Below are 57,671 nucleotides of genomic sequence, written 5' to 3'. Positions count from 1 at the left end.
GGAGCGCCGTGGCTGGGCGCCCGGCCGCCACTTCACGGACGGCGCCACCGAGGCCGGGCAGGCGGCACTGGAGCAATCCGGGATCCGGCCCGAGCAGATCGGGCTGTTCATCAACGCCTCGGTGACCCGCGACAACTACGAGCCCGCGGTGGCCGTGGGCATCCACGAGCGCCTGGGCCTTCCCAGCTCCGCCCTGAACTTCGACATGACCAACGCGTGCCTGGGCTTCGTCAACGCCCTCACCGTGGCGTCCTCGATGATCGACGCCGGTGCCATCGAGTACGCGCTCGTGGTGGCGGGCGAAGACCCCTCCCCGTGGCACGAGGCCGCGATCGCCCGGCTGCGCGAGGACGACATCACCCGCGAGCAGGTGGTCCAGGAGTTCGCCACCCTGACCCTGGGCTGCGGCGCCGCGGCCGCCGTGGTGGGTCCCGCGGACCGCCACCCGGACGGCCACCGGATCGTGGGTTCCGTGACCCGTGCCGGCACGGAGTTCAGCCGGCTGTGCATCGGCGGCGGGGACGGGATGTTCACGGACGCCACCGGGCTGCTCAACCACGGTGTGGGCCTCGTGGTGGAGGCCTGGCTGGACGCGGAGCGCGACGGCTGGGACTGGCGGGAAATGGACTCCTACGTCACCCACCAGGTGTCCAACTCCCACACCAACAAGCTCATCGAGGACATGGGCATCGACGCCGCCAAGGTGCCCCTCACGTTCCCCTACTGGGGCAACGTGGCCGCCGCGGCGCTGCCCATGACCCTGGCCCTCGAGGCCGAGCGGCTGGAGCCCGGGGCGCGCGTGCTGTGCCTCGGCGTGGGCTCCGGTCTGAACACCACGCTCATGGAGATCGCCTGGTGAGCGCCCCGCACCCCGCAGGAGGATCCGTGTCCCCGCAGCACTCCGGCGCCGAGCGCCTGCCCTTCACCGAGACCCCCCTGCCGGGCATCGACCCCGCGTGGTCCACGGTACTCACGGTGGCCTCCACCGCCCCGGTCGAACCGGTGGCCGGGCGCAGGCGCCGATGGCACGTGCTGGACAACCGCGAGCAGCTCGAACGGGCGGGGCTGCGCCCGCGCGGCGTCATCCTGGCCGTGCACGGCAACCCCACGTGGTCCTACCTGTGGCGGGACGTGCTGCGTACCGCGGCTCACCCGCAGCGCCCCTGGCGCGTGGTGGCCGTGGACCAGCTGAACATGGGCTTCTCCGAGCGCACGGGACTCTTCCGCCGCCTCGAGGACCGCGTGCACGACCTCGGCGACCTCACCGCCGCCCTCGGACTGGACGACGCCGCGCTTCCGGTGGTCACGCTCGCCCACGACTGGGGCGGGCTGATCTCCCAGGGCTGGGCCCAGGAGCACCCCGCCATCCACGCGGCCACCGTGCTGACCAACACCGCGGTGCACCACGACAACGCCGAGCCCATCCCCTCCGCGCTACGCCTGGCGCTGAACAGGGCGGTGCACGAGCCCCTGACCTCCGGGAGCACGGCGTTCCTGGACACCACGCTCGCACTGTGCGACCCGGCGGCCTCCAAGGAGGTCAAGCGCGCCTACAAGGCCCCCTACGGCTCCCGGGAGCGCCGCGAGGGCATCGCCCACTTCGTCGCGGACATCCCCGCCCCCGAGGACCACCCGTCCCACGCCGCCTACGAGCGGATCGCCGGGCGGATGAGCGCGCGCGAGGTCCCCACGCTGCTGCTGTGGGGCACCGGGGACCCGGTCTTCCAGCAGCGCTACCTGGACGACCTCATGCGCCGCGCCCCGCACGCGGACGTGCACCGTTTCGAGGGCGCCAAGCACCTGCTGCCCGAGGCCCGGGACATCGCCACCCCGCTGTTCACGTGGCTCGAGGAGCGCTTCGGGGACGCCGAGCCCGTCGTCGAGACCCACCGCGAGCAGCGGGCCCGCGGCCGCGCCGCGTTCGTGCCGTTCTTCGCGGAGCTGGACGCGCGGCGTCGTGACGACTCCCCCGCCGTGGTGGACATGGGCCCGGTGGCCGCCACCGTGGACGGTTCCGCCCCCGCACTGGACATCGAGCGCAGCGTGAGCTGGGCGCAGCTCTCCGCCTCCGTGGACCAGCTGGCCGTGGCGCTGCTGCGCACCGGGGTGCGTCCCGGGGACCGTGTGAACCTCATGGTGCCGCCCGGGTCCATGCTCACCACCCTGATCTACGCGTGCCTGCGGATCGGCGCGGTGATCGTGGTCGCGGACCAGGGGCTCGGGCGCAAGGGCCTGACCAGGGCGCTGCGCGGCTCCTCCCCGCGCTGGTTCATCGGCATCCGCAAGGCCCTCGTGGGCGCGCGCGCCCTCGGCTGGCCGGGCACGCGGATCGCCGCGGACGCCCTGGACCCGGTGTCCAAGAAGCTGCTGGGCGTGGCCCGCACGGTGCCCGAGCTGATGGACTCCGTGACCACGGTGAACCCGGACGAGATCCCCGCCGTGGACCCGGACGCCGAGGCCGCCGTGCTGTTCACCTCCGGCTCCACCGGCCCCGCCAAGGGCGTGGTGTACACGCACCGGCAGATGGCCGGGATGCGCGACACCATCCGGGACACCTACGGGCTGCGCGCGGGCACGGGCCTCGTAGCGGGCTTCGCGCCGTTCGCCCTGCTGGGCCCCGCCCTCGGCGCGGCCTCGGTGACCCCGGACATGGACGTCACCAGCCCCAAGACGCTCACCGCCCGAGCGCTGGCCGAGGCCACCATGGCCATCCACGCGAGCGCCGTGTTCGCCTCCCCGGCCGCGATCGCCAACGTACTCGCCACCGCGGACGAGCTCTCCCCCGCCGAGCGGGACGCCCTGGCGCGGGTGGAGCTGATGCTCTCCGCGGGCGCCCCGATCCCCGAGGAGCTGCTGACCCGGCTGCAGGAGCTCATGCCCGCCGCCGAGCTGCACACGCCCTACGGGATGACCGAGGCGCTGCCGCTCACGGACGTCAGCCTGGACGTGATCCGCGCCGCCCGCGAGGACGCCCAGGCGGGCGTGGAGGGCGCCGGGGGCGGCGTGTGCGTGGGCACCCCCGTGGAGGGTGCCGAGCTGGGTGTGCTGCCCCTGCGCGCGGACGGTTCCGTCTCCCCGGAGATCGTCACCACCCCGGGCGTCACCGGTGAGATCGTCGCCCGGGCACCCCACGCCAAGGACCACTACGACCGGCTGTGGATCACCGAGCGCGCCTCGGACGAGACCCCAGGCTGGCACCGCACGGGCGACGTCGGGCACTTCGACGCGCGCGAGCGGCTCTGGTACGAGGGCCGGCTGGCCCACGTGATCACCATGTCCGGCGGCCCGGTCTCCTCGGTGGCCGCCGAGCACGCCGCGCAGACGGTGCCCGGCGTGGGCCGCGCCGCCGTGGTGGGTGTGGGCCCCGCGGGCTCCCAGTCCGCCGTGGCGGTCGTCGAGACCGATCCGCCGGCGAGTGCCCCGGCCCTGGCCTCCGCCGAGCTGAGCGAGCGCGTGCGCGCCACCGTGGAGTTCGCCACGGGCCTGCCCGTCAGCGCCGTGCTGGTGATCCCCGAGCACCCCACCGACATCCGTCACAACTCCAAGATCGACCGAGCCGAATTGAGTGACTGGGCCGAGCGCGCCCTGGCCACCGGAAAGCTGAGTGCACTGTGAGCGACGATCCCCGCGACACCTCCGCGCAGCCCGGGCGCACCGGGCGCCACCGCGCTCCGGCCGCCGACGACGCCGCCCGCCCGGCTGCGGCATCCCGGCCCACCTCCTCGGTGTCCTCGCCGTCGTCCGAGCCGTCAGCCCGGCCCAGCTCCCCGGACGCCGGCGACGCCGGCTCCGTGCAGACCGCGGACCCGGACCGCGGCGGTGCCACGGTGACCCACGGCGAGCTCGACGGCACGGGCCGCACCGTCCTGGTGACGGGCGCGTCCGGGATGCTCGGCGGCGACGTCGCCCGCGTGCTGCTCGCGCGCGGCTGGAAGGTGCGCGTGTTCCAGCGCGGCCACGCTCCCGTGGCGGAGCGCGAGGGCGTGGACGAGGTGCTCGGCTCGGTGACCGATCCCGAGGATGTGGCCCTCGCACTGGACGGCGTGGACGACGTCGTGCACCTGGCCGCCAAGGTCTCCTTCACCGGGGACTGGTCCGAGTTCGTGCGCGTCAACGTCACGGGCACGCGGATCCTGCTGTGCCAGGCGCAGAACGCCGGGGTGAAGAACGTGGTGTTCGTGTCCTCCCCCTCCGTGGCCCACACCGGGGTCTCGATCGAGGGCGCGGGTGCGGAGCCCGCGGACCCGCAGAAGGCGCGCGGCAACTACGCCCGGTCCAAGGCCGCGGCCGAGCTGCTGGCCCTGAGCATGGACGGGCAGCGGGACCTCAAGGTGGCCGCCGTGCGTCCGCACATCGTGTGGGGCCCCGGGGACACGCAGCTCGTGGAGCGCGTGGCGGACCGTGCGGCCGCCGGGCGCATGCCCAACCTGGACCACGGTGCCGCGATGATCGACACCACGTACATCGACAACGCCTCCGAGGGCATCGTCCGGGCGCTGCAGCGCATCGACCACGTGCACGGCCGGGCCCTGGTGCTCACCAACGGCGAGCCGCGCCCCGTGGGCGAGCTGATCGCCCGGATGTGCCAGGCCACCGGCTCCCCCGCGCCCACCCGATCGGTCCCGGGCAAGGCGGCACGCCTCGCGGGACGCGTGATCGAGACCGTGTGGCCGCACCTGCCTGCCAAGCTGCGCGCGGGCGACGGCGAGCCGCCCATGACCGAGTTCCTCGCCGAGCAGCTGTCCACCGCGCACTGGTTCGACCAGCGCGAGACCCGTGAGCTGCTGGACTGGACGCCGTCCGTGAGCCTGGACGAGGGCTTCTCGCGCCTGGCCGCGTACTACCAGGACCACCCGCGCCCCAGCAAGGACACCGGCTCCACGTCCCTGGACCGCGTGGAGGAAGTGGCTGACGACCAGCGCGCCCGCGCGGAGGACTCCTCCGTGGCCTCGGACCGCACGACCGGCAATGCCACCACGGACCTGCAGAGCGTGCGCTCGGTGCACTGAGCCCCGCACACGGACGGTGCCCCGGGCCCACCCGGGGCACCCTGGGCGAGGTTCCAGAGTTCCCTGTAGTACCCGATGCGCTGCGGATCAGGCTCGACCCCCTAGGCCCTCCAGAAGACGGAGTCGTCGTAGGCGCGGCAGCTCCAGGCTAGGGACATGGACATGACGGACAGATCGGCCCACCGATCCGCCACTCCAAGGCGTCCAAGGTCGACGTGGGCGAGGAACGACCCGTCCCGCGCGGGCAGCGTGTTCGGGGCACAGGGGTCTCCCTGGCAGAGGACCAGCCGATCAACATCCGGAGCATCACCGAGAACTCGCGCGTCAGCACCCGCCAGGCGGATCCGGGAGTCGACGTTCCACGCGAAGGGGCAGTCGTCAACGGCCACGTCGTGCAGTTCACGCAGTCCGGTGCCGAGGGCCTGCAGCGCTGTGTCCGGGTGCTCCCGCCATCGTCGTGCTGAGACCGCAGACTCGCCGGGCAGAGCTTGAGTGAGAAGCACCTCCTCGCCCCCGTCGGCGACGAGCTCCACCACGGTGGGCGCAGGGTGGCGGCCCTGTATCCACCGCATCCGCTCCGCCTCGTCCGCGAGCGACTCCCCCGACCCGGACGGATTCCACTGGGCGTAGTCGTCGGCCGGGCTCCCGGGACCACCGCTCGCCACGGCGAACGTCAGACCGCCGACCCCGTTCTGCCACACCGCGCTGGCGCCCGTTTCGGAGAGACCGAATGCAGCCAGTGCCCTGCGCAGGAGATCGGGCAGCGCCGGGTTGACCGGAGGTAGCCCGGCAAGATCGGAGGGAACACCCATGGGTCACAGTCTGCCGGACACACCAGGGGTCACGGAGGAGAACCGTTTTGACGGGCCATGGCACCGCGCCCGTGGACAGCGCGGGCAACTGCGGCATGAGCGGCTCGCCGAGGAGTCCCGCTCGATCAGGGGTGAGCGGGTGCTCATGGGTGGGCCTCCTCAGACCCGCGCCCGCCGCGGCTTCCTCTGGCACCGCGAGCACCGGTACGAGGAACGGTTCGCGAACTGCTCGCGCACGATCACACCGTCCAGGCCCGCAGCCTCGCAGCGCGGGCACGGCTGCCCGGCCCGGCCGTAGGCGTTGAGCGAGCGCGAGAAGTACCCGGACTCCCCGTTCACGTTGACGTACAGCGAGTCGAAGCTCGTGCCGCCCGCCTCCAGAGCGCGGCGCATGACCTCCTGGCACGCCGCCACCAGCTCGCGGGTGCGGGGCGCGGTCATCGTCTCGGTGGGTGCGGCCCAGTGCAGCTTGGCGGCCCACAGGGCCTCGTCCGCGTAGATGTTGCCGATCCCCGAGATCAGCCCCTGGTCCAGCAGCGCACGCTTCAGGCCCGTGCGGCGTCGGCGCAGGGCGGTGTGGAAGGCGTCCACGTCGAAGAGCGGGTCCAGGGGGTCGCGCGCGATGTGCGCGGCGTGCTCCGGCACCGTGCCGTGACCGTCCGTGCTGGGCGCGAGCGGGTCGAGCAGCATGCCGCCGAAGATCCGCTGGTCCACGAACCGGGCCTGCTCCGGGAGGGCGGCACCGGCGTCGTCGTGGGCCGGAGAAAGCGCGAGGCGGATGCGCTCGTGGCGCGGCTGCGGCTGGTCCGCGGAGGCCACCAGGAGTTGACCGCTCATGCCCAGGTGCACGAGCAGCGCCTGGGACGGCTTGCTACCGGTGCGCTCGCGCAGCGGGAGCCACAGGAACTTGCCGCGCCGCTGCGCGGACTCCACGGTCAGCCCGGCCAGGCGCTCCTGGAAGTCCAGGACACCGGCCGTGTGACGGCGCAGGGACCGGGCGTCGAAGACCTGCACGGACTCGACGGTGCGGCCCACGACCCAGCGTTCGACGCCGCGGCGGACCACCTCGACCTCGGGGAGCTCGGGCACCGTGCGTTCAGCCCTTCGCGGGGAATCGCGCGGCCAGCGCCTCGCACGCGTTGGCGGCGGCGGCGCGTTCGGCGGCCTTCTTGGAGGTGCCCTCCCCGTGGCCGAGCACGTTCCCGTCCACCACGGCGTCCGCGGTGAAGTGGCGTTCGTGGTCGGGGCCGGTGCCCTCCACCTCGTAGCGCACCGTGCCCAGACCGTGCTGGGCCACGAGCTCCACGATGTGCGTCTTCCAGTCCCGGCCCTCGTGCAGCACGCGGGTGTCCTCGAGCAGCGGGACCATCATCCGCAGCACCAGGTCACGGGCGGGCACGGGCCCCAGGGACTCGTACACGGCGCCGATCACGGCCTCCGTGGTGTCCGCGAGGATCGAGGCCTTGTCGCTGCCGTGGGTGCGGACCTCGCCCTTGCCCAGGCGGATGTGCGGACCCAGGCCCAGGGAACGGGCCACACCGGCCAGCGCGCGGGCGGAGACCACCGAGGCGCGCAGCTTGGCCAGGCGCCCCTCGTCCCACTCCGGGTAGCGGTGGTAGATCTCGTCCGTGACCGCGAGCTGCAGCACGGCGTCCCCCAAGAACTCCAGGCGCTCGTTGTGCACCTCCCCCGGGTGCTCGTACGCGTAGGAGCGGTGCGTCAGCGCAATGCGAAGCGTCTCGGTGTCGAGATCGACACCGAGACGCTCAAGCAGTTCGCCGGGATCCGGCAAAGCGGTCACCTTACGCGTCAGCGACCTTGCGGCCCTTGTACTCGTAGAACAAGGGGGTGCCGGCGGAATCGGAGACCAGCTTGGCCTGGTGCGGCAGGCTGTAGCTGACCTTGCCGTTCTCCACGGTCTTCACCAGTTTGGGGGCCTGAGCCTTCCACTGGGACCGGCGCATCCGGGTATTCGCACGGGACATTTTCCGCTTGGGAACAGCCACGGCTATCTCTCTTCTCTCGTGTCGGTTGTCGGCTCCGACGGTTCAGGGTCCTCCGAGTCGGTCAGCAGCCCTGCGAGGGCGGACCAGCGGGGATCCTTCACGTCGTGGTGGTGGTTCGGGTCGTTCTCGAGCCGTGCGCCGCACTGGGCGCACAGGCCCGGGCAGTCGGCCCGGCACACCGGTTGGAACGGCAGCTGTGTGATCACTGCGTCCCGAAGCATCGGTTCGAGGTCGATCTCCTCGTCCCGCACCTCATACACTTGCTCGTCCTCGACGTTCTCGTCGCCCTGCGGGGACGGTTCGAAGACGAAAAGCTCCTGCACGTCGACCGGTAGTTCGTAGTCGATGGGATCGAGGCATCTGCTGCACTCCCCGTGAACACTGACGATCACGGTTCCGGAGACCAGGATACCGTCGTGGACGGATTCCAGGCGCAGCTGCAGCTCCATGGGCGCGCCCTCGGGCGAACCGATGAGCGCCGTACCGAAGTCCTTCGGTGCGGGTGCCTCGACCTCCAGGGTGTCCATGGTCCCCGGGCGGTGTTGCAGCTCCCTGACGCTGTACGCGAGGGCTGAACTGTTGCGGTGATTCACGGAACTCCTGGCTAACGACACTGGCCGACAGAACATCCTAGCACGCGGCGGCCTCGGGGATCATCCCGGTGCCCTGCCGCGCGCGGGCCGGGCACGGCGTCGTCGTCCGCGCATCCACCCCGGCAACGACGCCGCCGGGGGCCTCTCGCAGGCCCCGCGCACGGTGCGGCGCGTCACTCGTCCTCGAGGGCGCGCAGCACCTCGGGCGGCACGAAGGACGTGACGTCCCCGCCGAGGGCGGCGACCTCCATGACCAGGGACGAGGACACGTGCAGCAGCGAGGGCTCCCCGGGCAGGAACACGGTCTCCACACCGGTCAACGAGCGGTTCATGGTGGCCATGGGCAGCTCGTAGTCGTAGTCCGCGCCGTTGCGCAGGCCCTTGACCAGCGCCACGGCCCCGCGACGCTCGGCGTAGTCGGCGATCAGCCCGGACTCCAGCGGTTCCACGACCACGGCGGGATCGTCCGCGAAGACCTCCCGGACCAGCTCGATCCGCTGCGCCTCGCTGAAGCGGTGGGTCTTGTTCGGGTTGGTGGACACCGCCACCACCACCTCGTCGAACAGCAGCGTGGCACGGCGGATGACCGCGCAGTGACCGAGGTGCAGGGGGTCGAAGGAACCCGGGCAGATGGCGCGTCGCATGGGCCCACCCTAGCGGCCCCTGACCTCCCGTGGGGCCCGCTCCTGAGGCCACGGGAGGGTGCGCTCCGCCCGGACCGGGATGCCGCGGGGCCGGAGTTCCTAGACTGGGTCCATGACATCCGCAGCTGAGAACATCTCCTCCCCCACGTCCACGGCCCGCGCGCCCTGGCAGCGCATGGCCGCCGGCGGAGGGCTGCTGGACGCCGCCGGGGGCCTGCGCTCCACGGTGTTCGAGGAGATGACGGGCCTGGCCCGGCGCACCGGGTCCGTGAACCTGGGCCAGGGTTTCCCGGACTTCGACCCGCCGCAGCCGATGCTCGACGCCGCGGCGGCCGCCCTGCACGCCGGTCACCACCAGTACGCCCCCATCATCGGGGTCCCCGCCCTCCGGGAGGCGATCGCCGCGCACCAGGGCACCCACTACGGTCTGGACCTGGACCCGGACACGGACGTGCTCGTGTGCGCCGGGGCCACCGAGGGCGTCACGGCGGCCCTGCTGTCCCTGCTGCAGCCCGGCGACGAGGTGGTGCTGTTCGAACCGCGCTACGACCTCTACGGTGCTGTCGTGGAGTTCGCGGGCGCCACCGCGGTCCCCGTGCCGCTGCTGCCGCCCACGTTCACACCGGACCCCGATGACGTGCGCGCGGCGTTCTCCCCGCGCACCCGCGCCGTGGTGCTCAACGACCCCCACAACCCCACGGGCACGGTGGCCTCCCGGGAGTTCAAGGAGCTCCTCGTGGAGCTCGCCACCGAGTTCGACGCCGTGGTCATCACCGACGAGGTCTACGAGCACCTGCGCTTCGACGGCCCCCACCGGCCGCTGAGCACCCTCCCCGGCGCGGCGTCCCGCACGCTGAGCGTGTCCTCGGCGGGCAAGACGTTCTCCGCCACGGGGTGGCGCGTGGGCTGGGTGACCGGACCGCGCGAGCGGCTGCGCGGCGTCGTGGCCGTGAAGACCTACCTCTCCCACAGTGCGGCGGCCCCGCTGCAGCACGCGGTTGCCGAGGCCCTCGCGCTGCCTCCGCAGTTCTTCGAGGGCCTGCGGGAGGACTACCGCGAGCGCCGGGACGTGGTGGTGTCCGGGCTGAGCGCCGCGGGCCTCACCCCACCCGAGCCGCGGGGCACGTTCTTCGCCGTGGCGGAGGTGAGCGACCACTACCCCCTGGCCGGTGTCAGTGACGCCGCGGGGCTCGCCCAGCACTGGGCGGAGCACGCCGGCGTGGTGGGCATTCCGGTCTCCGCGTTCGCCGGCCCCGCGAACCAGGCGCTGTACGCGGACTGGCTGCGGCTCGCATTCTGCAAGCGCACGGACGTGCTGCGCGCGGCAATGGCGGGGCTGGTCGCGGCCGTCTGACGCCCGCCGGGCCCTGGGCGGGGGCGTGGGTCTAGGCCCCACAGCAGCCGGGGCAGCACGCGCCAGATCGAGCGTGAGCACCGCGGCGCTCCGCCCGGCGATGCCTGCAGCCTCGGGAGACGGTCCCGCAGTGCGCACCCCAAGGTTGGAGCGGAGCCCCGGTCGTGGGCGGCAGTGCCTGTCCGTCGGCGGCCCGTCAGCCGCGCGCGGCCTCGTCCTCCGCCCCGTCTTCCGTGGTCGTCGTGGCCGACTCCGGGGCCGATTCCTCGTCCGCCTCCAGGTACCAGATGACGGTCTCCCCGTGCGCGCTGCTCTCGAAACGCCGCAGGCCCCGCGGCCACACCGGCTCCTCGGTGCGCGCGGAACGCTCGACCGCGACCACCCCGCCCGGGCCCAGCCGTCCCCTGAGCAGGGACAGCATCCGCACGAGCTCCTCGTTCTCCAGGGGGTACGGCGGATCCGCGAGCACGAGGTCCCAGCGGTGGAACGGGGCCCGGCCCAGGTAGCCCGCGACACCGGCGTGCACGGTGGTGATCTTCGTCCCGGGGCACGACGCCGCCAGCAGCGCCGCGTTCTCCCGGCACACCCTGGCCGCGGCCCCGGCCTTCTCCACGAGCGTGACCGTGGCGGCTCCCCGGCTGGCGGCCTCCAGACCGAGGGCCCCGGAGCCGGCGAAGAGGTCCAGCACGCGGGCGTCCTCGCACATCCCCCACGCGTCGAGCCGCCCGAACAGGGACTCCTTGACGCGGTCCGTGGTGGGCCGGGTGGCCGAGCCCGGCACGGCCTTGAGGTGCTGTCCTCCGGCGCGGCCGGCAATGATGCGTGTCATCCTCGCTCCAGAAATGCTTGTCGGTCCTCGTCCAGCACACGCCCGATGCTCTCCCGCAGCACGGGGTGGTCCGTGAGCTGCGGGTCCTCGCGGACCACGGCCTCCGCGGCGGCCCGGGCGCGGGCCACGAGGGCCTCGTCCCGCAGGGCACCCACCCAGCGCAGCCCGGAGCGGCCACCGGACTGCGAGGCCCCGAGGATGTCCCCCTCCTTGCGCAGCTTCAGGTCCGCCTCCGCGAGCTCGAAGCCGTCCGTGGTGGCGGCCACCGCGTCCAGGCGGGCCCGGGCGGGGTGCTCCGACGCCACGCGGGTGACCAGCAGGCACGTGCTCGCGTGCTCACTACGCCCGATCCGGCCGCGCAGCTGGTGGAGCTGGGAGATCCCGAACCGCTCGGGGTCCACGACCACCATGAGCGTGGCATTGGGCACGTCCACGCCCACCTCCACCACGGTGGTGGACACGAGCACGTCGATCTCCCCGGCGTCGAACGCCGCCATGGTCTCGGCCTTGGTCCCGGCGTCCTGGCGCCCGTGCAGCACCGCGGTCCCCGCGGAGCGCAGCTCGGGCTGGGCCGCCACGAGCTCCGTGAGCCACGTGACGGTGGCGGGTTCCGGCTCCTCCGGCTGGGCCTCCAGGGAGGCGCACAGGGACGTGAAGGGCGGCAGGGCGGCGTCGTCGCCGATCTTGGGGGCCACCACGTAGACCTGCCGCCCGGCGGCGACGTGCTCCGCCGCGAGCGTCCAGACCCGGCGTTCCCACGAGGGCCCGTGCTCCGCGAGGCCCACCACATGCGTGGCGATGGGGCGGCGACCCCCGGGCAGCTCGCGCAGGGTGGACACGTCCAGGTCCCCGAACACGGTCATGGCCACGGTGCGCGGAATGGGGGTGGCGGTCATCACGAGCGTGTGCGGGGCGCTGCCGGCCTTGCCCCGCAGGGCGTCTCGTTGCTCCACGCCGAAGCGGTGCTGCTCGTCCACCACAGCCAGCCCGAGGTCCGCGAACTGCACCGTCTCCTGGATCAGGGCATGGGTGCCCACCACGATCCCGGAGGCCCCGCTCGCGATGTCCAGCAGGGCCTTGCGTCGGGCGGGCACGGACATGCTGCCCGTGAGCAGGGTGACGCCGGTGGCACGAGGGTCCCCGCCGAGCACCCCGGGTTCGGCGAGGGGCCCGAGCGCGGAGGTGATCTTCTCGTAGTGCTGGGTGGCGAGCACCTCGGTGGGAGCGAGCATCGCGGCCTGACCGCCGTTGTCGACCACCTGCAGCATCGCCCGCAGGGCCACCACCGTCTTGCCGGACCCCACGTCACCCTGCAGCAGCCGGTTCATGGGGGCGGTTCCGGCGAGCTCGGAGGAGATCTGCACCCCCACCTCGCGCTGCCCGGGGGTGAGCTCGAACGGCAGGGACGCGTCGAAGCTCGCGAGCACGCCGTCCGCGCACGGAGGGCGCGGATCCGCGGGATGGCTCGCGTGCTCCGCACGGCGGCGCACGAGCTCGGTCTGCAGCACGAAGGCCTCCTGGAAGCGGAACCGCCGCTGCGCCCGCTCGTAGGCCTCGACCGTCTCGGGCAGGTGCAGGTCCCGGTAGGCCCGGCCCAGGGGCGGCAGGTCCTCCGCCTCGCGCAGCTGCGGGGAGAGCGGGTCCTCGAGCCCGTCCAGGTCCACGGTGAGCAGCAGCTGCTGCACGGCCTTGCCGATCCGCGGCGTGGTGAGCTTGCCGGCCTCCGGGTACACCGGGATGGGCAGCAGCTCACCGCTCTCGGACGTGGACCCCGCCACGGCGTCGGGGGTGTCCACGGGGGCGTAGTCCGCGCCCGTCATGGACAGCTCGCCCCGGTAGAACTCGGGCTTGCCCGTGAACAGGGCCAGGGACCCCACCGGGAGGTCCTTCTGCGCCGAGTAGGCGTTGAAGAAGGTGATCTTCAGCTGCGCCCCGGAGTCGTCCGCGACCACCACGTCCGTGAGGCTGCGCCGGGGGTCGCTGCGCATCCGGCGGGTGCTGGAGGACTCCACCCGGGCCACGAACGAGGTCCGCTCCCCCGCCACGAGCTCCGTGAGCGCCTGGATCCGGCCCCGGTGGATGTAGCGCCGCGGCGCGTGGTCCAGCAGCTGGCCCACGGTGGTGATCCCGAGGTCCTTGGCGAGCAGGGCCACGGTGGAGCGCGGGGAGGTGCCCGGGATCCAGCGCGTGAGCGGCTGGTCCAGGAGCCCGGCGAAGGCCGGCAGCCCCGCCTCCCCGGCAGCGCTCGCGCAGCTCACCGGGGCTCCGCCGTGAGGGTGGTGACCGTGACGTTGCGGGCCGACCCGCGGGCGCGCATCAGCTCGAGGGCCGTCTCCGGGTCCGCCACGTGCACGTGCACCCGCCACGTGTAGCCGACCTCGTGCTCGCCCACCGCGCTGACGATCACACTGTGCCCGGCGTCGTCGAGCTCGTGGCGCAGCTCCGCGGCGTCCAGGGCGGAGAGGTCCATGGTGCCCATCACCTCGTAGCCCTCCTGGGGGGCGGAGGCCGTGGCCGAGCGGGGGTGGGTGTGGTCCCGGATGATCTCCGCCACGGGATCTGCGCCCGAGTCCTCCCCGCCCAGTTCGCGCCGCATGGCCGTGAGGATGATGAGCATCCCCAGGGCCCCGGAGTCCACCGTGCCGCGCTCGGTGAGCACGGGCAGCTGGGAGACCGTGTGGACCACGGCGCGGGCGGTGGCGGTGACCATGTCCTCCAGCCACTGCGCCAGCTGCTGGTTGGAGCCGTCCGCGGAGGTCTCGGGCACGGGAACCTCGCCCGCGGCCTCGAGCACCGAGATCATGGTGCCGGGCACGGGCTCGGTCAGCGCGGAGGAGCACCTGACCCGGGCGGCCGTGAAACCGTCCCTGAGCTGCTCCGCGGTGAGCCGGGAGCTGCCCTCCACGGCGCCGCCCAGCGCGGTGAGCGTGAGCGCGGCGAGCATCCCGGAGTTGCCGCGGGCCTCCTCGAGCGCGGCCTGACCCGCGTAGAGCAGCAGCTCCCCGACGTCCCGGCCCTCGATCAGGTGCCCGGCCTGCGCGGCGCAGCCCAGGGTGGTGGTGAGGTTGGCCCCGGTGTCCGCGTCCGCCACGGGGAACACGTTGAGGTTGTCCAGCACGTCCGTGTGGCGGCGCAGGTCCCGGTGCGCGGCGTCGAGCCACGCACGCACCTCGGTGGTTGAGGAGCCGGGCTTATGGCTCAAAGTGATCCCATCCTTCAACGACGTCGCGTCCGAACCACTGCGCGGGGCTCCGCCCGGCAACGGTCACGGCGGGTCCGGAGGCCGCGTCCCGGGGCTGCTCGCCCCGGTGCCCGCCGCTGCCGTGCGGTGCCCCCGGGGGGCCGGCGGGCGCACACGAGCCTATCGCACGGACCCCGGGAGGCAGCCGGGAATCCACAGGCAGCACCGCGAGCAGGCCGTGGTCCTCCCCGCCCGTGAGCACCCACTGCCACGGGTCCGTCCCGGCGGCGTCCGCGGCCCGTGCCAGCCGTGCGACGTCGGGTGCCAGGGCGTCCGGGTCGAGGTCGATGCGCACACCGCTGGCGCGGGCGATCCGGCGGGCGTCCCGCAGCAGGCCGTCCGAGACGTCGAGCATGGCCGTGGCCCCCGCGCGGGCAAGAGCGGGCCCTGCGGGAACGGGGGGTTGCGGACGCAGCTGCGCCTCCACCAGCATGCGTCGTTCGGGGCCGGTGAGGGCGCCCGACGCCTCCGGGACGGCCCCCTCGAGGACGGCGAGACCGGCCGCGGCGAGGCCCAGCACCCCGGCGTGCACGAGCACGCCCCCGGCTCCGGCCCCGCTGCGCAGCACGGGCGCTGTCTCGCAGCGCCCCAGCACGGTGGCCGTGATGGACAGCTCCGCACCCCGGCCGAGGTCCCCGCCCACGAGCGCGCACTCCCAGGCTCCCAGGGACTCGAAGGCCCGCGAGAGACCCCGCGCGAAGTCGGTGACCCAGGCCACCGGGGTGTCTCCGGGCATGGTGAGGGACACGACCACGGCGGTGGGAACGGCCCCCATGGCCGCGACGTCCGCGAGGTTCTGGGCCGCGCACTTGTGACCCAGGTCCGCACCGGTGGTGCGCACACCGTCCGGCCACACCGCCCGGAAGTCCTGGTCCACGGTGAGCGTGTCGGTGGTCACCACCACGCGCCCCCCGGGTGTGTCGACCACCGCGCAGTCGTCCCCCGGCCCGACCGCCACGTGCGGACCCTCGGTGGTCGCCACCGGGAGGAACGCCTCCAGCAATCTGCCCTCACCCACCTGGGACACCGTGGGGCCCGGATCTCCCGCGTGCTCGTGCGTCATGGCTGCACCATAACCACCCGTTCCGACGCGCACACGCACCCCGATCCCACCGTGGCGACAGGCGCGGTCAACTATCCTGGGGCCATGCTCATCCCGCCCCCGCACACCGTCCCGTCCGCCGCGCCCACCGTCTCCGAGGAGGCGCCGCACCCGTCGACGGCTGGGCGACGAGGGGGCGTGTCGCGCATGGCCGGGCGGGCGGCGTCGTCCTCCCGGGCACGACGCCGCCTGGCCGCGGGCGGGGCGGCCCTCACGAGCGCGCTCGTGCTCACGGGGTGCGGGTCCGCCGTGGCCGTGGACGGCGCGCCGGACGGGGCCAACCCGGACTGTGCGCCCGTGATGCTGGCCATGCCCGCGGACGTCAGTGGGATGGCGCAGCGGGAGACCTCGAGCCAGGGCACCACCGCGTACGGGGACCCCTCGGCCATGATCGTGCGCTGCGGCGTGGCCGAACCGGGGCCCACCACGCAGCCGTGCACCGACGTCAACGGGGTGGACTGGCTGATCTCCGAGGTCCCGGACCAGAAGAACCAGTGGCGTGCCGTGACCTACGGCCGCTCCCCCGCCGTGGAGGTGCTCTTCGACGGGGACCGTGTGCCGTCCTCCACCGCGCTGGTGGACACCGGATCGGCCGTGCAGAACATCGCCCAGACCCGCCAGTGCGAGTCCGTCAAGGACACCCTGGACCAGCAGGGCCGCTCCTGAGCCCTAGCCTGGTACGCCGTTGCGCTCGCGGCGCACGGCGCCCGCGCGGACCGACATGCGCCGGCCCAGGTCCCCCGACCGGGGGCGCGGCTCAGCGCAGGCCCACGGGCCGTTCGAGCGCGAGGGTGATGAGCTCGTCGATCAGCGCGCTGTAGTCGATCCCGGACGCCGCCCACATGCGGGGGTACATGGAGATCGGGGTGAACCCGGGCATGGTGTTGATCTCGTTGATGAGCACCCGCTCGTCCGCAGTGACGAAGAAGTCGCAGCGGGAGAGCCCCTCGCCGTCCACGGCGTGGAATGCGCGCACGGCGTCCCGGCGCAGCGTGTCGATCACGTGCTCCGGCAGCCGCGCCGGGCACGAGAGCGTGGCGCCGTCGGACTCCACGTACTTGGCCTCGAAGTCGTACAGGGCGTGGCCGTGCACCTCGATCTCCCCGGGCAGGGACGCCCGTGCCTCGTCCGTGCCGTGCCCGCCCAGCACGGCGCACTCGATCTCCCGCCCGTCGATGCCGGCCTCGACCACGAGCTTGAGGTCGTGCTCGCGCGCGGTGGCGATCGCGGCGTCGAGCTGGGAGGGCTCGTCCACGCGGGTGATGCCGAAGGAGGAGCCCGCACGCGCGGGCTTGACGAACACCGGGAAGCCCAGCTCAGCGACGGCCTCGCGCACACCCAGCGGGTCGGTGCGCCACGTGCGGTCGTGCACCACGGTGTACGGGCCCACCTCCAGCCCAGCGGCCTGGAATGCGAGCTTCATGAAGTGCTTGTCCATCCCGATCGCGGACGCGGCCACACCGCAGCCCACGTAGGGCAGGTCCGCGAGCTCGAGCATGCCCTGCAGGGTGCCGTCCTCGCCGAACGGCCCGTGCAGCAGGGGGAACACGGCGTCGATGTGGCGCCCGCGGGACAGCGGGGCCCCGTGCTCGGAGGTGTCGTGGATCAGCAGCCGGCTGTCCCCGGTCTGCAGCGGCAGACTCACGCGGTGGACGCCCACGGGCAGCTGCGCCATGGGCTGATCGTCCAGCAGCGCCTCGAGCTCCTCCTGGGAGCACAGGAACCACGCACCGTCCGTGGAGATCCCCACGCTCACCACGTCCCAGCGGTCCCGGTCGATCGCGCGCAGCACGGACCGGGCTGTGATGAGCGAGATGGAGTGCTCGGACGAGCGGCCGCCGAAGACCACCGCGATGCAGGGCTTGTCGCCCTCAGCCGTGGCCTCCGGGGTCTCGTGGGTGGTGCTCATGCGTGGTTCCCTTCGGATTTCAGGTCTCGACCCAGCAGTCGGGGGGCGAGTTCGTGCACGGGGGCCTCACCCCGCAGCACCCCCACCACGGCCTCCGTGATGGGCATGTCCACGCCGTGGCGCCGCGCGAGCTCCAGCACGGCCGGGGCGGACTTGATGCCCTCGGCGGTCTGGGTCATGGCGTCCTGCACCTGCGCGAGGGTCAGGCCCGAACCCAGGAGCCTACCGGCCGTGTGGTTGCGCGAGAGGGAGGACGAGCACGTGGCCACGAGGTCCCCCATGCCGGAGAGCCCGGACAGCGTGGCGGTGCTCCCGCCCAGGGCGAGGGCGAGCCGGGTGGTCTCCGCGAGCCCGCGGGTCATCACGGAGGCCTTGGAGTTGTCCCCGTAGCCGCGGCCGTCGCAGATGCCCACGCACAGGGCGATCACGTTCTTCACGAGACCGCCGATCTCCGTGCCCACCACGTCGGTGTTGGTGTACGGCCGGAAGTAGGGTGCGGCGCAGCAGCGGGCCACCCACGCCGCGGTCCCGTGCTCCGGGGCGGCCACCACGGAGGCCGTGGGCTCCTCCCGGGCGATCTCCATGGCCAGGTTGGGCCCGGAGAGCACACCCGTGCGCCGCGCCCACTCCTGCTCGGGGACGCCCGTGACCTCCGCGAGCACCTCGGCAACCACCTGGGTCATCCGCAGCCCGGTGCTGGACTCCAGCCCCTTGGCCAGGGACAGCACCACGGCGTCCGGGGCCACGTGGGGTGCCGCGAGCTCGAGCTGCGCGCGCAGCGACTGCGCGGGTATCGCGGCGACCACGAGCTCGGCGCCGTGCAGGGCGTCCGGCAGCTCGCTCGAGTACGTCAGGGCCGCGGGCAGCTCGATCCCGGGCACGTAGCGCTCGTTGCGCCGCTCGCGCGCCATGCCCGCCATGGCCTCCGGGTTGCGGCCCCACAGGCACACGGTGCGTTCGGCACCGGCGTCCACTGCGGCGTCGGCGAGCACCTTGGCGAACGTGGTGCCCCACGAGCCGGCGCCCAGCACCGTGATCTTCGCCGGGCCCCGTCCGGGGGCGCTCACGGCGCCACGCTTCCGCCGGCGTCCCCGAGATCCTCCGCGGGTGCGTCCTCCCCGGTCGACGACGACGCCGCACGCCGCCCCCGCGGGTCCATCAGCTCCCGGGGTGCGGGCTCGCCGCGCAGCTCACCCAGCAGGCCCGCGACCGCGTCCATGATCGCGGAGGTGGCGAGCGCGAGCTCCTCCGACGAGGGGTGGCCCGGGTGGCGCAGCCCGCCGGGCACGAGGTCCTCGGCGTCCAGCGGCGCCCCGATGATCCCGTGCACCCGCTTGGGCGGGAAGAGGTCCACGGTGCGCTTGCCCTGCGGATCCCGGTAGAGGATCTCCTGGTCGCCCCAGTGGGCCACGGGCACCACGGGCACCCCGGCCTGGAGTGCGAGCCGGGCGGCCCCCGTGCGTCCGCGCATGGGCCACATCCGCGGATCCCGGGTGATGGTGCCCTCGGGGTAGACGATGATCGCCCCGCCGCTGCGCAGCTCCTCGAACGCGGCGGTCAAGGAGTCCTTGGCGCGCGAGGTGCCCCGGTAGACGGGCACCTGGCCGATCCGGCGCAGCAGCGCCCCGAGCACGGGCACGCGGAACAGCGACTCCTTGGCCAGGAAGCGCGGCATGACCCCGGCCTTGTACACCGGGTAGGCCACCGTGATGGGGTCGATCTCCGTGAGGTGGTTGGCCACCACCACGAAGCCCCCCGAGGCCGGGACGTTCTCGGTCCCGCGCCACCGCGGCGTCGCGAGACACCGGTAGACGGGGATCACCATGGCGGCGATCACGCGGAACGTGGATCGCTGGGAGGTCCTGCTCATGCGGACAACCACTCCTCGGGCGACGGTTCGCGGACACGGCGGGACGCCCACGCGCGGGGGACGACCCGTGGGAGGGCCCGCGGTGCGCGGGCCCGGGAACGGGTGGGGGCGGGACTCACCGCTCGGCGACGTCGAAGGTCGCGCCCAGCCCGCTCAGCTTGTCCGTGAAGTGCTCGTAGCCGCGCTTGATGAGCTCCACACCGGTCACGGTGGACACGCCCTCCGCGGAGAGCGCGGCGATCAGGTGGGAGAAGCCGCCGCGCAGGTCCGGGATGTTGATGTCCGCGGCGTGCAGCGGGGTGGGCCCGGAGATCACGGCGGAGTGCAGGAAGTTGCGCTGCCCGAAGCGGCACGGCACGGAGCCCAGGCACTCGCGGTGCACCTGGATCACCGCACCCATCCGATTCAGGGCACGGGTGAAGCCGAAGCGGTTCTCGTACACGGTCTCGTGCACGATCGACACGCCCTTGGCCTGGGTCAGCACCACCACCAGGGGCTGCTGCCAGTCGGTCATGAACCCGGGGTGCACGTCCGTCTCCACGATCAGCGGGTTGAGGTCCCCACCGGGGTGGAAGAAGCGGATGCCGTCCTCCCGGATGTCCAGACCGCCGCCCACCTTGCGGAAGGTGTTGAGGAAGGTCATCATGTCCGCCTGCCTGGCGCCGGCCACGAAGATGTCGCCGCCGGTGGCCAGGGCCGCCGAGCCCCACGAGGCCGCCTCCATGCGGTCCGGCAGGGCGCGGTGCACGTAGCCCTGCAGCTCGGGAACGCCCTCGATGCGGATCACGCGGTCCGTCTGCACCGTGATGAGCGCACCCATCTTCTGCAGGATGGCGATCAGGTCCATGATCTCGGGCTCGGTGGCCGCCCCGCGCAGCTCGGTGTGGCCCTCGGCGCGCGTGGCGGTGAGCAGCACCTGCTCGGTGGCGCCCACGGACGGGTACGGGAGGTCGATCTTGGCGCCCTGCAGCCCGTGCGGGGCGCTCATGCGGATCCCGGACTCGAGCTTCTCCACCTTGGCGCCGAAGTTGCGCAGCACCTCCAGGTGGTAGTTGATGGGGCGGTCGCCGATCCGGCAACCTCCGAGGTCGGGGATGAACGCCTCGCCCAGGGCGTGCAGCAGCGGACCGCACAGCAGGATGGGGATCCTCGAGTCACCGGCGTGGGCGTCGATGTCCGCGTGGCGGGCCCGCGTGACGTTGGTGGGGTCCAACGTGAGCTCGCCCAGGGCGTCGTCCCGGGTGACCTCCACACCGTGCAGCGCCAGGAGGTCCGTGACCACCTTGACGTCTTTGATCTCCGGCACGTTGCCGAGCGTGGACGCGGTGGAGCCGAGCAGCGCGGCGACCATGGCCTTGGGGACGAGGTTCTTGGCGCCGCGTACCGTCACCTGACCCGACAGCGGAACTCCGCCGGTGATGCGCAAAGAAGTCATGACCTACCGATCTGGGGGAAGTGAGCTCCCGCGCGCGGAACACGCACGGGACCTCGACATTCTACCGGCCCCCACGGGTGCACGGTCCAGCCGCCGCTCAGGATCGTGCGGGAAGGGTCGTGGGCTTGAACGACGGGCGAGCCCCCTCGTACGCCTCGATGTCCTCCTCGTGCTGCAGGGTCAGCCCGATGTCGTCCAGGCCCTCCATGAGGCGCCAGCGGGTGTAGTCGTCGATCTGGAACGGGACGCCGACACCCCCGCAGGCCACGGTGCGGGACTCGAGGTCAACCTCCAGTTCCACGCCCGGCTGCTCCTCCATGAGCTTCCACAGCAGCTCCACGTCGGACTGCTCCACCTGGGCGGCCAGCAGCCCCTGCTTGCCCGAGTTGCCGCGGAAGATGTCCGCGAAGCGCGAGGAGATCACCACGCGGAAACCGTAGTCCCGCAGGGCCCACACGGCGTGCTCGCGGGAGGAGCCGGTGCCGAAGTCGGAGCCGGCCACCAGCACCGAGGCGCCCTCGTACTCGGGGCGGTTGAGCACGAACTCCGGGTCCCTGCGCCAGCCCGCGAACAGGGCGTCGTCGAAGCCGGTCTTGGTGATCCTCTTGAGGTAGACGGCCGGGATGATCTGGTCGGTGTCCACGTTGGACTGCTTCAGGGGTGCGCCCACTCCGCAGTGGGTCGAGAACTTCTCCATGCTGGGTCCTTTCGGGTGCGCGCGAGCGTGCGCGCGGGGGTGCTGGCGGGGTGCGCGTCGACCGGGTGCGGTGACACGCTGCGGCGGCCGTGCGGCGGCGTCGGCGGTGCCGTGCGCGCCGGCTCAGGCCACCGGGTCGAGGTCGGAGGGGGCGCTCAGCGTGCCGCGCACCGCCGTGGCGGCGGCGACCACCGGGGACACCAGGTGGGTGCGCCCGCCCTTGCCCTGGCGGCCCTCGAAGTTGCGGTTGGACGTGGAGGCGCAGCGCTCCCCCGGTGCGAGCTGGTCCGGGTTCATCCCCAGGCACATCGAGCAGCCCGCGAAGCGCCAGTCCGCGCCGAACTCGCGGAACACCCGGTCCAGCCCCTCGGCCTCGGCCTGCAGCCGCACCTTGGCGGAGCCCGGGACCACCATCATGCGCACGGTCTCCGCCTTGGAACGGCCCTTGAGGATCTCGGCCGCGGCCCGCAGGTCCTCGATCCGCGAGTTGGTGCACGAGCCCAGGAACACGGTGTCCACGGGGATCTGCTTCATGGGGGTCCCCGCCTGCAGCCCCATGTAGCTCAGGGCCCGCCGGGCGGCGTCCTTGGCGTCGTCGTCCCCGGCGTCCTCGGGGTCGGGGACGGCCCGGGACAGCGGCACGCCCTGACCCGGGTTGGTTCCCCACGTGACGAACGGCTCGAGCTTGTCCGCGTCGATGACCACCTCGCGGTCGAACTGCGCGCCCTCGTCCGTGCGCAGCCCGCGCCAGTACTCCACGGCGACGTCCCACTCCTCGCCCTGCGGCGCGTGGGGGCGGCCCTGCACGTAGTCGAACGTGGTCTGGTCCGGGGCGATCATCCCGGCGCGGGCACCGGCCTCGATGGACATGTTGCACATGGTCATCCGTGCCTCCATCGACAGCGAGCGGATGGCCGAGCCCCGGTACTCCAGCACGTAGCCCTGCCCCCCGCCCGTGCCGATCTTGGCGATCACGGCCAGGATGATGTCCTTGGAGCTCACCCCCGGCTTGAGGGTGCCCTCCACCGTGATGGCCATGGTCTTGAACGGGGCCAGCGGCAGCGTCTGGGTGGCCATCACGTGCTCCACCTCGGAGGTGCCGATGCCGAACGCGAGCGCCCCGAACGCGCCGTGCGTGGAGGTGTGGGAGTCACCGCACACCACGGTCATCCCGGGCTGGGTCAGCCCCAACTGGGGGCCCACCACGTGCACGATGCCCTGCTCGGCGTCACCGAGGGAGTGCAGCCGCACGCCGAACTCCTCGCAGTTGCGGCGCAGCGTCTCGATCTGCTTGCGGGAGGTCTCGTCCGCGATGGTGGAGAAGATGTCCTCCGTGGGGGTGTTGTGGTCCTCCGTGGCGATCGTGAGGTCCGTGCGGCGCAGTCCGCGCCCGGCCAGGCGCAGCCCCTCGAACGCCTGGGGGCTGGTGACCTCGTGGAGCAGGTGGAGGTCGATGTAGAGCAGGTCCGGGTGTACGCCCTCGCCGCGGCGGACCAGGTGGTCGTCCCACACCTTCTGCGCGAGCGTGCGCGGTGCGGCCGTCTGCGTGGTGGTGCTCATCTCATAACTCCTGCTCGTGCATGGCTGCCCTGCCGAGGGCGAGGTGGGTCCGCGGGGTGCGCGGGCTCGTGAGGACCATCGTCACGAGTGCGCAGCGCGTGCGCCACCCCGAGGACTTGCTTCTCGCATTTTGAGACTGCAGTATCAAAGCATGGACACGACGCATGCGATCGACCCGACCGGTGCCCCCCTGGGCTCGCCCCTGGGCGGCCACGGCACCGGCTCACGGCTCAGCGAGAAGTCCTCGCACTCCTCCTCCGGGGTGGGGGTGATCGACAAGGCCTCCCTGATCCTGGACGCCCTCGAGGCCGGTCCGGCCTCCCTCGCGGACCTCGTGGACGCCACGGGCCTGTCCCGGCCCACCGCGCACCGCCTCGCCGTGGCGCTGGCCCACCACCGTTTCGTGGGCCGGGACGTGCAGGGCCGCTTCGTGCTGGGCTCCCGCCTGGTGGAGCTCGCCTCCGCCGCGGGCGAGGACCGCCTGATCTCGGCCGCCGCGCCCGTGCTGCTGCAGCTGCGGGACAGCACGGGCGAGTCCTCCCAGGTGTTCCGGCGGCAGGGCGAGTGGCGCGTGTGCGTGGCCTCGGCCGAGCGCCCCATCGGGCTGCGGGACACCATCCCCGTGGGCACGCAGCTGTCCATGAAGGCAGGCTCGGCGGCGCAGGTGCTCGTGGCGTGGGAGGACCACGCGCGGCTGATCGAGGGACTGCAGCACGCCCGGTTCTCGGCCACCACGCTCGCCGGGGTCCGGCGCCGGGGCTGGGCCCAGTCGATCGGCGAGCGCGAGGCTGGCATCGCCTCGGTCTCCGCCCCGGTGCGGGGCCCGTCGGGGCGGGTGATCGCGGCGGTCTCGATCTCCGGGCCCATCGAGCGGCTGTCCAAGCAGCCCGGCCAGAAGCACGCGGACGTGGTGGTCCAGGCCGCGCGCCAGCTCACGGAGGCGGTGCGGGTCAGCGCCGCGTGAGCCCGCCGCCCGTCCCGCACGCCGCTCTCAGGCCACGGACGACGCCGCCCGCTCGAGCCCCGCGGTGAACTCCCGGTGGGCGGCGAGCTCGTGCTCCACCGGCACCTCGACCTCCGCGTGGGCGGTCTCCCGCACGGAGCGCAGCAGGCGGCGTCGTACCGTGCGCGCTCGCGCCCGGGAGGCCAGCGACGCGAGCACCGCGCCCGTGAGCGCCAGGAACAGGGCGAGCGCCACACCCGCCGCGACCATGAGCGTGGGCACGGGCAGCGGGAAGCCCTCCACCGTGGGGGGCGGCGGGAGCTGGAGCTGGAAGTAGTCGGCGAGGAACAGCCCCAGCAGCCACAGCAGACCCAGCACCGTGACGGCCATGGCCAGCCACTGCAGCACGTCCACGGCGATCCACCACCACGAGGCGCTGCGGGCCGAGAACCTGGTGCGAGCCACCGCCTGGTCCAGCGCATCGGGCAGGCGCTGCTCGTGGCGCCGCGCCGCACCGCGCACGCTGCGCCGCCACGGCTCCCCCGCACCGCGGGAGACCTCGTCCGCGAAACCCCGCACCGCGGAGTCCGCCGCGGCCTTCTGGGACGCGTTCATGGGCGGCAGGGACGTGCGGTGCACGCCCGGGTCCGCGAACTTGTCGTGGCTCTCGATGTGCAGCCGCTTGAGCGGGTCCTTGCGGAACCGGGAGAGCCAGCGGGTGGCGATCCACCCCGTGTGCCTGCCCGCGCGCAGCCGGTAGGAGCGCGCGGCGGCGTCGGCCACCATGTCGATGCCCGCGGCACGGGCGAGGCCCTCGGTGAGGCGCTCGCTCGCCGCCGGGTCGATCCCGTGCGGATCGCCCTCGCCCGCGGCGCGTGCCAGCTCCTCGGCCGCGTGGACCACGTCCGCCTCGAGCCGGGCTCCCGCGGCGGCGCGCCCGGCCGCGACCTCGTGGATCCGTCCCCGCAGCTCGGCCACCCCGTCCCCCGTGCGCGCGGAGACCGCCACCGGAGCGCTGGGGCCGGTCGCGGGCAGCCCGTCCTGGGCCAGCAGCTCGCGCAGCGATCCCAGCACGGAGGGGACGTCGGCCGGGGCGAGGCGGTCCGCCTGGTTGAGCACCACCATGGTCACGGCGCCGTGGCGAGACAGCGGCTGCACGAAGTCCTGGTGCAGCACCGCGTCCGCGTACTTCTGCGGGTCCACGACCCACACGACCACGTCCACGAGCCCCACCATGCGCTGGACGATGTCCCGGTGCTCGCGGGTCACGGAGTCGAAGTCCGGCAGGTCCAGCAGCACCAGACCGCCGGTGGCCGTCCCGGCACGGCGGCCGCGCCCGGTGGCCACGCTCAGCGCCGGGCCCACCACGTGGCGGTCCGCGACGTCCAGCCAGTCGAGCAGCGGGCGGCTGCCCTCGTCCCCCCACACGGCGGCCAGGGGCGAGGAGGTGGTGGGCCGCCGCACCGCGGTGCGGGCGAGATCCTGGCCCACCACGGCGTTGAAGAGGCTGGACTTGCCGGAGCCGGTGGCCCCGAAGAAGCCCACCACCGTGTGGTCCGCGGACAGGGCGCGGCGCTCCCCCGCGCGGTGCAGCACCTGGCGCGCCTGCTGGACCGCCGCGTCGTCCAGCCGGCCCTGCGCGATCTCGGTGGCCTGGGCGAGGCCGGTGATCCGTTCGGAGAGCGAGGCCGCGCCGCGCGCCCGGGGGCTCACAGGGCCTCACTCTCCCGGCGCACGCACTCGGCCGCGGAGCGCAGCTGCTCCGCGGAGGGGTGCTCACCGAGCTCGTCCACGGTGTCCAGGAACATCCGGGCCCGGCGCTCCAGCAGCGCGCGGATGCGGGTCTCGAGGTTGCCGCGCGCCTGCTCGCTCATGCGCCGCACGGCGTCCTCGCCGAACACCGCCTCGAGCAGCTTGGTGCCCAGCACCCCGGAGCCTCCCGCGATGCCCACCTCGAGCCCCGTGAGCCCGCCGGTGGTGGAGAACACGGCGATCATCAGGATCACCGCCAGCGCGTTGACGCCCAGGGACATCGCGCGGGCGCGCGTGCGCTTGCCGGCGCCCTCCTGCTGGATCATGAGCATCACGTCGGACTGCCACGCCCGGATGCTCTCCGCCACGTCCGCCGGGAACTCCGGCGGCAGTGCGGCCACGTCCCGGCCCGCGAGCAGCACCTGTCCCGCGGGCTCGTCCCGCCAGCGCCGCTCGGTGAGCTCCGCGGCCCGCGCCGTGCTCTCCACGATCACGGCCTGCAGGCCCGTCTCGATGGCCTCCTCCACGCGCACCTCGGGTGCGGGCCTGCCCGTGAAGAACGCGGTCATCCGGTCCCGGGCCCGGCCGATCCCGGCCTCGAGACCGCGAAAGAACTCGCCGGTGCCCACGAAGTCCTGCCAGCGGGCGAGGACCTCGCCGCGCAGCAGGGTGCCGTCGCGCGTGGAGTCGACCACCGCGCGCAGGGCCTCGTCGAAGGACGTGGTGACCTCCCGCCGCAGGTGATCCTCCGTGCGCTGCTGGGCGGCGGCCGCCTCGGCGGTGCGCTCGGTGACGTGCGCGAGCTCGCGCACCGCACCGCCCAGGGTGCGGGCGGCGATCTCCGAGCGGGCGTGCGCGTCCGCACCGAGCGTCGCGAGCCAGTCCCGCAGGGGTTCCACCGCGGCCCGCGGCAGCATGCCCAGCTCGTTGAGCGGGGACTCCTGGACCACGAAGACGGGCGCGTCTCCCAGACCCTCCGCGCCCAGCATGCGCCGCAGGTCCTCCTCGATCTCCGCCGCCGACGCCGCCTGGACCCGGTCCAGCACGACCGCCACGGTGATGTCGCGCCCCGCCGCGCTGCGCAGCAGCTGCCACGGCACGGCATCGGCGTAGCGGTTGGCCGTGGTCACGAACAGCCACAGGTCCGCGGCGGAGAGCAGCTGCGCCGCGAGCGCCCGGTTGTCGTCGGAGACGGAGTCGACGTCCGGGGCGTCCAGGATGGCGAGCCCCTCGGGGATGCTCTCGTCCCCCAGCAGCACGAGGGACCCGGTGTCCTCCACGGGACCCCCGCCGGGTGCGGTGCCCGCCGGCGTCTGTGCGGAGTCCGTCAGGGTGCCGCGGACGCGCGCGAGGTGCGGCAGCACGCGCTGCGTGGTGAACGCACCCGCGTCACGGGGGTGGTGGATCAGCAGCGGCCGGCGGGTGGTGGGGCGGATGGCGCCGGAACGGGTCACGGGGTGGCCCACCAGGGCGTTGACCAGCGTGGACTTGCCCGCGCCGGTGGAACCGCCCACCACGGCCAGCAGGGGCGCGTCCAGGGAGCGCACGCGCGGGAGCACGTAGTCCTCCAGCTGGGCCACCGCGCGTGCGGCGTCCTCGCGCTGCTGCGGTGCACTGGCCGTGGCCAGGGGCAGCGTGGTGGCCCGCAGCAGGTCCCGGGTGTCCTCGAGCGCGTCGAGCAGCGGCACGGTGGAAGGGGTCTCGGTGTTCACACGGTCATTGTGCCAGGGCTCACCCTCACTGGGTGTGCCGCGCGGTGTGCGCGCGACATCGGGCGGCCTGGGGGCCACGCGGTGCGGGTTCGAACAGCACGGGCCCGGGCGGTCCGGGCGCGTGCGGTCTGGGCGCGTGCGAAGTGGGCCCGCGCGGCGAGGATCCGGCGCGCTCGGGGCCCGACCATGTGAAAAACCCCGGGCATGCGAAAAGCCCCGGCTTCCGAGGAAACCGGGGCTTTCACTGCGTGACCCCAGCGGGATTCGAACCCGCGTTACCGCCGTGAGAGGGCGGCGTACTAGGCCGCTATACGATGGGGCCGTGTACTTTCTCCGATGGTCTGGACGACGTTCCTCGTCCTGACCCGCGTTGACGCACCAAACAGTAACATCAACGCTGTTGTGGTCCAATTTCACCGTGGTGACCGGAGGACCAACCGTGCTGACACCAGAATCGGCGTGAACGCCGTGTTCCGTGAAGCGCTGGGATACCAGGACTCGAACCTAGAATGACGGTACCAGAAACCGTTGTGTTGCCAATTACACCATATCCCAATGGTTCTGCTGCCCGGCGGGCTCTCGCAGTGCCGCGCAACGAGCAACAACTATACCCACTCGGGGCTCGGGTGCCAAACCCGCCGCCGTGGAGAGGTCCCGGCGCGAACCGGGAGCCCTCCACGACGGCGGGCGGGCGGCGTGGGGTGCCTCAGTTCGCGGCGAGCTCGGCGCGCAGGGCGGCGATGCGGGCGAGCGAGGACTCCCGTCCCAGGATCTCGAGGGACTCGAAGAGCGGCGGGGAGATCCGCTGGCCGGACACCGCGGTGCGCACGGGACCGAAGGCCAGTCGGGGCTTGATGCCCAGGCCGTCCACGATGGCCTCGCGCAGGGCGGTCTCGATGGCCTCCGCCGTGAAGTCGTCGAGGGGCTCCAGCGCGGCCAGGGCGGCGTCGAGCACCTCGGGGGCGCTGTCCTTGAGCTGCTTGGCGGCGTCGGGGGCCACCACGATCTCGTCGTCGCCGCGGAACAGGAAGCCCAGCAGACCCTCCGTCTCCCCCAGCAGGTTCATGCGCTCCTGGACGAGCGGGGCCGCACGGTCCAGGATCTCGTTCTCACGCGGGGTGAGGGTCTCTCCCACGAGGCCGGCGGCGCGCAGGTACGGGACCAGCCGGTCGCGGAAGTCCTGCGGGTCCAGCATGCGCACGTGGGTGCCGTTGATGGCCGTGGCCTTCTTCACGTCGAAGCGGGCGGGGTTGGCCAGCACGTCGTGGATGTCGAAGTTCGCCACGAGCTGCTCGACCGTGAAGATGTCCTCGTCCGCGGACAGGGACCAGCCCAGCAGCGCGAGGTAGTTGAGCAGGCCCTCGGGGATGAAGCCGTTGTCCCGGTGGTGGAACAGGTTGGACTCGGGATCCCGCTTGGACAGCTTCTTGTTGCCCTCCCCCATCACGTACGGCAGGTGTCCGAACTCGGGGATGAACTCGGCCACACCGATGGCCACGAGCGCGCGGTAGAGCGCGATCTGGCGCGGGGTGGAGGAGAGCAGGTCCTCCCCGCGCAGCACCTGGGTGATCCCCATGAGGGCGTCGTCCACCGGGTTCACCAGCGTGTACAGGGGCTTGCCGTTGGCCCGGGCCACCACGAAGTCCGGCACGGAGCCGGCCTTGAACGTGATCTCCCCGCGCACGAGGTCCGTGAAGGAGATGTCCTCGTCCGGCATGCGCAGCCGCAGCACGGGCTGGCGGCCCTCGGCGCGGAACGCGGCCTTCTGCTCGTCCGTGAGGTCGCGGTCGTAGTTGTCGTAGCCGCGCTTGGGGTCCTCACCCTTGGCGCGGTGGCGCTGCTCGACTTCCTCCGGGGTGGAGAAGTCCTCGTAGACGTACCCGCTGTCCACGAGCTTCGCCAGGACGTCCTGGTAGATCTCGCCGCGCTGGGACTGGCGGTACGGCTCGTGAGGTCCACCCACGTTCACGCCCTCGTCCCACGTGATCCCGAGCCAGTCCAGGGCGTCGAGGATCTGCTGGAAGCTCTCCTCGGAGTCGCGGGCGGCGTCGGTGTCCTCGATGCGGAACACCAGGGTGCCGCCCGTGTGGCGGGCCCACGCCCAGTTGAACAGGGCGGTGCGGATCAGACCCACGTGCGGGGTGCCCGTGGGTGACGGGCAGAAGCGCACGCGCACGGGTGCATCGGCGGGGACGGTGGGGTGCAGAGTGGAGGCGTCGTCAGTCATGATGAGCCCATTCTACGGGTAGCGCACCCGTGGCCCCGGGCGGATGCTACCGGCGCAGCACGGTGGTGAGCTCGCCGATCCCCTCGATCTGCACCGAGAGCCGGTCCCCCTCGTCCACGGTGCCCACCCCGGCCGGGGTCCCGGTGAGGATCACGTCCCCGGGCAGCAGCGTGAACGCCTCGGACACGTAGGAGACCAGTGTGGGGACGTCGAAGATCATGTCCTGGGTGCTGCCGTCCTGCTTGAGCTCACCGTTCACGGACGAGCGCACGGACAGCGCGGAGGTGTCCAGCTCGGTCTCCACCCACGGGCCCAGCGGGCACGCGCCGTCGAAGCCCTTGGCCCGGGCCCACTGCCCGTCGCTGCGCTGGGCGTCGCGGGCGGTGAGGTCGTTCGCGGCCGTGTAGCCGAAGACGACCTCGGGCACGCGCTCCACGGGCACGTCCTTGCACATGCGCCCGATCACCACGGCCAGCTCGGCCTCGTAGGAGACCTCCTCGGTCCACGCCGGCAGCGTGACCGGGTCCCCCGGGCCGGAGACGGCGGTGTTGGGCTTGAAGAACAGCAGGGGCCGGGTGGGGACGTCGTTGCCCATCTCGGCCGCGTGCTCGGCGTAGTTGCGGCCCACGCACACGATCTTGGAGCGCGGGATCACCGGGGCCAGCAGCCGGGCCTCGGAGACCGCCACGGTGCGTTCGACCTCCTGGACCCCCACGTAGAGCGGGTCCCCCGAGAGGTAGCGCAGGGTCTCCTGCCCGGGCTCCCCGTGGACGGTGCCGTAGTGGATCTCGTTGTCGTGTGTGAACCGTGCGATGCGCATGCACACAGGCTACACAGCCGCCCCCGGTCCGTTCACGGCGGACCGGGGGCGGCTGCAGGGTCCAGGGCCGGCGCGGGCCCGGAGGCGGGTTCGACTCAGACCAGGCGGGTCAGCCAGCCGTGGGTGTCCTCGGCCCGGCCGGTCTGCACGTCCAGCAGCTGCTGACGGATGGCCATGGACACCTCACCGGGCTTCTCGTCCTCGGAGCCGATCACCTCGTCGTGGCTCAGCAGCCGGCGCACCGGGGCGATCACGGCGGCGGTGCCGCACGCGAAGACCTCGGTGAGGTGCCCGGAGCTCTTGCCCTCGCGCCACTCGTCCAGGGTGAACGCACGCTCCTCGACCTGCAGTCCGCGGTCCCTGGCGATCTGGATGACGGAGTCGCGGGTGATGCCCTCCAGGATGGTGCCGGTGAGCTCGGGCGTGACCAGGCGACCGTCGTCGAAGACGAAGAACACGTTCATGCCGCCGAGCTCCTCGACCGCTCCCCCGCGCTGCTCGTCCAGGAACAGCACCTGGCTGCAGCCGTGGGCGTCGCCCTCCATCTGGGCGATCAGCGACGCCGCGTAGTTGCCTCCGCACTTGGCGGCACCCGTTCCGCCCCTGCCCGCCCGGGCGTACGTCCCGGAGAGCCAGATGTCCACGGGCTCCACCGTGCCGAAGTAGTTGCCCGCCGGGGACGCGATCACGGAGAACAGCGCCTCCTTGGAGGGGCGCACCCCCAGGAACGGCTCGGTGCCGATCATGAACGGGCGCAGGTAGAGGGACTCGCCGTCCCCGGACGGCACCCACTTCCGGTCCTGGGACACGAGCTCGCGGATCGCGTCCACGAAGGTCTCCTCCGGCAGCGCGGGCAGGGCCAGGCGCTGGGCGGAGCGGTTCAGGCGCGCCGCGTTGGCCTCGGGGCGGAAGGTCCACACGGAGCCGTCCTCGTGGCGGTACGCCTTGAGACCCTCGAAGATCTCCTGGCCGTAGTGCAGCACGGAGGTGGAAGGGTCCAGGCTGAGCGGACCGTAGGGCTGCAGCCGGGCGTTGTCCCAGCGGCCCGTGCCCTGCTGCACGTCACCCTGCCAGTCGATGCAGACCATGTGGTCCGTGAAGAACTTGCCGAAGCCCGGGTTCTGCAGGACGGCCTCACGCACCTCGTCAGTCGCGGGGTGCGGGTTGAGCTGCCTGACGAATTCTGTGCTCACGGTGGTTCTCCTTCGAGCGGGTTGCTGTGTCCGCGAGCCGGGGTGACGGCGCGGACGTGACGTGTGTCTCACCAGTATGCAGGGCGGCGGGGTTCGCGCCGGACAGCTACGCGCCCAGGCGCGCCACCACGTCGTCCCCCACCTGGGAGGTGGACCGCGCGGTGGTGCCGTGCTCGCGCAGGTCCTCGCGGACGGCGCGGTCGATGCGCGCGGCGAGCTCCGGGTGGCCCAGGTGCTCGAGCATCATGGCCCCGGCCAGGATGGCCGCGGTGGGCTGGGCGGTGCCGGTCCCGGCGATGTCCGGGGCCGAGCCGTGGACGGGCTCGAACATGGACGGCGCGGTGCGCTCCGCGTTGATGTTGCCGCTGGGCGCGAGACCGATTCCGCCCGTGACCGCGCCGGCCTGGTCCGTGAGGATGTCCCCGAAGAGGTTGTCGGTGACGATCACGTCGAACCGCGCCGGGTCCGTGGTCATGAAGATCGTGGCGGCGTCGATGTGCATGTAGTCCACCGTGACGTCCGGGTACTGCTGCCCGACCTCGTCGACCGTGCGCTGGTAGAGGCGGCCCGCATTGACCAGCACGTTGTGCTTGTGCACGAGCGTGAGCTTCTTCCGCTCCCGGCTTTGCGCCAGCTCGAACGCGTAGCGCACCAGGCGGCGGACGCCGTGGGCCGTGTTCACGGAGACCTCCGTGGCGATCTCGTGCTCGGTGCCGGCGCGCAGGGTTCCACCGTTGCCCGCGTAGAGCCCCTCGGTGCCCTCGCGGACCACCACGAAGTCGATGTCCCCGGGCTCGGCGAGCGGACTCGTGGTCCCCGGGTAGAGGGTGGCCGGGCGCAGGTTGATGAAATGGTCGAAGCCGAAGCGCAGCTTCAGCAGCAGGTCCCGCTCGAGGATCCCGGAGGGCACCCGCTTGTCGTTGGGGGCGGCACCCACGGCTCCGAAGAGGATCGCGTCGTGGGCGCGCAGCCGTTCCATGGTGTCGACGTCGAGCACCTCGCCCGTGGCCAGCCAGTGCTCGGCCCCCAGTGGGTACTCGGTCCTCTCCAGCGTGACACCCGCGGGTGCGGTCACGGCATCGAGCACCTTGACGGCCTCGGCCACCACCTCCGGGCCGATCCCGTCCCCGGGCAGGACGGCGATGGAGTGGCTGCGGGGACTCTCGGCTGCGGTGGTTTCACTCATGCGCCCAGGCTAGGGCCGTGACGCACCGAACATCCACATGATGAACGCTCGTTCCGCATGGTGAGACGGCGGGGCGGTCCCGGGGGGACCCTCGGATGCCCCGCCGGGTTGACGACGACGCCCGCTCGCGCTGCGCGGACGCGGCACCTGCGGATGCGGCGCCGTCCACGGATGCGGTGCCGCGCGGGCACGGCCCCGTCCACGCGCAGAGTTCGGACCGCTCGCCGAGGCCCTCCTCCATGGCGATCGGCTGGATCCCGTCCCCGCGTGGAGTTCGGACCGCCCGCAGGCTGCCCCACCCCACGCAGGGTTCGGAGGTGCGCAGAGCTGGGACCGCGAGCGAGGTTCAGTCCGCGAGCGCCGCCGGCTCCTCGTAGCGCGGGAACACACCGCTGGGCTTGGGCAGCACCGTGCCGGGAGCCAGGCGCGTGCCCAGGGCGGAGAACATCCGTGCCTCGCCCTCGGGCTGGCCCAGCTGCTCCAGCAGGCGGGCCATGGAACCGGGCATCACCGGCTGCACGAGCACGGCCACGATGCGCAGCACCTCCGCGGTCACGTACAGCACCGTGGCCATGCGCTCGGGATCGGTCTTGCGCAGCACCCACGGCTCCTGCGCCGTGAAGTAGCGGTTGGCGGAGGCGATCACACGCCACACGGACTCCAGCCCGCGGTGGAAGGCGAGAGCCTCGAACGCGGACCGGTACTCGGCCACCACGTCCTCGGCCTGGGCGAGCATCGCGAGGTCCTCCGCGGTGAACTCCCCGGGCTCGGGGACCTCGCCGCCCAGGTTCTTGGCGACCATCGACAGGCTGCGCTGGGCCAGGTTGCCGAGGTCGTTGGCGAGGTCCGAGTTGATGCGCCCGGCGATCGCGTCGTGCGAGTAGTTGCCGTCCTGACCGAAGGGCACCTCACGCAGCAGGAAGAACCGGAGCTGGTCCAGCCCGTACTCCTCGACCATGGCGTGGGGGTCGATCACGTTGCCCACGGATTTGGACATCTTCTCGCCCTGGTTGAACAGGAAGCCGTGGGCGAAGACCTTCCGGGGCAGCTCGATCCCCGCGGACATCAGGAACGCCGGCCAGTACACGGCGTGGAAGCGGGCGATGTCCTTGCCGATCAGGTGCACGGACGCGGGCCAGAACTCGCGGAACAGGGGTGCGTCCGTGTCCGGGAAGCCCAGCCCGGTGAGGTAGTTGGTCAGGGCGTCCACCCACACGTACATCACGTGGTCCGGGTTGCCCGGCACGGGCACGCCCCAGTCGAAGGTGGTGCGCGAGATCGAGAGGTCCTGCAGTCCCCCGCCCACGAAGGACGCGATCTCGTGCGAGCGGGTCTCGGGCTGCACGAAGTCCGTGCGGTACAGCTCCAGCAGGCGGTCCTGGTAGCGGGAGAGCCGGAAGAAGTAGCTCTCCTCCTCGGTCCAGGTCAGCTCCGTGCCGGTGCCGATCGAGTAGCGCTGACCGTCGGCGCGCACCTCGGTCTCGTCCTCGGCGTAGTAGGCCTCGTCCCGCACGGAGTACCACCCGGCGTAGGTGTCCAGGTAGATGTCCCCGTTGGCCTCCATCCGCTTCCACAGCTCCTGCGAGGCCGCGGCGTGGTCCTCGTCCGTGGTGCGGATGAAGCGGTCGTAGGAGATCCCCAGCTCGTCGTCCATCTCCCGGAACCGCGCGGAGTTCGCGTCCGCGAGCTCGCGCGGGGTGGTGCCCAGCTTCTCCGCGGTCTGCTGCATCTTCTGCCCGTGCTCGTCCGTGCCGGTCTGGAACCGGGTGGCCACGCCGTCCAGGCGCTGGAAGCGCACCAGGGTGTCCGCCGCGATCGCCTCGTAGGCGTGGCCGATGTGCGGCGCCCCGTTCGGGTAGGAGATGGCCGTGGTCGCGTAGAAGGGAGTCTGCTCAGTCACCCCTCCACTCTATCGACCCGCGCCCGTCCTCCCCGCCCGCTGCTCCGCTGCGCGCCAGCGCCGGACCCGGCGCCACCGCTTTCGACACCCCTGGGTTCGGCGCCACCGCGTTCGACTACGCCGGGTACGACGACGCCGCGGTGCGCGTCCCGTGGGAGGCGCACCGCGGCGTCGTCATGGGGTGTGGCGTGACCCGCCGCCGCGGGCGACGGGTCACGCGGGCGCGGATCAGCGCGCGGCGGTGCCCTCGGTGTAGTCGGCGTCCGTCTGCTCCCACGCGAACAGCGAGCGCAGCTTGCGGCCCGTGGTCTCGATGGGGTGCTTCTCCTCCTTGGCGCGCAGCTCCTTGAACTCCTTGGCGCCGGAGGCCTGGTCCTTCATGAAGCGGTCCGCGAAGACGCCCTCCTGGATGTCCTTCAGGACGTCCTGCATGCGCTCCTTCACGGAGGGGTCGATCACGCGGGGGCCGGAGACGTAGTCGCCGTACTCGGCGGTGTCCGAGATGGACCAGCGCTGCTTGGCGATGCCGCCCTCGACCATCAGGTCGACGATCAGCTTGAGCTCGTGGAGCACCTCGAAGTACGCGATCTCGGGCTGGTAGCCGGCCTCGGTCAGGACCTCGAAGCCGTACTGGACCAGGTGGGACATGCCGCCGCACAGCACGGCCTGCTCACCGAAGAGGTCCGACTCGGTCTCCTCGGTGAAGGTGGTCTCGATCACGCCGGCGCGGGTGCCGCCGATGCCCTTGGCGTAGGACAGGGCGAGCTGCAGAGCGTTGCCGGAGGCGTCGACCTCCACGGCCACCAGGTCCGGCACACCGCGCCCGGCCTCGAATTCGCGGCGCACGGTGTGGCCCGGGCCCTTGGGAGCCACCATGGCCACGTCCACGCCCTGGGGCGCCTCGATGTAGCCGAAGCGGATGTTGAAGCCGTGGGCGAAGAAGATCGCGTCGCCCTCCTCCAGGTTGTCCTTGATGGACTCCTCGTAGACCTGCGCCTGGACCTGGTCCGGGGTCAGGATCATGATCACGTCCGCCTCTTTGGCGGCCTCCGCGATGCTCATCACCTGCAGCCCCTCGGCCTCGGCCTTGGCGCGGGATTTCGAGCCCTCGTTGAGCCCGATGCGGACGTCCACGCCGGAGTCGCGCAGGTTCAGGGCGTGCGCGTGGCCCTGGGAGCCGTAGCCGATGATCGCCACGGAGCGGTTCTGGATGATCGAGAGGTCGGCGTCGTCGTTGTAGTAGATCTTTGCCATGAGCTTGCTCTGTCTCCTTGGGTAGCGGGTGGGGTTCTTGCGGGCCGCGGCGCCGTCGGACGGGCACCGCGGCCGGGTCTCGTGGGCCCGCGCGCCGGCGCGAACGGGCGGCGGGTCAGTGCCGCAGGGCGCGGTCGGACATGGACTTGGGGCCGCGGCCCAGGGCCACCGTGCCGGCCCGGACGATCTCCCGGATGCCGAAGGGCTCCAGGACATCGAGCAGCGCGTGGATCTTGTCCCGGGAGCCCGTGGACTCGATCACCACGGACTCGGTGGAGACGTCCACGATGGTGGCGCGGAACAGGTCCGCGGCCTGCGTGACCTGCAGCCGGGTGGAGGCGTCTGCACGGACCTTGACCATGATGTGGTCCCGCTGCACGGAGGCCTCCGGAGCCAGCTCCACGATCTTGATCACGTTGACCAGCTTGTTCAGCTGCTTGGTCACCTGCTCCAGCAGCTCGCCGTCCGCGTCCACCACCACGGTGATCCGGGAGATCCCGGGCAGCTCCGTGGGGCCCACGGCGAGCGAGTGGATGTTGAAGGCGCGGCGGGCGAAGAGCCCGGCCACCCGGGTCAGCACGCCCGGCTTGTCCTCCACCAGAACGGAAAGAGTGTGTCGGCTCATCGATCAGTCCTCCGTCTTCCACTCGGGAGTCATGTTGCGGGCGATCTGGATCTGGTCGTTGGAGACCCCCGAGGGGACCATGGGCCACACCATGGCGTCCGCCGAGACCACGAAGTCGATCACCACGGGGCGGTCGTTGATCTCCAGCGCCTGCTGGATGGTGGCGTCCACGTCCTCGTCGCGCTCGCAGCGCAGGGCCGCGCACCCGTAGGCGTCCGCGAGCTTCACGAAGTCCGGGATCCGGCGGGAGTTGTGACCGGTGTTCAGCTCGGTGTTGGAGTACCGGCCGTCGTAGAACAGGGTCTGCCACTGCCGCACCATGCCCAGCGAGGAGTTGTTGATCACGGCCACCTTGATGGGGATGTCGTTGATCACGCACGTGGCCAGTTCCTGGTTGGTCATCTGGAAGCAGCCGTCCCCGTCGATGGCCCACACCACGCGGTCCGGCTGGGCCACCTTGGCGCCCATGGCCGCGGGGACCGCGAAGCCCATGGTGCCCAGCCCGGCAGAGTTCAGCCACTGCCGGGGGCGCTCGTAGTCCACGAACTGGGCGGACCACATCTGGTGCTGCCCCACCCCGGAGGCGTACACGGCCTCGGGTCCGGTAAGGGCGGAGATCCGCTCGATCACGTGCTGCGGGCTGCCGTGGCCGTCGTCGGTGCGGGTGTACCCCAGGGGGTAGGTCTCCCGAAGCGAGTCCAGGGCCTGCCACCACGTGCTCAGGTCCGGCGCGCCGGTCTCCTCGAACTCCTGGCGCACGGCCTGGGTGAGGTCCGGGATCACCGTGGCCAGGTCCCCCACGATGGGCACGTCCGCGAGCCGGTTCTTGGAGATCTCGGCGGGGTCGATGTCCGCGTGGATCACGGTGGCATGGGGGGCGAACGTGTCCAGCTGCCCGGTCACGCGGTCGTCGAAGCGCGCACCCAGGGTGATCAGCAGGTCCGCCTGCTGCATCGCGTAGACCGCCGGCACCGTGCCGTGCATCCCGGGCATGCCCAGGTTCTGGCGGTGCGAGTCCGGGAAGATCCCGCGGGCGGTCAGCGTGGTGACCACGGGGGCTCCCGTGAGCTCTGCCAGCTCCATGAGCTCGGCCGGGGCGTCGGCGCGCATGGCCCCGCCGCCCGTGTACAGCACCGGACGCTGGGCCTCGGCGATCAGCCGTGCGGCCTCCTTGATCTGCTTGGAGTGGCCCCGAGTCACAGGACGGTAGCCGGCGAGCTCCACGTGCGGCGGCCAGCTGAAGGTCATCTCCCCCTGCTGGGCGTCCTTGGCCACGTCCACCAGCACCGGGCCCGGGCGGCCCGTGGACGCCAGGTGGTAGGCCTCGGCGAGGACGCGCGGGATCTCCTGCGCGTCGGTCACCAGGTAGGAGTGCTTGGTCACGGGCATGGTCATGCCCACGATGTCCGCTTCCTGGAAGGCGTCGGAGCCGATCGAGGAGCTGGCCACCTGGCCCGTGATGGCCAGCATGGGGATGGAGTCCATGTTGGCGTCGGCCAGGGCCGTGACCAGGTTGGTGGCTCCCGGCCCCGAGGTCGCGAGGCACACCCCCACGCGGCCCGAGGCGAGCGCGTAGCCCTCCGCGGCGTGTCCGGCGCCCTGCTCGTGGCGCACCAGCACGTGGTTGATCTTGTCCGTGTCCAGCAGGGGGTCGTACGTGGGCAGGATCGCCCCGCCGGGCAGCCCGAACACGTCCGTGACACCGAGCATCTCGAGCGAGCGGATGATGGCCTGCGAGCCCGTCATCTGCTCGGGGGCGACGGCGTCGGCGGCCGTGCCGGTGAGACGCACCCGGTCCGAGTCCGCGGACTGGGCCGTGGGTCCGGACGGCGTGCGCCGCTGGGCCATCACCGCCGGTGAGATCGGCTGGTCCTTGCTCATGGTGCTGTGTCCTTTGTGTGCGTGGTGGCGACTGTGCCGGTCGGGGTGGTGTCCGGCGAGGGGCGGGGGTGGTGCCCCGGTACATGAAAAAGGCCCTGTCCACGGGTTCCGTGGGCTGAGGGCCTTGGCGGTGTGCGCGTCGAAGCTCCTCAGGCCGGTCGTCCGATGAGGACGACCAGTACGAGGTCCCGAATGATGCGCTGTGCCGAATTCATGACCTCATCGTGTGACGCAGCCAACCCCCGTGTCAAACTGCGGACACCCCGTCTCACATCGTGAAACCTCCGGGCTTCACCAGGAACTGCGGGGCGCGCCCCTGCCGGATCAGCTCCAGCTGCTCCAGGATCAGCCGCCGGACGCGCGGCCGGTAGGACACGTTGGAGCCGCCCACGTGGGGCAGCACGATGGAACCGGCCGCGCCCATGAGCGGGTGGTCCCCCGGGAGGGGCTCCGGGTCCACGACGTCCAGGGCGCAGCGCAGCCGGCCCGCGAGCACCTCGGCGGTCAGGGCGTCCGTGTCGAGCACCGGCCCGCGGCCCACGTTGACCACCAGGGCGTCGTCGGGCAGCAGCCGCAGCAGCCGCTCACCCACGAGCCCCGCGGTGGAGTCGTTCAGGGGCAGCGCGAGCACCAGGATGTCCGTGCGGGGAAGGATCTCGGGCAGCCCGGCGATGCCGTGCACGTGGCCGGAGGCGTCGTCGCGGGCGGTGGAGGCCACGCGGGTGAGGTCCACTTCGAAGGGCTCGAGCCGTGCGGCCACCGCACGCCCGATCTCCCCGACCCCCACCAGGGTGACCCGGGAGTCGGCGACGGCGCGGGAGAAGAAGGACCTGTACACGCCCTCGTGCTGCTGCAGCACGGCACGGTCCAGGTGGCGCTGGGCGGCAATGATGAGGCCCAGGGCGATCTCCGCCGTGCCGGCCGCGTGCACCCAGCCGGCCGCGGCGAGAGCGGTGCCGTCCCCGAGGAGCTCGGGCACGCCGTCGTAGCCCGTGGACTGCAGCTGGAGCAGGCGCACGTGCTCCAGGACCGAGGGGTCCCTGCGCCAGCGGCTGCTGTAGTAGGGAGCCACCGCGATGTCCACGTCCTCCCGGGCGCAGCCCTGCGGCTCCCCCTCCAGGTCCCACAGCACGCACCGGAAGTCCTCGGTCACGGCACTGATCTCGTCGAAGAGCCGCTGCTCGGGGAGCGAGATCACGCGCAGTGGGGACGAAGGGGCACGGGAGGTCGAGTCGCTCATGGGCCCGATTCTACGGTGGGCGGCCCCGCACGGACGCCGCCCGTGAGCCGCCCCCACCCCCTCGGAGACCGGATTTGACTCCCCCCGCCGGACTGCTAAAGTTATCTCTCGTTGCGAGGGAGAAAGCAACGGTGAGAGCCGGGGCAACCACCCGAACAATACCCGCGCCTCTAGCTCAATTGGCAGAGCAATTGACTCTTAATCAATGGGTTCAGGGTTCAAGTCCCTGGGGGCGCACCACCTGGAAGCCGGATCGTTGCACGCGGTCCGGCTTCCGTCGTGTCCGGACACCATCCGGTGCAGGAACCGCGTGCCGTTCGACCGCGAACGCCACCGTTCTGTGCAGCGCAGGTGGGGCCCCAGACGGGCGGCACGTCTCGGCGGGCCGCTGCAGCGGAGCGAAGGGGCGGAATGCGCCCGCGAAAACCGTCACGACCCCGCCGTGGTGGAAGAGACTCGCACCCGGGGCGTGGCCACGGCGGTCAGTGCGACGCCGCCGCGGCGCCGGTCAACGAGCTGCGGTGCCCCGCCCCTCAGTCTCCTGAGCCCCGGCGCCTCGGGCGCCGGCATCCTGAACACCGGTCTCCCCCGAGACGTCCGCACCGCACGCGGCACGGTCCTCCTGGACCTCCATACGCCACCGTGCACCGCCGAGGGTCGAGATGATCTCCACGAGCCAGCACCGGAACTGCTCGTCCGAGCCGTCGTCCCCTCCGAGCAGGTCCTGCTCGATGCTCGCGGCGTCCGCGAGCACCTGCTCCCCCGCCGACGAGATGCTCACCACGTGGGAGCGGCGGTCCCGTTCGCTCCGGGCCCGGGTGACGTGGCCGTGGGACTCGAGCCGGTGCAGGGTCTTGCCCATGGTCTGCGCCTGGACCCGCACCTGGTGCGCGAGCTGGGCCTGAGTCATGCTGCCCTCGCAGCGCAGGACGTCCAGTGCCATGACTCCCGCGTGGGTCACCCCGAGCGAGGCGAGCTCCTCGTTCCACGCGTGCTCCACGAGTCGTGCCGCCGTGGACAGCAGACGGTTCGTGGGCCACGGGTTCCTGTGGGGCATGTGCTGATTGTATCCACTCGGTGTGCTTCGGTTGCATTACAGTACAGTGGCGATGTCGTCAACTCCGGGCGGGTGCACACCTCTCGGCGTCACCGTCGGTGTCGCGCCGCAGCGGCGCCCGGCACGCCCCCGCGTGCGGAGCATCCCCGTCCCGGACGTGACAAGCTCGTCCTGCACCCCTGCACTGTACGCGAGGACGCGTCCATTAGGGAACATCTGTCACCAGAGGAAGGACCCCACCATGACCTCTCGCCTGAGCCCCGGCGACACCGCCCCCGACTTCACCCTCCCGGACGCCCACGGCGGGCACCTGTCCATGGCCGACCTGCGGGGCGAGCGCGCCGTCCTGTACTTCTACCCGCGGGCCGCCACGCCCGGCTGCACCGCGCAGGCCTGTGACTTCCGGGACAGTCTGACGTCCCTCGGTGCCGCCGGGTACCGGGTGGTCGGCATCTCCCCGGACGCCCCCGAGGCCCTCGCCCGCTTCTCGGCCGAGCACGACCTCGGCTTCCCCCTGCTCTCCGACCCGGACCACCGCGTGGCCGAGGCCTACGGGGCGTGGGGCGAGAAGAAGAACTACGGCAAGGTCTACGAGGGCCTGATCCGCTCCACCGTGGTGCTGGACGAGCACGGCACGGTGGACCTCGCGCAGTACAACGTGCGCGCCAAGGGGCACGTGGCCAAGCTGCGACGGGACCTGGGGCTGGATTCCTGAGGCCGCGGCGTCGTCGTCCCCCGCGAGCACCCGCGGCGGGCGCGCCCCGACTGGTTAGGATGGGGGACGATCTCGGGGCCGCGGGCGCTCGCCCGCCCGTGCCCCAGGACTGCGCGAGTGGTGGAACTGGCAGACACGCAGGATTTAGGTTCCTGTGCCCCAGGGCGTGCGGGTTCGACTCCCGTCTTGCGCACGACGACGCACGGGGTGCCCGACACCGCCGGGCACCTCGAGGAGACGGCGGCAGAAAGGGCGTGCGGTGAGCGCTGAGAACGCTTTCGGGCGGCGCACGTTCCTGGCCGCCGCGGGTCTCGGCCTCGCGCTGGCCGGGTGCGGCGAGCGCGGCGCCCGCTCCGGCGGCAGCCCGTCGGTGCCGAACGGCACGTTCGTGCTCGCCCACGCCGCGGCGCCCACCGGGCTGGACCCGTCCCGGCGGAACTCGCAGGAGACCTCACGGATCTCCACGCAGATCCTCGAGGGCCTCGTGAGCGCGGACCGTTCCACGGGCGAGCCCGCGCCAGGACTCGCCGAGTCCTGGGAGATCGCGGACGACAAGCGCTCCGTGACGTTCACCCTGCGGGACGACGTCCGCTTCCACGACGGCACCGAGCTCGACGCTGCCGCGGTCAAGGCCAACTTCGACAAGTGGCGGGCGCAGGCCGAGTCCGGCGAGCCGTGGGCGCACCGCAGCGCGTTTGCCACCACCTTCCGCCACGGCTACACGGATCCAATGGTGTCCACGTCCTACGCCGGCGTGGAGGTCCGGGACGAGCGCACCGTGGTCCTCACGCTCACCCGCCCGTACAGCCCCCTGCTCTCCGCGCTCACGCAGCCGGCCTTCGGCATCGCCTCCCCCGGCAGCATCGAGGCGGGCACCGAGGACGAGCACCCGGTGGGCACGGGCCCGTTCCGCTTCGACTCCGCCTCGGGGACCACTGTGAAGCTGGTGTCCAACGAGCGCTACTGGGGGGACCTCGGCCAGGTGGGTTCCCTGGAGATGCGGGTGATCCCGGACGCCGAGGTGCGCTGCGCGGCCCTGCTGGGCGGAGAGGTGGACGCGTACGACCTGGTCGGCCTAGACGACTTCGCCCCCCTCGCCCGGGAGGGCGTGCAGGTGCTCTACCGGGACCCCTACGCCGTGTCCTACCTGGGGCTCAACCAGCGCGTGCCGGCCCTCAGGGACGTCTCCGTCCGCCGCGCCGTCGCCGCGGCGATCGACCGCCGCGCCCTCGCCACCTCCCTGTTCCCCAACGGCACCAACGTGGCGGACCAGTTCGTGCCCGCGCGCTTCAACGTCAACGGCGAGCACCTGCAGCTGCCGGGCTACGACCCCCAGCACGCCAAGGACCTGCTCCGGGGCAGCGCGTACAAGGGTGAGCGGCTGAGGTTCTGCTACCCCCGCAACACCTCGCGCATGTACCTGCAGGAGCCGGAGCGCGTCTACGCCCAGATCTCCGCGCAGCTCACGCGCGCGGGATTCCGCATCACCCCCGTGCCCGTGGACTGGGAGGACGGCTACGTGGAGACCGCCACCGACCCCGGGGCGGACCACGCGCTGAGCCTCCTGGGCTGGAGCGGCAGCTTCCGGGACCCGGACAGCTTCTTGGGGCCCCTGCTGGGCTCCTCGCAGGCGCGGCTCGGCTGCGACGACGCCGGGCTGAGCACCGCGGTCAACCGCGCCGCCGCCATGGCCCAGGGAGATCCGCGCACCGCGTCCTACAAGGCACTCAACGACCGTGTGTCCGAGGTGGTCCCCGCGGTCCCGCTGTCCCACCCCGTCTCCGCGGTGGCCGTGAGCTCCCGCGTGGTGAACTTCCCCCTGACCTCCACGGGCTTCGAACGGTTCAACGAGATCCAGCTCTCCTGAGGCGCCCGAGGGCCCCGCCGCACGTTGGGAGTTGGCCGGGGCTGGGGATACCCTGGATGACGAACGCCGGGGCGCAGTGCCGCGCCCACCCTGCACGCACGGGAGAAACAGTGACATCACCTCAGCCCACCGAAACCGCCGACGTAGTCCTCGTGGGCGCCGGCATCATGAGCGCCACGCTGGCCACGCTGCTCAACGACCTCCAGCCCGAGTGGAGGATGCTCGTGCTGGAGCGCCTGGACGCCGCCGGGCTCGAGAGCTCCAACGCGTGGAACAACGCCGGCACCGGCCACTCCGCCCTGTGCGAGCTCAACTACGCCCCGCAGGCCGCGGACGGCACCGTCAGCGCGGAGAAGGCGCTGACCATCAACGAGCAGTTCCAGGTGACCCGCCAGATGTGGAGCTCCCTCGTGGAGAACGGCACGCTGGAGGACCCGAACACCTTCATCAACCCCGTGCCGCACGTGTCCATGGTCTTCGGCGACGACCACGCCGACTACCTCCGGGCCCGCTACGACGCGTTCAAGCCCAACAAGCTCTTCGAACGCATGGAGTTCACCGAGGACCGCGACCTCATCGCCCAGTGGGCGCCCCTGACCATGCACGGCCGCGGAGCCGGACGCGTGGCGGCCACCTTCGCCCCCGAGGGCACGGACGTCGACTTCGGCGCGCTGACCAACCAGCTGCTGAACCACCTCCAGGGCCGCAACATCACCGTGGAGTACGGCCAGGAGGTCACCACCCTGGACCGCCAGAGCGACGGCTCCTGGCTCGTGTCCGTGGTGGACCGCCTCAACAGCGACAACAACCGCGTGATCCGCGCGGGCTTCGTGTTCCTGGGCGCGGGCGGCGGCGCCCTGCCGCTGCTGCAGAAGTCCAAGATTAAGGAGGCCAAGGGCTACGGCGGCTTCCCCGTGTCCGGGCTGTTCCTGCGCAACACGGATCCCACCGTGACCGCCCAGCACAACGCCAAGGTCTACGGCCAGGCCTCCGTGGGAGCCCCGCCCATGTCCGTGCCCCACCTTGACACGCGCTACGTCAACGGCCGGCGCGCCATCATGTTCGGCCCGTACGGCGGTTTCAAGCCCAACTTCCTCAAGCACGGCTCCCTGCTGGACCTGCCCAAGAGCGTGCGCGCGCACAACCTGTACCCCATGACCCGCGCGGGCATGGCCAACCTGGACCTCGTGAAGTACCTGGTGGGCGAGCTGACCAAGACCCGTTCGCAGCGCATCGACGCCCTCCACGAGTACTACCCCACCGCGGAGGAGTCCCAGTGGGAGCTGATCGAGGCGGGCCAGCGCGTGCAGGTCATGAAGTCCGATCCCCAGAAGGGTGGCGTGCTGCAGTTCGGCACGGAGCTGGTCACCAGCGCGGACGGCTCCATCGGCGCGCTGCTGGGGGCCTCCCCCGGCGCCTCCACCGCCGTGCCGATCATGCTGAACCTGCTGTCCAAGTGCTTCCCCGCCAAGATGTCCGAGTGGGAGCCCCGGATCAAGGAGCTCATCCCCGCCTACGGCCGCAAGCTCAACGACGATCCCCGCCTCACGGACGAGATCATGGGCCACACGGCCTCGGTGCTCGGCATCAAGTAGCACCCAGACCGACCGTCTCCATGCGGGGGTCGTTGCGCATCGTGCGCGACGGCCCCCGCGTCGTCGTGTGCCCCCTTGCGTGGACAGACCGGGGTGGTTCGGCCAGAAGTGTGGACACCCACGGCCGGAAATGCACGGGGGCGCGCTCGTAACATGTAGATAACGTTCATAGGGGGTGAACGTTTCTACTAGGGGGAAATGTATGACGTCAAGGGGGAGTATCGAGGCGTGGGATGCTTTGAGCCGCTGTCATGTGTCGGTGACCCGGCAGCTGCAGCGGGACGTGGACCTGCAGGGCCTGTCGCGCCGTGAGTTCGAGGTGCTGGCCACGCTGCACGGCGCCGACCGCGGCGGGCTCAGACTGCGGGATCTCAACAGCCACGTGCTGCTGACGCAGTCCAGCCTGTCCCGGATGCTCGAACGCCTCGAGAACAAGGGCCTCGTGACCCGCCGCCAGGACTCGCAGGACCTGCGGGGCGTGCGGGTGGCCCTGACCGAGGCCGGGGGCCGGCTCTACGAGCGGATCTCCGCGGACAACGACCAGAAGGTCGCGGACGTCATGAGCACCGCTCTCGACGCCCAGGAGATCAGGGTGCTCACGCGGCTCAGCGAGCGCATACACCAGTACGCGCTCTCGCTGTCCCGCTGAGCGCCGGCTCGGCCCGCAACGGGCCGGCCGGGCCCGCGTCCCGTCCGCGCACCGCCCACCCGCGCCGCACTGCGGCACCGCACCGCGCCCGTGAACCGTTCACGGGCGCGGTGCTGCATCCGGAGGTGTTCGAGGGACCGCGGGGCGGGAAGTCAGTACACTGCTCGGAGCACCTGCGTCCAGCAGACACCCCTCGAGAGGACCCCCATGACCGACCAGCACCTGGAGTCCACCGCGGCCAGGGACGACGCCGCGCCCCACCCGGACCACGACTCCAAGCCCGACTCCCCCGGCAAGCTCAAGGGCCAGTCCTGGGGGTACGTGTTCAAGCGCGCGCTGTCCGAGTTCACCAAGGACGGCTGCACCGATCTCGCGGCGTCCCTGACCTACTTCGCCGTGCTCTCCGTCTTCCCGGCCCTGCTGGCGCTCGTCTCGCTGCTGGGCGTGTTCGGCCAGGGCGAGGCCACCACCAAGGCCATCCTGGACTTCCTGAACCAGTACGCCCCGTCCGCGCTCGTGGAGCTGCTCTCCGATCCCATCTCCCAGCTCACCACGCAGTCCGGAGCGGGACTCGCGCTGGTGGTCGGCATCGTGGGCGCTCTGTGGACCGCGTCCGGGTACACCGGGGCGTTCTCCCGGGCCCTGAACCGCATCTACGAGGTCTCCGAGGGGCGCCCCTTCTGGAAGCTCAAGCCCGTGATGCTGCTCGTCACCCTGATCGTGGTGCTCATCGTGGCCGCCGTGATGGTCATGGTGCTGCTCTCTGGCGACCTCGCCCAGACCCTGGGCGACGCCGTGGGGCTGGGCTCCACCGCCGTGACCGTGTGGAACTGGGTCAAGATCCCCGTGGTGCTGCTCCTGCTGGTGCTGCTGATCGCCATCCTGTTCTACGCGACCCCCAACGTGCAGCAGCCCAAGTTCCGCTGGATGAGCCCCGGTGCGGCCATCTCCCTGGTGTTCATGATCGTCGCCGGTCTGGCGTTCGCGTTCTACGTGGCGAACTTCGCCAAGTACAACGCCACGTACGGGGTCATCGGCTCCGTGATCATCCTGCTGCTGGGGCTGTGGATCATGAACAACGCGCTGCTGTTCGGGGCCGAGGTGGACGCCGAGCTCGAGCGCGGCCGCCAGCTGCAGGGCGGGATCCGCGCCGAGGAGACCATCCAGCTGCCCCCGCGTGACACCGCCCAGGTGGAGAAGCTGCGCGCCAAGGAGGAGAAGCTCGAGGCCGAGGGTCGCAAGATCCGGCTGCACACCGAGCACGTGGACTACTCCAAGCCCTCGCAGGACTGACACCCGGCCGGTCGGCCCGCCACCCACGCGGTGCGCCGACCACGGACGGGGCGTGACAGGGGCCCGCACGGTCGAGACCGTGCGGGCCCCTTCGCGTGTCCCCGGGGGTGTTTCCCCGAGCGCCCGCCTCCTCGGGAGCGGGTTGTCGCCCGCCCCGGGCTTTTGCGTGCACCGGGGCTCCTCGCGTGCCAGGCCCTCCCTCGCACCCTGGGCTTCTCACATGCCAGGTGCCCCCGCGTGACGACGTCGCCCGGTGCCGGACCCGGGTCGGCCGCGGTGTCCGCCGGGCGGGGAAGCGCGCGGGGCCGACCCGGGCCGGCCGCGGTGTTCGCCGGTCGGCGAACCGCGCGGGGCCCGGGTGCCGCGAAACCGGGCACCGCGCATACTGGGAGGGACAACCAACCGAGCACCCTGACGGAGGCAATCGCATGCACAAGGTCAAAGGCGTAGTGGCGCTGAAGAAGGACGCCCCGGCGTCCGTGGAGACCATCCTGGTCCCGGATCCGGGGCCCGGGGAGGCCCTCGTGGACGTCCTCACGTGCGGGGTGTGCCAGACGGACCTGCACTACAAGGTGGGCGGTGTCGGGGAGGACTTCCCGTACCTGCTGGGCCACGAGGCCACCGGCGTGGTCAGCGCCGTGGGTGAGGGCGTCACCGAGGTCTCCGTGGGCGACCACGTGATCCTCAACTGGCGGGCCGTGTGCGGCGAGTGCCGCGCGTGCCGCCGGGGTGAGCCCTGGTACTGCTTCGACACCCACAACGCCACGCAGAAGATGACCCTGGAGGACGGCACCGAGCTGGAGCCCGCGCTGGGGATCGGCGCGTTCGCCGAAAAGACCCTCGTGGCCGCAGGCCAGTGCACCCGCATCGAGACCCCCCTCGAGGACGAGCAGTACGCGGCCGTGGGTCTGCTGGGCTGCGGCGTGACCGCGGGCATCGGCGCGGCCATCAACACCGGCGCCGTGAAGCGCGGGGAGTCCGTGGCCGTGATCGGCTGCGGCGGTGTGGGCACTGCGGCCATCGCGGGTGCCGCACTGGCCGGCGCCACCACGATCATCGCCGTGGACGTGGACGACGAGAAGCTGCGCACCGCCCAGCGGCTCGGCGCCACGCACACCGTCAACTCCCGCTCCGCGGACGCCGTGGAGGGCATCCGCGAGCTCACCGGCGGGTTCGGGGCGGACCTCGTGATCGATGCCGTGGGTGTCGCGGACACCTTCATGCAGGCGTTCCGGGCCCGCGATCTCGCGGGGCGTGTGGTGCTGGTGGGGGTTCCGAACCCGGGCACCACGGTGGACCTGCCGCTGGACGAGGTGTTCTCCCGGGGAGGCTCCGTCAAGTCCGCGTGGTACGGGGACACGCTGCCCTCCCGCGACTTCCCGATGCTCGTGGACCAGTACGTCCTCGGTCGTCTGGACCTCGACGCCTTCGTGTCGGAGCGCATCGGCCTGGAGGACGTCGAGGCGGCGTTCGACACCATGCGCGCCGGCAAGGTGCTGCGCTCCGTGGTGGAGCTGGCACGGTGAGCGCCCACCCGGAGACCGTCCTCACCGATCCCAGCGGTGGCGTGACCGTCCAGAAGTGCGTGACCGAGGGAACCTTCAACCTCGACGGCGGCTCCTGGGAGGTGGAGAACAACGTGTGGATCGTCGGTGGCGCCGCCGAGTGCGTGGTCATCGACCCCGCGCACGACCCGGACGCGGTGATCGCCGCGGTCGGTGAGCGCACCGTGACCCACGTGCTGCTCACTCACGGCCACGACGACCACATCAAGGCCGTCCGGGACTTCGTGGAGCAACTGGGCACGGACGCCCCGGTGCTCATGAGCCACGAGGACCTCATGCTGTGGCACGACGTCCACCCGCAGGGTCCCGAGCCCGAGCCGCTGCACGACGGTCAGCAGCTGGTGACCGGGACCGTGGAGTTCACGGTGCTGGCCACGCCGGGGCACTCCCCCGGCTCCGTGGTCTTCCACGCCCCGCAGCTCGGGGAGCACGGCGTGATCTTCACCGGGGACACCCTCTTCCAGGGTGGTCCGGGCGCCACGGGACGCTCGTACTCGGACTTCCCCACGATCATTGCCTCGATCGAGAAGCGGCTCCTCGCCCTCCCGGAGGACACCCTGGTGCTCCCCGGGCACGGTGACCCCACCACCGTGGGCGAGGAGAAGCCCCACCTCGGCGAGTGGATCGCCCGCGGCCACTGAGCCGACGCCGACGCGCCCCCGAGCGCGTCGGCCCGACCACCGGCCGGGTGGCGTTCCGGCCGTTGCCCGACGACGCCGCCGCGGAACCGCCATGCGAGAGCACGGTTCCGCGGCGGCGTCGTGCTGTGCGGAGGGGTGCAGCTGTGGGGAATGGTGGAGCCGGGCGGGACGGTGGCGGCGGGCGGAATGGTAGGGACGGGAGGGGTGCTTGAGCCGGGCATCGACGTCATGCGGGGCGCACGCGTGCGCGGTGGCGTGACGCCGCGGCGGCATCGTGCCCAACCGCGGAGTGGCTCGGGTACCGGCCGCTCAGATCCTGGGATCGGGGCCGGGGGTGCGACGCAGTCCGTAGCAGAACACGAGGGCGGACCCCAGCAGGGCCATGGCGGCGGCCACGGGGATCATCGCCGCGGACATGTAGTCCCACCGCACCCCGAGGTACGCGCACACGATCAGCCCCACGGCCGTGGCCGCGCCGGTGGCGATGTTCATGAGGGCCACGAGTCCGAGGTAGCCGCGGGCCATGTCCACCTGGCCCGCGCAGCTGTGGATGCACAGCAGGCACGGGCCGGAGAAGAAGCCGACCGCCATGAGCACCAGGGCGTAGCCGAGCGCGCCGGAGGGCCCGGACAGCAGCATGGAGGTCAGCAGCGCGCCGGTGGCCACGAGCACCCACATGTTGGCCGCCGTGACCCGGTGCCGGAAGCGCACGGCCAGCGTGGAGCCCACCGCTGCCCCGAAACCGAGCAGCGCGTACATGACCCCCATGCTTTCCACGGTGTCCAGGGACACCGAGTACACCGCAAGGCAGCCCTGGGCCGCGCCCAGCAGCGCGTTGAGTGCCGCGATCCCGTAGAGCACCCCGTGGCGCAGCCGGAACGCGGTGCGCCGCTGCGCGCGGGTGGGCCAGTGGTCCTGGCGCCACAGGTGCACGGGCATGTTGGCCTGCGGCTGACGCGCCGAGGGGTGCAGCACGAACAGCAGCATGATGAGCACGGACAGGATTGCCGAGGCCCGCAGCACGGACGAGGGGCCGGCCAGCACCGCCAGCAGTCCCGTGAGCGCGGCGCCGAGCACGGTGGCCAGGGCCTCGTTGACGGATTCGCGCCGCATCGCGGCCCCGAAGGCCCCGGGGCGCTCTTCACCGGCGAAGACCGACGCCCACCGCAGTCGCGCGGCGAGGCCCATGGGTGCGAGCGACAGGCCGGCCACGAAGAACGGGGCGAACTCGCCCGCGGCGTCCCAGGTGGTGGAGACCGCGCTGACGTCCACGCGGGAGAGCTGCCACATCACGATGCCCTGGATCACGGAGATGGCCGCGAGCGCCCACAGCCGCCACCGGACCGTGGCGAACACGGCCATGCCCAGCCCGCACACGGCCATGCCCAGACACAGGGCTGCGGCCCCGAGCGCCGCGGCCCACGCGGAGGAGGCCGAGACGGCGAGCCACGTGAGCACGCCCAGCGGGGCCATGACCTGCGGAAGGCGCAGCAGCAGCGTGATGGTGCTCAGCTGGAGGTCGCTGCCGATCCGTCCGACGCGGGGAGCCCGGGCTGCGGAGGACGGCGCGCGGTCACGGGTGGTGGAGTTCACGAGCGTCAGCCTACGCGGGAGACCACGGGTCCGCCTCGATGCCGAGGTGGGAGCCCTGGGGGGTCTTAGTCACGACCAGTTGCGTGTCGATCCGCTGCTTCATCTCGCTGACGTGGGACACCACGCCGATCACCCGTCCGTCACGGCGCAGCCCGTCGAGGGTTTCCAGCACCTGCTCCAGGGTCTGCTCGTCCAGGGAGCCGAAACCCTCGTCCACGAACAACGTGTCGATGTCCCGGCCACCGGCCTCCGCCCGCACCACGTCCGCGAGCGCGAGGGCCAGCGCGAGGGAGGTGAAGAAGGACTCACCCCCGGACAGCGTCTCGGTGCCGCGGCGCACACCGGTCCAGGAGTCGTCGATCTCGAGGCCGAGCCCCGACTTGCCGCCGCCCCGGGTCTGGTCCGTGTGCACCAGGGTGAAGCGACCGGAGGACATGCGGCTGAGGTGCTCGGAGGCCACGGCGGCCACCTGCTCGAGCTTGGCCGCGAGCACGAACGAGGTCAGGGTCATGCGCAGGGAGTTCTCGGAGGACGTGGCGGTGGCCACGTCCGCGAGACCGCCGAGCGTGGCCGCGCGCTCCCGGATGCCGCGGTGGCGGGCGTCCTGATCCGGGATCTGGCTCGCGGTGGCGGTGATGTCCTCGACGAGGGCGTGCAGACCCCCGAGCTGCCGGGTGAGCCGGTCACGCAGCATGTCCAGATCGTCGCGCGCGAGGGCCGCGCGGGACAGGGCGGCGTCGGAGAGTTCCTCGCGTTCCGGCCCGTCGAGGGCCGCGGCGCGGCGCATCTCCTCCGTGGCGAGCTCGGCGTCGAGGGCGGCGGCATCCCGCTCGTGGGCCTCCCACCAGGTCCGGAGCTCCCGGGCCTCCCCCGGTTCCAGCAGTGCGCGGGAGACGTCCGCCGCGCCGTCGAACGGTGAGGCGGACACCGCGCGTTCCAGAGCGTGCGTGCTGAGTCGGGCGTGCTCCCGGGCCTGCTCGTGCGCCCTGTGGGCGCTCTCCCAAGCGTCGAGGTGCTCCAGCAGCTGCTCGGCGTGCTCCAGGAACCGCGGGGCGTCCCTGAAGCCTCGCAGGCTCTGCGCGAGCTGCTCGCGCTCACGGTCGCAGTGCTGTGCCGCCGCGTCCACCCGGATCCGTGCGCTGGCGGCCTCGGCACTCGTGCTCGCAGCACGTTCCTCCACCTCGGCGAGCGTCTCGCGCCCCGAGGCGACCGCGCGGGCGATGCGCTCCGCCCGCTCGAGCCGCGCGACGAGCTCGGTCTCCTCCTCGGCGGCCCGCCGTGCGCGTTCCACCACGGCGTCGAGATCCTCCTCCGCCCCGCGTCCCAGGGCCTCGGCGGCGGCGTGCTGGGCCCGCTGCCACGTGGCGTGGGAGGCATCCGCAGTGTCCTGTGCGGCGTCCCGTGCGGCCCGGGCACGCTCCAGGTCCGCCACCGTGACCTCGTCACCCGGAGCCGCGGTGGCCGGTTCGGGGTGGCACGTGGAACCGCACACCGGGCACGGTGCCCCCGGTGCCAGCTCCTCGGCCAGTGCCGAGGCCGCGTGCTCGAAGCGCAGCGCCTCCAGCCCCTCCACGTGACGGGCGGCCTCCCGGCGGGCGGTCTCGTCCCGCTCGTAGTCCCGGCCCCGCTGCTCCGCCGTGGCCCTGGCGTGCTCGTAGTCCCGGCTCGCCTCCACCGCGGCCCGTGCACTGCGGGCCCGCTCTCGCACGAGGGCTTCGTCCCTGGTGTCCGAGCGCAGCTGCTCCAGGTCGTGCTCCCGTTCGGCGAGGGCCACGCGTTCGCCCTCCATCCGCTCCCGCAGCTGCTGCTCCGCCCCCTCCAGCTGCTGCAGGTGCCGGGTCTCGCGCTCCATGTCGGCCCGGTCCCGCTCCAGGGCCCCGGCCCGTTCGACGGCCCGGCGGGCCGCCTCCCGCGCGGCCACGGCGGCATCGCGCAACGACGCCGAGAACGCCCTCGCCGCCAGCTGCTCGTCCAGCAGCGGGGCGTGCTCCGCCAGCACCTGGCGGCCGGAGCGCCCCGGCGGGCTCTGCGGGGCGAGTTCGGTGCGGAGATCGCTGACGCGCTGCGCCGCCTCCGTCTCCTCCCGGGTGGCCGTGCGAGAGGCCTGGACGACGTCCTGGAGCTGGTGCGCGGCGTCGTGCTCCTGCAGCGTGCGGGCGGCGTCCTGCGCGCGCTCGTGCTCCTCGGACAGTTTTTCGCGCCGTCGGGTGAGGCTGTCGAAGTGGTCCAGCCGTTCCCGCGCGGCCTCGAGCCCAGCGGCCCTGCGCTGGGCCACCGTGAACTCCTCGGCGGCTCGCTGACGAGCGCGGTCCACCGCGTCCACGAGCGCACCACCGGCCCCGGCGAGGTCCGCCCACCGGGCAGTGACGTCGCGGGCATCCTCCGGACCGCGGCCGTCGTCCTCATTGCCCGTGGCGCTCGGGGTCTCCCCCGTGGGGTCCGTCCACTGCGCGGGCCCGTCCGATGGCCCGGTCTCGTCCACCGCCTGTTCCCGCGGCGCCCACGACGCCACCGGGGTCCCCTCGACCTCGTCCTGGGCTCGAGCGGGCAGCTCCTCCACGGCCGCGAGCAGCCTGGCGCGGAAGCGTTCCAGCAGCTCCTCGGTGCGCTGCGCCTCGGCGCCCGCGTCCCGCAGCTGCTGCTTGGCGTGATCCGCCCGGGCCTTGAGCTCGTCCTGGATCCCGGCGTACACATCGGTGCCGAAGAGGGTTTCCAGCAGCTCCTCCCGTTCCTTGGACCCGGCCTGCAGGAAACGGGCGAAACGGCCCTGGGGCAGCATCATGACCTGGGTGAACTGCTCGCGGTCCAGCCCGATCGCGTGGTGGATCTGCTGCCCCACGTCGTCCGGCCGGTAGCCACGCTCCATCCACTGGCCCTCGACCGACTCGCGCAGCAGCACGGTGGCGTGGCGTTCGGTCCATCCCGAGGCGGCGCGCGAGGAGGGCTCTCGCCACGCGGGCGTGCGGCTCACGTGCCAGCGGCGACCCCCGGCCGAGAACTCGACGTCCACCCGTGGCCCGGTGTGGGGGTCGGCGTGGTCGCTGTGCTGGGCCTTGCGTCCGCCCTTGGCCGCCGTGGTGGGTCCCGTTCCGTAGAGCGCGAAGCAGATCGCGTCCAGCACGCTGGTCTTGCCGGAACCCGTCTCCCCGTTGAGCAGGAACACCCCGGCGCGGTTGAGCCCCTCGAAGTCCACGACCTCCTGGCCGGCGAACGGCCCGAACGCCGTGATCTCCATCCGGTGCAGTCTCATCGCCCGGCTCCCTTCTCGCACACGGCCGCCACCGCGTCGTCCAGCTCGGCGGCCTCGGACGGCGAGAGCGACCGGCCCCGGACGTGGTCGTAGAACCGGGCGCACAGCTCCCCCGGGCTGGCGACACCGGCGACTCGTGCGCTGTAGCCCAGCGGGGTGGCGGCCCGGCTTCCCTCCGGTTCCCAGCGCAGCTCCACGGTGTGGGGGAACCGGGTGCGGACCCGTTCCATGGCCGCGGCGGGGCGTTCGGCGTCCGTGAGCACCACCTGGCACCAGGCGTCCTGGGCACGGGTGTGCTCCGGCTCCGTCAGCAGCGCGTCGAGCTGTCCCCTGAGCCGGGCCAGGCGCATCCCGGACGCATGGTCCAGGGGCGTCACCCCGTGCACGCCGTCGGACCGCACGTCCACGAGCCACGCACCCTTGGAGTGCTCCGCCTCCGAGAACGAGTAGGCCACGGGCGATCCGCTGTAGCGCACGGTCTCGATGACGCGCTGCCGTCGGTGCAGGTGGCCCAGGGCGGTGTAGTCGTGTCCCGCGAAAATCTCCGCGGACGCCGTGCCCAGTCCGCCCGAGTCGACCACCCGCTCCGAGTCGGTGGGCTCGGCGCCCGTGACGAAGGCGTGGGCCATCACCACGGTGGGGACCCCGGGACGGTTGCGGGCGTCGTCGATCCGCGCCGTCACCGCACCCAGGACACCCTGGTGGGTGGGTGCACAGTCCAGGAGGGGCGCGGCGGCGCGCGGTTCTAGGTAGGGGATGCCGTAGACGGCCACCGTGGTGTCCTCCGCGGCGGCGACGGGGGAACCGGCGGAGGGCTCTCCCGCCGGCACTGCGCCCCGGGACACCGTGAGCCGACCGTCGCGCTGCGTGAACAGCGCCGGCCGCCATGCGTCCTCAAGTGTGGTCAGCAGGTGGACGCCGCCATGGGACATGATCTGCGACCCGAAGCCGAGACGGGCCGGGGAGTCGTGGTTGCCGCTCGTGAGGACCACCTGGGCCCCGGCCTCACGGATCTCACCCAGTGTGCGGTTGAGCAGCTCCACCACCTCCGTGCGGGGCTGGGCACGGTCGTAGACGTCCCCGGAGACGAGCACCACCGAGACGTCGTACTCACGGACCCACGCGACGATCTCCGTCATGGCCCGAGCCTGGACGTCCAGGATGTCGACCCCGTGGAACGTGCGTCCCAGGTGCCAGTCGGAGGTGTGCAGCATCAGCATGGGCTCACCGTAACGGGGCCCTCGGACATCCACGAGCGGATCGGCACCCGGTGCAGATCGGACGCCGGGCCGTGAGGGCAACGCCCCCCCCAAGTCCATGATTATGCATCGTTTCCAGGGCGTGGGCGCCTGAAACATGATGAATTCTCCGCGGTGGTCGCGCGGTCGGCACCCCGCTGACCTGGCGTCATGCATGTGCATGTTCTCCGTTGTCCACAATTGCGTGAATGCGCCCCCTGAGGCGAGCGTTCCCGCTCTATGCTCTGGGAAATGTCCGGTGCATCACACCGGGTCCGCGACGCAGGGAGTTCACGGCACATGCAGCATGCACGGTCCGCACGAGTGGGGGCACGCGCCCTGGTGGTCGCCGGAGTCGCGGCACTCACGCTGAGTGGCTGCGGGGGTGGCCCCGCGGCGGACGGCTCCGCCTCCCCCCAGCCCACCGCGTCCAGCGCTTCCTCGCACGACGACGCCGCCTCGCCCAGCACCCCACCCGCCTCTGCCAGCGCCTCCACCACGGGATCGTCGTCCCCGCTGCCCGAGGACTGGCGCCCCCAGGAGCCCACCGTTCTCGCGACGGGCCAGAAGGTCCCGGACGACTACGAACCCGCCACCCTGGAGCATCCCGCCCGCAACGTGCCGAAACCGGTGATGCCCAAGGAGGCCGCGCAGGAGACAGAGGCCGGCGCGCAGGCGTTCCTGAACTACCGGGCGGATGCGCAGTGGTACTCCATCCAGACTGGCGACACGAGCATTATTCGAGAGCTCACATCGACGACGTGTGATCGATGCTCCGCCCAATACGGACGCATTGAGGAAATATATAAGTCCGGGTCTTGGATGGCTGGAGGGTCCGAGTCTGCAACCATCCTCCCCGGCACGTTCGTGAAACGCACGACAGGCGAGTACACGATGCCAGTGAATGCAAAAAGTGCAGGGTTCCTGGTTGTGGATCATGGGAAAACCGCAAGTCGGCAAGCCCCATATGAAAGTGATAAAATTCTAGACACTTCGCTCATTTACAGCGGCGGGAACTGGATCTATGTAACGGCCTCTCCTCGGGGCTCATTGTGATTTACTCCCAGTGGTACACAAAAACATGCGCGCTTATTGCGGTTGCATCAATTTTATTTCTAGCTGCATTCACGATGCAGAGTCCCGCGAGCGCAGCTGACTCCGCAGACGGATGGGGTCAGGGTGACGAAGCCGGTCTCGCAACTTCCGATGCACAAGCAAGCGGCTCCGATATTTCAATTTCCCTCAGTAAAACGGTGCATCCTAATGGAGGTACTGCAGGAATCGGAGGTCCTGCAGGTCGCACTGGCGGCCAATCTGGCTCTGCTTCTGACACATGGAACCCCGATACCGATCCAGATTTTCAGCGCGCTCTGCGGAATGCCCTGATGTCGAATGACGACTCCATCTTCTTCAACGCCCGCCTCATGGACACGGCCAAGAACCGGACCACGTACGGCCTGCAGGACCCGTGCACGGGTGAGAAGGGCGCCGCCCTGCGCGGGTGCCGCTCCCAGCAGGAGTGCACAGACGATTCCGGTGCGGCCGGCGTGAACATGGACATCGTGGTGGGCGGGGCCTCGGACGGTCAGCGATCGGCACGCGGCACGCAGATGTGCGTGTCCAACGCGCAGGCGGACGGCGCCGGGGAGGACGGCTTCGTGTCCCTGCCCGTCTTCACCATCCAGGACTTCCAGCGGCTGGCGGTGGCGCCCGCGGAGAGCCACGTGCAACCCGCACCCGACACCCTCAAGAACATGAACACCAACGTGTACGCGGTGGCCCAGCCCCAGACGTTCACCACCACCCTGGGCGGGTACCCCGTGTCCGTGCGCGCCTACCCCGTGCAGTACACCTGGAACTACGGCGACGGGGCCACCCTGGGCCCCACTCCGCTGACGGGCGCTCCCCTGGCCGACGGTCAGTGGGACGTTCCCACCGACACGTCGCACGTGTACCGCTCCACCGGTGACTTCTCCGTGGTGCTGACCACCTCGTTCTACGGCGAGTACAACATCGCCGACACCGGGTGGCAGCCGGTCATGGGCTACAACCAGGTCACCTCGCCCCCCGTGGGGCTGAGCGTGTGGCGGGCCACCGTGCACAACGTGGCGGACGACTGCAGGATCAACCCCTCGGGCGTGGGCTGCCCGGGCTCGACCCGCTGACCCGTGCCGTCCCCGGCCGTGCCGTCTCTAGCCGTGGCCACCCCCGGCCCGCGGGCTTCCTAGACTGGGCCCATGACACGTGAGCACCCCACCGAACTGCTGGACCGAGACCACGGGCTGGACGCGGCGTCGGACTCCTATCCGGGGTCGGTGCGCGGCGTGGTCCTGGCCCCCTGGGTGGCCTCCGGTGGTCCGGGGCCCGACCAGTCCACCCAACTGGCCGCCCGCACGGTCAGCGCACTGAACGAG

Annotated in this window: 47 protein-coding genes and 4 tRNA genes (2 of these 51 running past the window's edge); 18 read left to right on the top strand and 33 right to left on the bottom strand. The window is 71.9% G+C overall.

What is annotated here, in order from left to right:
• The 3 genes in view from KRH_RS05110 to KRH_RS05100 are tightly spaced (at most 26 nt apart) and all read left to right on the top strand, a layout consistent with a single transcriptional unit that may run on beyond the window.
• Positions 1 to 859, top strand: partial view of a 3-oxoacyl-ACP synthase III gene (locus KRH_RS05110; protein WP_012398120.1) — the 3' portion only. Its footprint begins 167 nt before the window's first position; 859 of the gene's 1,026 nt are visible here — the last part of the coding sequence; its start codon lies off the left edge, out of view; its stop codon occupies positions 857 to 859.
• 26 nt (positions 860 to 885) lie between these two features.
• Positions 886 to 3,615 (top strand): alpha/beta fold hydrolase, encoded by a 2,730-nt coding sequence (locus KRH_RS05105; RefSeq protein WP_012398119.1) that lies wholly within the window; start codon positions 886 to 888, stop codon positions 3,613 to 3,615.
• Positions 3,612 to 5,009, top strand: coding sequence for an NAD-dependent epimerase/dehydratase family protein (locus KRH_RS05100; protein WP_070105248.1), 1,398 nt, complete (start codon positions 3,612 to 3,614; stop codon positions 5,007 to 5,009). The genes KRH_RS05105 and KRH_RS05100 overlap by 4 nt, the downstream gene beginning before the upstream one ends.
• Positions 5,010 to 5,110: 101 nt before the next feature.
• Here KRH_RS05100 and KRH_RS05095 read toward each other — a convergent pair whose 3' ends face one another.
• The 6 genes from KRH_RS05095 to coaD all read right to left on the bottom strand — a co-directional run bounded on the left by KRH_RS05095 (position 5,111) and on the right by coaD (position 9,064).
• Positions 5,111 to 5,821, bottom strand: coding sequence for a phosphotransferase (locus KRH_RS05095; RefSeq protein ID WP_012398117.1), 711 nt, complete (start codon positions 5,819 to 5,821; stop codon positions 5,111 to 5,113).
• 159 nt (positions 5,822 to 5,980) lie between these two features.
• Positions 5,981 to 6,910, bottom strand: coding sequence for a bifunctional DNA-formamidopyrimidine glycosylase/DNA-(apurinic or apyrimidinic site) lyase (gene mutM, locus KRH_RS05090; protein WP_012398116.1), 930 nt, complete (start codon positions 6,908 to 6,910; stop codon positions 5,981 to 5,983).
• A 7-nt stretch (positions 6,911 to 6,917) separates the two neighbouring features.
• Positions 6,918 to 7,622, bottom strand: coding sequence for a ribonuclease III (rnc, locus tag KRH_RS05085; protein WP_012398115.1), 705 nt, complete (start codon positions 7,620 to 7,622; stop codon positions 6,918 to 6,920).
• A gap of 1 nt (position 7,623) precedes the next feature.
• Positions 7,624 to 7,827 carry a 50S ribosomal protein L32 gene (gene rpmF, locus KRH_RS05080; protein WP_012398114.1) on the bottom strand — a complete coding sequence of 68 codons (204 nt, stop codon included), beginning with the start codon at positions 7,825 to 7,827 and terminating at the stop codon, positions 7,624 to 7,626.
• A 2-nt stretch (positions 7,828 to 7,829) separates the two neighbouring features.
• Positions 7,830 to 8,420, bottom strand: a complete 591-nt coding sequence (locus KRH_RS05075; protein WP_012398113.1) for a YceD family protein — start codon at positions 8,418 to 8,420, stop codon at positions 7,830 to 7,832.
• Positions 8,421 to 8,593: 173 nt separating this feature from the next.
• Positions 8,594 to 9,064: a pantetheine-phosphate adenylyltransferase gene (coaD, locus tag KRH_RS05070; RefSeq protein ID WP_012398112.1), complete on the bottom strand. Its 471-nt coding sequence runs from the start codon at positions 9,062 to 9,064 to the stop codon at positions 8,594 to 8,596.
• A 112-nt stretch (positions 9,065 to 9,176) separates the two neighbouring features.
• Here coaD and KRH_RS05065 point away from each other — a divergent pair, with 112 nt between their 5' ends.
• Positions 9,177 to 10,418: an aminotransferase class I/II-fold pyridoxal phosphate-dependent enzyme gene (locus tag KRH_RS05065; protein WP_050738041.1), complete on the top strand. Its 1,242-nt coding sequence runs from the start codon at positions 9,177 to 9,179 to the stop codon at positions 10,416 to 10,418.
• 196 nt (positions 10,419 to 10,614) lie between these two features.
• Here KRH_RS05065 and KRH_RS05060 read toward each other — a convergent pair whose 3' ends face one another.
• From KRH_RS05060 to thiL, 4 genes are read right to left on the bottom strand one after another with little or no spacing between them, the layout of a single operon-like run.
• Positions 10,615 to 11,247: an RsmD family RNA methyltransferase gene (locus KRH_RS05060; protein ID WP_012398110.1), complete on the bottom strand. Its 633-nt coding sequence runs from the start codon at positions 11,245 to 11,247 to the stop codon at positions 10,615 to 10,617.
• Positions 11,244 to 13,505 carry an ATP-dependent DNA helicase RecG gene (locus tag KRH_RS05055; RefSeq protein ID WP_012398109.1) on the bottom strand — a complete coding sequence of 754 codons (2,262 nt, stop codon included), beginning with the start codon at positions 13,503 to 13,505 and terminating at the stop codon, positions 11,244 to 11,246. Before KRH_RS05055 ends, KRH_RS05060 begins: the two co-directional genes overlap by 4 nt.
• Positions 13,502 to 14,449, bottom strand: coding sequence for a DAK2 domain-containing protein (locus KRH_RS05050; RefSeq protein ID WP_012398108.1), 948 nt, complete (start codon positions 14,447 to 14,449; stop codon positions 13,502 to 13,504). Before KRH_RS05050 ends, KRH_RS05055 begins: the two co-directional genes overlap by 4 nt.
• Entirely contained in the window at positions 14,439 to 15,551 is a 1,113-nt protein-coding gene (gene thiL, locus KRH_RS05045; protein WP_012398107.1) for a thiamine-phosphate kinase, read from the bottom strand. Before thiL ends, KRH_RS05050 begins: the two co-directional genes overlap by 11 nt.
• 84 nt (positions 15,552 to 15,635) lie before the next feature.
• Between thiL and KRH_RS05040 the strand changes: the two genes are divergently transcribed.
• Positions 15,636 to 16,256, top strand: a complete 621-nt coding sequence (locus tag KRH_RS05040) for a DUF3515 family protein (RefSeq protein WP_226905892.1) — start codon at positions 15,636 to 15,638, stop codon at positions 16,254 to 16,256.
• Positions 16,257 to 16,347: 91 nt separating this feature from the next.
• Here KRH_RS05040 and KRH_RS05035 read toward each other — a convergent pair whose 3' ends face one another.
• The 6 genes from KRH_RS05035 to leuC all read right to left on the bottom strand — a co-directional run bounded on the left by KRH_RS05035 (position 16,348) and on the right by leuC (position 23,061).
• Positions 16,348 to 17,499 (bottom strand): D-alanine--D-alanine ligase family protein, encoded by a 1,152-nt coding sequence (locus KRH_RS05035; RefSeq protein ID WP_012398105.1) that lies wholly within the window; start codon positions 17,497 to 17,499, stop codon positions 16,348 to 16,350.
• Positions 17,496 to 18,566, bottom strand: a complete 1,071-nt coding sequence (locus KRH_RS05030; RefSeq protein WP_012398104.1) for an NAD(P)H-dependent glycerol-3-phosphate dehydrogenase — start codon at positions 18,564 to 18,566, stop codon at positions 17,496 to 17,498. The genes KRH_RS05035 and KRH_RS05030 overlap by 4 nt, the downstream gene beginning before the upstream one ends.
• Positions 18,563 to 19,369, bottom strand: a complete 807-nt coding sequence (locus KRH_RS05025; RefSeq protein WP_012398103.1) for a lysophospholipid acyltransferase family protein — start codon at positions 19,367 to 19,369, stop codon at positions 18,563 to 18,565. The genes KRH_RS05030 and KRH_RS05025 overlap by 4 nt, the downstream gene beginning before the upstream one ends.
• 115 nt (positions 19,370 to 19,484) lie before the next feature.
• The gene (gene murA / locus KRH_RS05020; RefSeq protein ID WP_012398102.1) at positions 19,485 to 20,804 is read right to left on the bottom strand and encodes a UDP-N-acetylglucosamine 1-carboxyvinyltransferase; all 1,320 of its coding nucleotides are present in this window, start codon (positions 20,802 to 20,804) and stop codon (positions 19,485 to 19,487) included.
• Positions 20,805 to 20,901: 97 nt separating this feature from the next.
• Positions 20,902 to 21,501 carry a 3-isopropylmalate dehydratase small subunit gene (gene leuD / locus KRH_RS05015; protein ID WP_012398101.1) on the bottom strand — a complete coding sequence of 200 codons (600 nt, stop codon included), beginning with the start codon at positions 21,499 to 21,501 and terminating at the stop codon, positions 20,902 to 20,904.
• Between the two features lie 123 nt (positions 21,502 to 21,624).
• Positions 21,625 to 23,061, bottom strand: coding sequence for a 3-isopropylmalate dehydratase large subunit (gene leuC / locus KRH_RS05010; RefSeq protein ID WP_012398100.1), 1,437 nt, complete (start codon positions 23,059 to 23,061; stop codon positions 21,625 to 21,627).
• Positions 23,062 to 23,212: 151 nt separating this feature from the next.
• Between leuC and KRH_RS05005 the strand changes: the two genes are divergently transcribed.
• Positions 23,213 to 24,025 (top strand): IclR family transcriptional regulator, encoded by an 813-nt coding sequence (locus KRH_RS05005; RefSeq protein ID WP_012398099.1) that lies wholly within the window; start codon positions 23,213 to 23,215, stop codon positions 24,023 to 24,025.
• Positions 24,026 to 24,052: 27 nt separating this feature from the next.
• Here the strand turns inward: KRH_RS05005 and KRH_RS12775 are convergent, their stop codons facing one another.
• From KRH_RS12775 to KRH_RS04940, 13 genes are all read right to left on the bottom strand, one after another.
• Positions 24,053 to 25,717, bottom strand: a complete 1,665-nt coding sequence (locus tag KRH_RS12775) for a GTPase (RefSeq protein WP_012398098.1) — start codon at positions 25,715 to 25,717, stop codon at positions 24,053 to 24,055.
• Positions 25,714 to 27,468 carry a dynamin family protein gene (locus KRH_RS04995; RefSeq protein WP_012398097.1) on the bottom strand — a complete coding sequence of 585 codons (1,755 nt, stop codon included), beginning with the start codon at positions 27,466 to 27,468 and terminating at the stop codon, positions 25,714 to 25,716. The genes KRH_RS12775 and KRH_RS04995 overlap by 4 nt, the downstream gene beginning before the upstream one ends.
• A 249-nt stretch (positions 27,469 to 27,717) precedes the next feature.
• Positions 27,718 to 27,790: transfer RNA gene (locus tag KRH_RS04990), tRNA-Glu, on the bottom strand.
• Between the two features lie 161 nt (positions 27,791 to 27,951).
• Positions 27,952 to 28,023: transfer RNA gene (locus KRH_RS04985), tRNA-Gln, on the bottom strand.
• Positions 28,024 to 28,174: 151 nt separating this feature from the next.
• On the bottom strand, positions 28,175 to 29,695 hold the full coding sequence (gene gltX, locus KRH_RS04980) for a glutamate--tRNA ligase (protein WP_012398096.1): 1,521 nt from the start codon (positions 29,693 to 29,695) through the stop codon (positions 28,175 to 28,177).
• 46 nt (positions 29,696 to 29,741) lie between these two features.
• Positions 29,742 to 30,515 (bottom strand): fumarylacetoacetate hydrolase family protein, encoded by a 774-nt coding sequence (locus KRH_RS04975; RefSeq protein WP_041297337.1) that lies wholly within the window; start codon positions 30,513 to 30,515, stop codon positions 29,742 to 29,744.
• 95 nt (positions 30,516 to 30,610) lie between these two features.
• Entirely contained in the window at positions 30,611 to 31,708 is a 1,098-nt protein-coding gene (locus tag KRH_RS04970) for a branched-chain amino acid aminotransferase (RefSeq protein WP_012398094.1), read from the bottom strand.
• A 106-nt stretch (positions 31,709 to 31,814) separates the two neighbouring features.
• Entirely contained in the window at positions 31,815 to 32,894 is a 1,080-nt protein-coding gene (locus KRH_RS04965) for a 3-isopropylmalate dehydrogenase (RefSeq protein ID WP_012398093.1), read from the bottom strand.
• Positions 32,895 to 33,240: 346 nt separating this feature from the next.
• A complete protein-coding gene (gene metG / locus KRH_RS04960) occupies positions 33,241 to 34,794 on the bottom strand; it encodes a methionine--tRNA ligase (RefSeq protein WP_012398092.1) in 1,554 nt (517 codons plus the stop codon).
• A gap of 228 nt (positions 34,795 to 35,022) precedes the next feature.
• Positions 35,023 to 36,048 (bottom strand): ketol-acid reductoisomerase, encoded by a 1,026-nt coding sequence (gene ilvC, locus KRH_RS04955; protein ID WP_012398091.1) that lies wholly within the window; start codon positions 36,046 to 36,048, stop codon positions 35,023 to 35,025.
• 115 nt (positions 36,049 to 36,163) lie between these two features.
• Positions 36,164 to 36,673, bottom strand: a complete 510-nt coding sequence (ilvN, locus tag KRH_RS04950) for an acetolactate synthase small subunit (RefSeq protein ID WP_012398090.1) — start codon at positions 36,671 to 36,673, stop codon at positions 36,164 to 36,166.
• 3 nt (positions 36,674 to 36,676) lie between these two features.
• Complete coding sequence (locus KRH_RS04945; protein ID WP_012398089.1) at positions 36,677 to 38,554, bottom strand: acetolactate synthase large subunit; 1,878 nt, start codon at positions 38,552 to 38,554, stop codon at positions 36,677 to 36,679.
• Positions 38,555 to 38,822: 268 nt separating this feature from the next.
• Positions 38,823 to 39,794: an NAD(P)-dependent oxidoreductase gene (locus KRH_RS04940; RefSeq protein ID WP_012398088.1), complete on the bottom strand. Its 972-nt coding sequence runs from the start codon at positions 39,792 to 39,794 to the stop codon at positions 38,823 to 38,825.
• 164 nt (positions 39,795 to 39,958) lie between these two features.
• Here KRH_RS04940 and KRH_RS04935 point away from each other — a divergent pair.
• A tRNA-Lys gene (locus KRH_RS04935) sits at positions 39,959 to 40,034 on the top strand.
• Between the two features lie 268 nt (positions 40,035 to 40,302).
• Here the strand turns inward: KRH_RS04935 and KRH_RS11750 are convergent.
• Positions 40,303 to 40,851, bottom strand: coding sequence for a MarR family winged helix-turn-helix transcriptional regulator (locus tag KRH_RS11750; protein WP_012398087.1), 549 nt, complete (start codon positions 40,849 to 40,851; stop codon positions 40,303 to 40,305).
• 241 nt (positions 40,852 to 41,092) lie between these two features.
• Here KRH_RS11750 and bcp point away from each other — a divergent pair, with 241 nt between their 5' ends.
• The 8 genes from bcp to KRH_RS04890 all read left to right on the top strand — a co-directional run bounded on the left by bcp (position 41,093) and on the right by KRH_RS04890 (position 49,176).
• Positions 41,093 to 41,566 carry a thioredoxin-dependent thiol peroxidase gene (bcp, locus tag KRH_RS04925; RefSeq protein WP_012398086.1) on the top strand — a complete coding sequence of 158 codons (474 nt, stop codon included), beginning with the start codon at positions 41,093 to 41,095 and terminating at the stop codon, positions 41,564 to 41,566.
• Positions 41,567 to 41,677: 111 nt separating this feature from the next.
• Positions 41,678 to 41,759, top strand: a tRNA-Leu gene (locus KRH_RS04920).
• A 66-nt stretch (positions 41,760 to 41,825) separates the two neighbouring features.
• On the top strand, positions 41,826 to 43,433 hold the full coding sequence (locus KRH_RS04915; RefSeq protein ID WP_012398085.1) for an ABC transporter substrate-binding protein: 1,608 nt from the start codon (positions 41,826 to 41,828) through the stop codon (positions 43,431 to 43,433).
• A 110-nt stretch (positions 43,434 to 43,543) separates the two neighbouring features.
• Positions 43,544 to 45,028, top strand: a complete 1,485-nt coding sequence (locus tag KRH_RS04910; protein ID WP_012398084.1) for a malate:quinone oxidoreductase — start codon at positions 43,544 to 43,546, stop codon at positions 45,026 to 45,028.
• Between the two features lie 259 nt (positions 45,029 to 45,287).
• Positions 45,288 to 45,677 (top strand): MarR family winged helix-turn-helix transcriptional regulator, encoded by a 390-nt coding sequence (locus KRH_RS04905; RefSeq protein ID WP_105590612.1) that lies wholly within the window; start codon positions 45,288 to 45,290, stop codon positions 45,675 to 45,677.
• A gap of 207 nt (positions 45,678 to 45,884) precedes the next feature.
• Positions 45,885 to 46,970 (top strand): YihY/virulence factor BrkB family protein, encoded by a 1,086-nt coding sequence (locus KRH_RS04900; protein ID WP_041297336.1) that lies wholly within the window; start codon positions 45,885 to 45,887, stop codon positions 46,968 to 46,970.
• Between the two features lie 428 nt (positions 46,971 to 47,398).
• Positions 47,399 to 48,496, top strand: a complete 1,098-nt coding sequence (locus KRH_RS04895; RefSeq protein ID WP_012398081.1) for an S-(hydroxymethyl)mycothiol dehydrogenase — start codon at positions 47,399 to 47,401, stop codon at positions 48,494 to 48,496.
• Positions 48,493 to 49,176, top strand: a complete 684-nt coding sequence (locus tag KRH_RS04890; RefSeq protein WP_012398080.1) for an MBL fold metallo-hydrolase — start codon at positions 48,493 to 48,495, stop codon at positions 49,174 to 49,176. The genes KRH_RS04895 and KRH_RS04890 overlap by 4 nt, the downstream gene beginning before the upstream one ends.
• Before the next feature lie 309 nt (positions 49,177 to 49,485).
• On the opposite strand, the gene KRH_RS04885 is transcribed toward KRH_RS04890, so the two are convergent.
• Genes KRH_RS04885 through KRH_RS04875 form a run of 3 tightly spaced genes read right to left on the bottom strand, consistent with a single transcriptional unit; the run spans position 49,486 to position 55,239 of the window.
• A complete protein-coding gene (locus KRH_RS04885) occupies positions 49,486 to 50,769 on the bottom strand; it encodes a hypothetical protein (protein WP_012398079.1) in 1,284 nt (427 codons plus the stop codon).
• A gap of 10 nt (positions 50,770 to 50,779) precedes the next feature.
• Complete coding sequence (locus KRH_RS04880) at positions 50,780 to 54,019, bottom strand: AAA family ATPase (protein WP_012398078.1); 3,240 nt, start codon at positions 54,017 to 54,019, stop codon at positions 50,780 to 50,782.
• Positions 54,016 to 55,239 (bottom strand): exonuclease SbcCD subunit D, encoded by a 1,224-nt coding sequence (locus KRH_RS04875; protein WP_012398077.1) that lies wholly within the window; start codon positions 55,237 to 55,239, stop codon positions 54,016 to 54,018. The genes KRH_RS04880 and KRH_RS04875 overlap by 4 nt, the downstream gene beginning before the upstream one ends.
• A 258-nt stretch (positions 55,240 to 55,497) precedes the next feature.
• Here KRH_RS04875 and KRH_RS12875 point away from each other — a divergent pair, with 258 nt between their 5' ends.
• From KRH_RS12875 to KRH_RS04865, 3 genes are all read left to right on the top strand, one after another.
• Positions 55,498 to 56,313 carry a DUF6318 family protein gene (locus KRH_RS12875; RefSeq protein ID WP_012398076.1) on the top strand — a complete coding sequence of 272 codons (816 nt, stop codon included), beginning with the start codon at positions 55,498 to 55,500 and terminating at the stop codon, positions 56,311 to 56,313.
• Between the two features lie 329 nt (positions 56,314 to 56,642).
• Positions 56,643 to 57,422, top strand: coding sequence for a hypothetical protein (locus KRH_RS04870; protein WP_012398075.1), 780 nt, complete (start codon positions 56,643 to 56,645; stop codon positions 57,420 to 57,422).
• Between the two features lie 72 nt (positions 57,423 to 57,494).
• Positions 57,495 to 57,671 carry the 5' portion of a hypothetical protein gene (locus KRH_RS04865; protein WP_012398074.1) on the top strand. The gene runs 870 nt beyond the window's last position, so 177 of the gene's 1,047 nt are visible here — the first part of the coding sequence; its start codon is at positions 57,495 to 57,497; its stop codon lies off the right edge, out of view.

It is taken from the genome of Kocuria rhizophila DC2201 (genome assembly GCF_000010285.1).
GTDB lineage: Bacteria > Actinomycetota > Actinomycetes > Actinomycetales > Micrococcaceae > Kocuria > Kocuria rhizophila_A.
Note: the sequence above shows the minus strand (reverse complement) of the source record. Positions and strands in the feature narration are given on the sequence as shown.

What these genes read in the sequence shown, in the direction of transcription:
- ilvC (WP_012398091.1), bottom strand. Translation starts at nt 36,048, where the DNA reads ATGGCAAAGATCTACTACAACGACGACGCCGACCTCTCGATCATCCAG.
- KRH_RS05060 (WP_012398110.1), bottom strand. Translation starts at nt 11,247, where the DNA reads ATGACACGCATCATTGCCGGCCGCGCCGGAGGACAGCACCTCAAGGCC.
- murA (WP_012398102.1), bottom strand. Translation starts at nt 20,804, where the DNA reads ATGACTTCTTTGCGCATCACCGGCGGAGTTCCGCTGTCGGGTCAGGTG.
- bcp (WP_012398086.1), top strand. Translation starts at nt 41,093, where the DNA reads ATGACCTCTCGCCTGAGCCCCGGCGACACCGCCCCCGACTTCACCCTC.
- KRH_RS05095 (WP_012398117.1), bottom strand. Translation starts at nt 5,821, where the DNA reads ATGGGTGTTCCCTCCGATCTTGCCGGGCTACCTCCGGTCAACCCGGCG.
- KRH_RS04880 (WP_012398078.1), bottom strand. Translation starts at nt 54,019, where the DNA reads ATGAGACTGCACCGGATGGAGATCACGGCGTTCGGGCCGTTCGCCGGC.
- KRH_RS04965 (WP_012398093.1), bottom strand. Translation starts at nt 32,894, where the DNA reads ATGAGTGAAACCACCGCAGCCGAGAGTCCCCGCAGCCACTCCATCGCC.
- KRH_RS04875 (WP_012398077.1), bottom strand. Translation starts at nt 55,239, where the DNA reads ATGCTGATGCTGCACACCTCCGACTGGCACCTGGGACGCACGTTCCAC.
- thiL (WP_012398107.1), bottom strand. Translation starts at nt 15,551, where the DNA reads ATGACGCACGAGCACGCGGGAGATCCGGGCCCCACGGTGTCCCAGGTG.
- KRH_RS05065 (WP_050738041.1), top strand. Translation starts at nt 9,177, where the DNA reads ATGACATCCGCAGCTGAGAACATCTCCTCCCCCACGTCCACGGCCCGC.
- leuC (WP_012398100.1), bottom strand. Translation starts at nt 23,061, where the DNA reads ATGAGCACCACCACGCAGACGGCCGCACCGCGCACGCTCGCGCAGAAG.
- KRH_RS05040 (WP_226905892.1), top strand. Translation starts at nt 15,636, where the DNA reads ATGCTCATCCCGCCCCCGCACACCGTCCCGTCCGCCGCGCCCACCGTC.
- KRH_RS04975 (WP_041297337.1), bottom strand. Translation starts at nt 30,515, where the DNA reads ATGCGCATCGCACGGTTCACACACGACAACGAGATCCACTACGGCACC.
- KRH_RS04870 (WP_012398075.1), top strand. Translation starts at nt 56,643, where the DNA reads ATGTCGAATGACGACTCCATCTTCTTCAACGCCCGCCTCATGGACACG.
- coaD (WP_012398112.1), bottom strand. Translation starts at nt 9,064, where the DNA reads ATGCGACGCGCCATCTGCCCGGGTTCCTTCGACCCCCTGCACCTCGGT.
- KRH_RS04895 (WP_012398081.1), top strand. Translation starts at nt 47,399, where the DNA reads ATGCACAAGGTCAAAGGCGTAGTGGCGCTGAAGAAGGACGCCCCGGCG.
- gltX (WP_012398096.1), bottom strand. Translation starts at nt 29,695, where the DNA reads ATGACTGACGACGCCTCCACTCTGCACCCCACCGTCCCCGCCGATGCA.
- ilvN (WP_012398090.1), bottom strand. Translation starts at nt 36,673, where the DNA reads ATGAGCCGACACACTCTTTCCGTTCTGGTGGAGGACAAGCCGGGCGTG.
- KRH_RS11750 (WP_012398087.1), bottom strand. Translation starts at nt 40,851, where the DNA reads ATGCCCCACAGGAACCCGTGGCCCACGAACCGTCTGCTGTCCACGGCG.
- KRH_RS12875 (WP_012398076.1), top strand. Translation starts at nt 55,498, where the DNA reads ATGCTCTGGGAAATGTCCGGTGCATCACACCGGGTCCGCGACGCAGGG.
- KRH_RS05035 (WP_012398105.1), bottom strand. Translation starts at nt 17,499, where the DNA reads ATGAGCACCACCCACGAGACCCCGGAGGCCACGGCTGAGGGCGACAAG.
- KRH_RS04900 (WP_041297336.1), top strand. Translation starts at nt 45,885, where the DNA reads ATGACCGACCAGCACCTGGAGTCCACCGCGGCCAGGGACGACGCCGCG.
- KRH_RS04945 (WP_012398089.1), bottom strand. Translation starts at nt 38,554, where the DNA reads ATGAGCAAGGACCAGCCGATCTCACCGGCGGTGATGGCCCAGCGGCGC.
- KRH_RS04940 (WP_012398088.1), bottom strand. Translation starts at nt 39,794, where the DNA reads ATGAGCGACTCGACCTCCCGTGCCCCTTCGTCCCCACTGCGCGTGATC.
- KRH_RS05005 (WP_012398099.1), top strand. Translation starts at nt 23,213, where the DNA reads ATGGACACGACGCATGCGATCGACCCGACCGGTGCCCCCCTGGGCTCG.
- leuD (WP_012398101.1), bottom strand. Translation starts at nt 21,501, where the DNA reads ATGGAGAAGTTCTCGACCCACTGCGGAGTGGGCGCACCCCTGAAGCAG.
- KRH_RS05025 (WP_012398103.1), bottom strand. Translation starts at nt 19,369, where the DNA reads ATGAGCAGGACCTCCCAGCGATCCACGTTCCGCGTGATCGCCGCCATG.